This is a genomic window from Micromonospora sp. NPDC007208, assembly GCF_042869175.1.
In the GTDB taxonomy this organism is placed as follows: Bacteria; Actinomycetota; Actinomycetes; order Mycobacteriales; family Micromonosporaceae; genus Micromonospora; species Micromonospora foliorum.
In genome coordinates this window covers 1-56,389 of the sequence record NZ_JBIAFG010000017.1, presented here as the reverse complement: position 1 = coordinate 56,389, position 56,389 = coordinate 1, and the positions used below count along the sequence as shown (strand labels likewise).

The following is a 56,389-nucleotide window of genomic DNA, read 5'->3' as shown; positions in this document are numbered from 1 at the left end:
TCCAAGGAGCGATGACCCGTGCCCGAGAACACCGCGTCGAACACCGGTACCGCCCCCGTCGTCGGCACCGCCCGCGTGAAGCGTGGCATGGCCGAGATGCTCAAGGGCGGCGTGATCATGGATGTCGTCAACGCCGAGCAGGCCAAGATCGCCGAGGACGCCGGCGCCGTCGCGGTGATGGCCCTGGAGCGGGTGCCCGCCGACATCCGCGCGCAGGGCGGGGTGTCCCGGATGAGCGACCCCGACATGATCGACGGGATCATCGAGGCGGTCTCCATCCCGGTGATGGCCAAGGCCCGCATCGGTCACTTCGTGGAGGCGCGGATCCTCCAGTCGCTCGGCGTGGACTACGTCGACGAGTCCGAGGTGCTGACCCCGGCCGACTACGCGAACCACATCGACAAGTGGGCGTTCACCGTGCCCTTCGTCTGTGGCGCGACGAACCTCGGCGAGGCTCTGCGCCGGATCACCGAGGGCGCGGCGATGATCCGCTCGAAGGGCGAGGCGGGCACCGGTGACGTCTCCAACGCCACCACCCACATGCGGAAGATCCGCCAGGAGATCCGCCGGCTGTCCTCGCTGCCGGCCGACGAGCTGTACGTCGCGGCCAAGGAGTTGCAGGCCCCGTACGAGCTGGTCAAGGAGGTCGCCGAGAGCGGCAAGCTGCCGGTGGTGCTGTTCACCGCGGGCGGGATCGCCACTCCGGCCGACGCGGCGATGATGATGCAGCTCGGCGCGGAGGGTGTGTTCGTCGGTTCCGGCATCTTCAAGGCGGGCAACCCGGCTCAGCGGGCCGCCGCGATCGTCAAGGCGACCACCTTCCACGACGACCCGGACGTGCTGGCCAAGGTGTCCCGGGGTCTCGGCGAGGCGATGGTCGGCATCAACGTCGACGAGATCCCGCAGCCGCACCGCCTGGCCGAGCGCGGTTGGTGACGGTCGGCGCCCGTCAGGGCTGAGGACGGTCGACGCGCCCCACCCGGGGCGGCGTGACATGGAGAGGAACGGTGCGAACGTGACGGCACCCGTGATCGGTGTGCTCGCGCTCCAGGGCGACGTCCGCGAGCACGTGGCGGCGCTTGCCGCGGCGGGCGCGGACGCCCGCCCGGTCCGCCGTCCGGCGGAGCTGGACGCGGTCGACGGCCTGGTCATCCCCGGCGGGGAGTCCACCACCATGAGCAAGCTCGCCGACATCTTCGAGATGCGCGAGCCGATCGACAAGCGGATCGCCGACGGCATGCCGGTCTACGGCTCCTGCGCCGGCATGATCATGTTGGCGACCGAGGTGCTCGACGGCCGACCCGATCAGCGGGGTTTCTCCGGCATCGACATGACCGTCCGGCGCAACGCGTTCGGCCGGCAGGTCGACTCGTTCGAGGCGCCGGTGACGGTCGCCGGGGTGCCGGGCGAGCCGTTCCACGCGGTGTTCATCCGCGCGCCCTGGGTCGAGCGGGTCGGTGCCGGTGTCCAGGTCATCGGGGTGGTGACCGGCGGTCCGGCCGCCGACCGGATCGTGGCGGTCCGACAGGGCAACCTGCTGGCCACCTCGTTCCACCCGGAGCTGACCGGTGACCTGCGGGTGCACGCGTACTTCGTGGACCTGGTCCGCGCCGCGTCCTGAACGGCGGGTGACCCCCGGCTGTCCATGATGTTCGCCGCGGTCGTGACCGGGCGTTTTTGCCCCGTCTGCCCTGGTCTGTGGGGGCCGGGTGGCCGTGCCGTGCGCGGTGCATGACAGCGACCGGGGGGACGTCGGTAGGATTGCGGAGATTCGGCAGGGCCATCTGCCCGCCACGGCTTCCACCAGAGCTGACCGGCACCTCCGCGTGCGCCGGCGGGAGCGGGGCGTGAGCGGTGCGGTCGATGCAGACGGCGGGTAGCAACGGAGGTAGAAGATGTCCGGCCACTCAAAGTGGGCGACGACCAAGCACAAGAAGGCCGTCATCGACGCCAAGCGCGGCAAGATGTTCGCCAAGCTGATCAAGAACGTCGAGGTGGCCGCGCGGATCGGCGGCGGTGACCCGACCGGTAACCCGACGCTCTTCGACGCCATTCAGAAGGCGAAGAAGAGCTCGGTGCCGAACGACAACATCGATCGCGCCGTCAAGCGCGGCTCCGGCCTGGAGGCCGGCGGCGCCGACTGGCAGACGATCATGTATGAGGGGTACGGCCCGAGCGGCGTGGCCATGCTCATCGAGTGCCTCACCGACAACCGCAACCGCGCGGCGACCGAGGTGCGCACCGCGCTGACCCGCAACGGCGGCTCGCTCGCCGACGCCGGCTCGGTGTCGTACATGTTCTCCCGCAAGGGCGTGGTGATCGTCCCCAAGGAGGGCACCAGCGAGGACGACGTGATGCTTGCCGTCCTGGACGCCGGCGCCGAGGAGGTCAACGACATCGGCGAGGCGTACGAGGTGGTTTCCGAGCCGACCGACCTGATCCCGGTGCGGACGGCGTTGCAGGACGCCGGCATCGAGTACGAGTCGGCCGAGTCCTCGCTGATCCCCAGCGTCAACGTGCCGCTGGACGAAGAGGGCGCCCGCAAGATCTTCAAGCTGATCGACGTCCTGGAAGACTGCGACGACGTCCAGAACGTCTACGCCAACTTCGACATCAGCGACGACGTGATGGCGGCGGTCGACGCCTGACCCCGCAACGTCCCCGCCCCCGCCTCACCCCGCCGCGATCTTGCACTTTCTGACCCGACAGACCGGGTCACTCTTGGCATATCGTCAACAGAACGTGCAAGATCGCGGCGGGGTTGGGTTGGGCGCGGCGGACGCGGGAGGTGTCGCAGTGGTGGTGGAGCGGTTCGGGCTTGGGGACACCGTCGTGCGGCGTGAGGTGCTGCGCGGCGAGGTCTGGTTCGGCTGCCCGACGATCTGCGTCGAGGACTCGCCCGACCTGCTCGCCCTCTACCTCCCACCGGGAGCCGAGTTCGGCTTCCCGGAGACCGGCGTCTTCCCGTGCGGACGGCACCCGTGGGAGACCGCCGGGCACCGCTCCTGGTCCGGGCACGGCAAGCTGATGCTGCAACGCCCCGGTGAGGCGCACTCGATCGACGTGTTCTGGACCGGGCCGGGCCGCGACTTCGCCGGCTGGTACTTCAACCTCCAGGACCCGGTACGACGTACGCCGATCGGGGTGGACACCCTGGACCACGAGCTGGACCTGTGGTGGGCCGCGGACGCCGAACGGTACGTCTGGAAGGACGTCGAGATGTTCGCCCAGCGCCTCGTCGAGGGGCGCTACCCGGGCATGGGGGACGCCATCCAGGCCGAGGGCGACCGGATCGCCGCACTGCTCGACGGCGGTGAGCGCTGGTGGGACCCGGCGTGGGCCACCTGGCAGCCCGACCCCGCCTGGACGGCGCCTCCGCTGCCCGCCGGCTGGGACCGGGTGCCACCCGCGCGCTGAGCCGCAACGCCGGTCCGGCCGGCCGGTCAGCCTGCCGGTCGGGGGTCGACCAGGAACAGCTGGTCCGCGCCGTTGGTGCACGGCTCGACCAGCGCCTCGGCCGACACCTCGGTGTCATCGTCGCGGAGCCCCACGCACAGGTCGGTGCCGCTCGGTCTGATCCGGTACGAGGTCGGCGCGGGTACGGTCGGCTCGAAGCGGAACAGCTGCGACGAGTTGCTGTCGCTGCACTTGGTGAAGGGTTCGAGCAGGTTCCGACCGGGATCCTCGCTGCGGATGGTGAGGCAGCCCGGCCCGTGCACCGGGTGGCTCCACTTGATGAAGTACAGCCCGCCGGCCGCCGGTTCCAGGTAGGTGTCCGGTGGGGTGGCGTCCACGCAGGGACGCTGGACCGCCACCTCGTGCGGGTACTGCCCGGTGCGCTCGCGCCCCTCGGTGAGGCACAGTTGCGGGTTGCGGGCGGGGTGGATCCGGCTCAGCCGCGCGTCCGGCCCGATCGTCGGGCTGGCGTCCGCCTCGGGGCTGGCGTCACCGTCCGGGCTGGCGCTCTCCGCCGAGGGGACGCCGGAAACCGCCGGGGTCGGGCCGCCGCGCTGACCCGTCTGCCGTGTGTCGTCGGGTCGCTGAACCCAGGCCACCACGCCGACGACGGCCAGCAGCACCCCGACGACGAGAAACGCCAGCGGTGCGCGCCGGGCGAACCACCGCGCTCGTGCCGGTGCGGCACGGTCCACCACCGCCGGCGGCGCCGCGTCGGCCGGCGAACCGTCCGCTGCGCTGCCGTCAGCCGGCTGGTCCGCTGCACTGCCGTCGGCCGGCTGGTCCGACACGGGCGACATCGGCGCGTACGCGTTCACCGCGATCCGGTGTCGCGCCCGTAGCCACGTCTCGACCTGGTCCTCCGCGCCGCACGCCCGAACGAACGCGGCCACCACCTCGGGTCGCGGCAGTGTGGACCGGCGCAGGATGTCGGCCGCGGTGCTGCGGGCCAGCACGTCACCCGCCGACGCGGCACGCTGCTCCAGTTGCCGGTAGGTGAGCCCCGAGCGGTCCTTGAGCTGGCGCAGCATCTCGACGAACCCGGCCGGGTCGGACGCGTCGTCCGGGCGTAGCTCCCCCGTGGTCATCGCCCGATTCTCCAGACACCGCGGACGCGGGGGCAAGTCGGGTCCCAGCGACTGTCCGAGGTGGTCGGACAGGATCCGGACATGGCGCCCTGAGCTGCCCGGACAGCGCACCCCGGCGACCAGGGCATTGTCCTCGCCCGCCGGCTTATCTAGCGTCGACGCTCGATGGCCGCGCCGTTGGGCGGGTGCGGCCGTCGGGCTCGGACCGGAACCGGTCCGAGCCCGACCAGATCGACGAAACGGGGAGAATCGATGGATGACGCTACCCGGGATCCGGTGCCGCAGGCGGCCACGGCGGGGGAGTACGTCGCGTTGCTGCGGGACGTGCGGAGGTGCTCGGGCCTGACCTACCGGGAGATCTCCCGGCGCGCCTCGGCGGCCGGACACTGGCTGCCGGCGAGCACGCTCGCCACGATGCTGGGGCGGATCACCCTGCCCCGGGAGCGCACCGTGGTGGCGATGTTGGCGGCCTGCGAGGTGCCCGACATCGAACGGTGGGTGGGGATGCGGCGGGACATCGAGGCCCGCCTCAGCGAGCGGGACCGGTGGGAGACCTCGGCGTCGCAGACCACCGTGACGCCCGCCGCCAGCCAGCCCCCGGCGGCGGAGCCGGTCCCGCCCGCTGGCCCTGCCCCGTCGGCGGAGCCCATCCCGCCCGCCGAGCCGACGTCGCCCGCCGACCCGACCACGTCGGCCGACGCGCCTGCGTCCGCCGGCCCCGTCCGGTCCGACGAGCTGACAGCGTCGGTCAGGCCGGTCCTGCCGGAGCGGTCGCGACCCGAGGCGCCCCGGTCGGCCCGTCGCCGCCTCCGGCTGGCGGTGCTCGCGGTGCTCGCGGTGCTGACGATCGGCGCGACCGGCACGCTGCTGCCGAAGCTCACCGCCACGGCGAGCAGCTCGTCGACCGACGGTTGCCCGCTGGTCCTGCGCGAGGGCATGTACGGCCCGTGCGTGCTGGACCTCCAGGAACGGTTGGTGGCCCGCGGACTGGACGTGCCGGTGGACGGCTGGTTCGGCCCGGGTACCACCAGCGGGCTGATCGCCTTCCAGGCCCTGGGCAGCCTGCCGGTCAGCGGCACCGCCGACGGGGAGGTGCTCGACGAGTTGGCAAGCCAGCCGACGGTGCCCGCGCCCTGGCCGGAGGACCGGATCGGCAAGTACCTGCGGCGCACCTTCCCGGAGGATCCGAGTGGGGCGGTGGAGATGGCCCGTTGTCTGTCCGAGTTGGACCCGTACCGGGTGGTGGTCGTCGCCGACGGGTCGCGGCGCTGGGGGCTGTTCCAGTTCACCGACAGCGAGTTGTCCCGGTTCGGCGTCGACCCCCGGACGGCGCTGGACCCGTACTGGAACATCCGGACGGCACGCAACATCTGGTCGCTCACCAGCGGTTTCGGCCACTGGCAGTGCGCGCCGTCGCCGTCGCTGTGACCCCGGTGCGGTGCGGTCATCGAAAGCCCCTCGTCCGGAACCGGCGACAACAAGGCCGTCGCCGTGCGCTGGACTCACCGTAGGAGGGCCCGCGCTGTTCGCAGCCTCCGAACAGCGCGCGGAACGGTGCCGTACGACGGCGGGCGCCGGCATCCGTCCCGGACACCGGCGCCCGCGCGCTCAGCCGATGGTCTCCCGCTCCCGCCAGGCGGTACGCAGGGAGGTCCGGCCGTTGGTGCGCAGCAGCGAGCCCTCGTACACCCGGGCACCGGCGAGGAGGAACGCGCCGGCGGCGAGCAGCAGGATGACCAGCGAGACGATCGGCTCCCACCCGGCCGCGTCACCGGTGAACAGCCGCAGCGGCATGGCCGTGGGCGACGAGAACGGCACATAGGACAGCACCCGCATCGCGGTGGCGTTGTCGTTCAGGAAGATCACCGCGAAGAACGGCAGCATGACGGCGAGCTGCACCGGCGTCGACACGGCGGCGATGTCCTCCTGCCGGTTGGCCAGCGCGCCGGCCGCCGCCCACATGGCGGCGAGCAGCACGAAACCGATCAGGAAGAACGGCACGAACCAGCCGATCGCCGGGGCGAGCAGGGTGAGCAGACCTCCGCTGTCGCCGATCTGCAGCCCGATCACCGCCACCACCGCGATCAGGGCTATCTGCGCGAACGCCAGGATGGCCCCGGCCACCACCTTCCCGGCCAGCAGGGCCCGGACCGGCACGGCGGCCACCAGGATCTCCACGATCCGGGTCTGCTTCTCCTCGATGACGCTCTGCGCGATCTGCACACCGAACGTCTGTGAGGTGATGAAGAAGACGAACGCGAAGACGAACGGCACCAGGAACGCCACCACCGGGTCGACCGCGTCCGGGTCGAGCAGGCGGACCGCCGGCTGGGTGCTCAGGGCCTTCACCACGTCGTCGGGAGCCTCGTCCATGGCCAGGACGGCTGGTCCGGTGACCACCGCCGCGTCCACGTCGTCGTCGCGGACGGCCTGCTCGGCGGCCCGGTCGTCGGCGACGACCCGGACCTCCAGCCCGGCGGCGCGCAGCGGCGCGGCCACGCTCTCGGTCGCCGCCACGGTGGACGGCCCGCCGGAGAAGAGCGGCGGCAGGATGGTGCCCGCCGCGGCGATCAGCAGGAAGAACAGCGTGCCGAACAGGAAGGTACGGTCGCGGAGCTTGACCCGGATCTCGCGTTCGGCGACCAGCCGGGTGGCCTGGGTGACGTTCACTGGGTGACCTCTCGGAAGATCTCGGTGAGCGAGGGGCTGACCGGGCGGAAGGCGCGGACCGGGCCGCGGGCGAGGGCCGCCCGCAGCACGGGCTGTTCGTCGGTGCCGGCCGGCAGGTCGAAGACCACGCGCGCGCCGTCCAGCTCGACCACTGTCACCCCGGGGTGGTCGCGTACCCAGCCGGCGTCCTGCTCCACGACCAGCTCGAAGCGGGGCACGGTGTACGAGTCGCGGAGCTGCTGCCGGCTGCCGGCGGCCCGGATCACCCCGTCCCCGATGATCACCAGGTCGTCGCAGAGGCGCTCCACGACGTCGAGCTGGTGACTGGAGAAGAGCACCGGCGCGCCGGCTGCGGCCCGTTCCCGTAGCACCGCCACGACGGTCTCCACGGCCAGCGGGTCGAGGCCGGAGAACGGTTCGTCGAGCACCAGCACCTCGGGGTCGTGCACCAGCGCGGCGGCGATCTGGGCGCGCTGCTGGTTGCCCAGCGACAGCGTCTCCAGCAGGTCGTCGCCGCGCTCACCGAGCCCGACCCGGTCCAGCAGTGCGTCGGTGGAACGCCGGGCCGCGGCGGCGTCCAACCCGTGCAGCCGGCCCAGGTAGGTCACCTGCTCGCGGGTGGTCATCTTGGGGTAGAGGCCCCGCTCCTCCGGCATGTAGCCGAAGCGCCGACGGTCCTGCCGGGTCAGCGTGGTGCCGCCCCAGCTCACCTCGCCGGCGTCGGGGGCGAGGACACCCAGGATGATCCGCATGGTGGTGGTCTTGCCGGCGCCGTTGGCGCCCACGAAACCGGTCATCCGACCGGCGGACACCTCGAAGGACACGTTCCTGAGCACCTGACGGTCGCCGAAGCTGCGGTCGACGCCGTCGAGGCGAAGCGTTCTGGTCACGCCCCCACGCTAGATCGAGTACGCCGCCGTGCCGTCCGCCCGACGGGTGAGCGGACGGGTCCACCTCGCGGCGGACGCCTGTCACCCGCCGGGCCGGACCACCCCGTTCTCGTACGCGAACACCACGGCCTGCACCCGGTCGCGCAGGCCGAGTTTGGCCAGTACCCGGCTCACGTGCGTCTTCACGGTCGCCTCGCCCAGGTGGATGGTCGCGGCGATCTCCGCGTTGCTCGACCCGGCGGCGAGCAGCATCAGCACCTCCCGTTCGCGCGGGGTCAGCTCGGCCAGCGCGGCGTCGGCGTCCGGGCCGCGGTGGGCGGTGCCCGTCGGGTCGCCGGGTCGGGCGAAGGTGGAGATCACCCGGCGGGTGATCTCCGGGGCCAGCAGGCCGTCGCCCCTGGCCAGCACCCGGATCGCCTCGATCAGCTCCTCCGGCGTGCCGTTCTTGAGCAGGAAGCCGCTGGCGCCGGCCCGTAGCGCGGCGAACAGGTAGTCGTCGCGGTCAAAGGTCGTGAGGATCAGCACCGCGGGCGCCCCGGGGCCGTCGGCGACGATCTGCCGGGTGGCCTCCAGGCCGTCCATCCCGGGCATCTCCACATCCATGAGTACGACGTCGGGGCGGGTGGCCCGGGTCATGCTGACGGCCCGTTCGCCGTCGGCGGCCTCACCGACCACCTCGATGTCGTCCTCCACCTCAAGGATGACCCGGAAGCCGGTACGGACGAGGTGCTGGTCGTCGGCGAGCAGCACCCGGACCGGCGCGCCGGTGTCGGGCGCGTGCGGGGTTGTCGTGCTCATGCCGACGGCTCCGCGCCGGCTGCCGCCCGGTGCCCGTCGCTCGGCTCCCGCTGCGGGCCGACCGGGCGATCCGTCGACGCCGCGAGGGGGAAGCGGGCACGTACCCGCCAGCCGCCGCCGGCCCGCGGCCCGGCCTCCAGGTCGCCGTCGTGGGCGGTGACCCGTTCGCGCATCCCGATCAGGCCCAACCCGACGGCGTCGGCCCGGCCACCGCCCCGCCCGTCGTCGGTCACGTCGACCTCCACCTCCCGGGCCAGGTACCGGACCCGCACGTCGAGCAGGGCCGCCTCGGCGTGTTTCAGCGTGTTGGTCACCGCCTCCTGGGTCACCCGGTAGGCCGCCTGGGAGACCGATTCGGGCACCGCGACCGGATCGCCGTACACCCCGAGGGTGGCCGTCAGCCCGGCGGCCCGAGCCCGCTCGACAAGCTCGTCGATCCGTTCGACGCCGCCGGCCGCCGGCGGCCCGGCGTCGGTGCCGGCGGAGGTCCGCAGCACGCCGAGCATCCGACGTAGCTCGTCGACGGCGGTACGGGCGCTCTGCTCGATGGCGGTCAGTGCCGTGCGGGCCTTGCCCGGGTCGCGGTCGAACACCCGGCGGCAGGCGGACGCCTGCACGCCCATCACCGACACGTGGTGGGCGACCACGTCGTGCAGCTCGCGGGCGATCCGGACCCGTTCGCCGAGCACCGCCCGTTCCCGGGCCTCGGCCTGCGACCGGCGCAGGTCCTCGGCCTGGGCGCGCAGCTCGTGCTCGCGGCGCGCGGCCACCCACGCGGTCTCGCCGAAGAAGTACGCGAAACCGAAGACCAGCACGTTGAGCAGCACACCGTTGACCATCGCGGCGAGCACCGGTGGCACCGGCCCGACCGCGTCGGCGAAGGTGTTCTCCGGGATGTGGTCGATCATCACCGCGTAGTAGAGCCCGAGCCAGGCGAACATCGTGGCGATCACGCCGATCCGCAGCCGGCGGGACAGCTGGCGGTCCTGCCCCCAGGCCCCGACGGTGTAGAGGGCACAGAACAGGGCCCAGGAGGAGAACTGGCTCTCCGGGGCCGAGCGCGCCTGCGCGGCGATGAACACCACCGCGACGACGAGCAGGGTCGCGGTCGGCCAGCGTCGTCGCCAGATCAGCGGGAGGGTCACCGCGACGGTCCAGAACAGCTGCTCCGGCCCGGACGGCGGTGGGCCCAGCAGGAACGCGCCGGTGCTGCGGGCCAGGGTCAGACTGACCAACGCCAGCCCGGTCATCCCCAGGCCGATCCAGAGGTCGTTTCGGCGCTGCTCCGCCGTCGGACCCGGACGACGCCATTCCGGTTGCGGTGCCACGGTCATCCGGGAACGATGCCACGCCGCCCACCAGGCCCGCCGACCGGGCGGGCCGATGTCGCCGTGGTCGCCACGACGGGCGACGGCCCGGCGCGGGGTACGCGCCGGACCGCCGTGCGGGATGTCGCTCACGCCGTCTGCCGCCGGGTCTTCAGGGCGGTGTCGATCAGGTCCCAAACCGCGACGGCTGCCGCTCCCACCGCGATGGTCGCCCCGAGGACGTTGCGGTTGTCGGCGTCCGCCAGCCAGCTGAGCCGCTCGGCCAGGGCCGGGTTGAGCAGTCGGTCGGAGAGCGCCAGCCACATCAGCGGCACCGCGAACGCCAGGCTGAGCAGCGCCCTGATGCCGAAGAGCGTCCAGGTCCAGCGCGCGATCCGGTACTTGACGATCTCGAGAACCGCGCTGGCGGCCAGGACGACGATCAGCGCCGGCAGCCAGAACGACCAGAGCGCCGGGTCGAGGAGCGGGATGTTCTCGCCGTCGGTGCCGCGCACCCAGGACTGGTAGTGCTGGAACGGCAGGTACGCGATGGTCAGCACCAGCATGATCACCGATGCGACGGTGTCGGCGAGCGGGATGCCCCGGTGCGCCGGGGCGTCGGGCAGTTGGTCGACAGTCCAGCCCGGCAGGTCCACAGTCGTCTGGGAGCGCTCGATGATGGCGAAGGTCAGGGTGAGCCAGAAGGTGATCTGCACGGCCACCTGCAGGGCGATGACGATGCCCGGCCCGATGGCTCCGAAACCGCTGCCCTCGGCGACCTTGACGATGGCGAAGATCGTGCCGACGAGCGCCGGGATGAAGCTGAGCAGCAGCTTCAGCAGCCGCAGCCAGACCAGGTAGTAGGTCGGGCCGATGAGCTGCAACCGGCGGTCGGCGTACCGGGCGGCCAGCTCGTCCGGGTTGCCCAGCTCGGTGAGCACCTCCCGCTCGGCGACGGTCGGGTCCGCGCCACCGCCGGTGCGATCGTCGATCATGTCCTCGATGGAGGCCCGCAGCTCGGTGGCGATTTCGTCGCGGCGCTGGGTGGGCACCGAGCGCAGGGTGGCGGCGAGGTAGCGGTCGGTCAGCGTGTTCATCGGTCGACTCCTTGGATCAGGCCGGTGATGGAGGTCTGCACGGCGGCGAGGTCGTCGAGGAGCCGGTTCAGCATCGACTCGCCCTCGTCGCTGGTCCGGTAGAACTTGCGCGGTCGGCTCTCTTCGGTGTTCCACTCGCTGGTCAGCAGCCCCTGGTCCTCCAGGCGGCGCAGCAGCGGGTAGAGGGTGTTGGCGTCGACCGGGAAGCCGTGGTCGCTGAGCCGTTGCAGCAGTGCGTAGCCGTAGTCCGGTCGGCGCAGCGCGACCAGGCTGGCCACCACGACGGTGCCTCGACGCAACTCCTGTAGGTGCGTCCGTAGAACGTCCTCGCTAACCATGTGTCACACCATACTGTGTGGCACACAGTGTTGTCTACGCCGACATCATCGTGTCCCTCCAACCTCCGCCCACCCTCTCGTTCGGTCCGATACGACATGCGGGACGCCCGGCCGACACCGGACGCCCCGCACCTGGGAAAAGTCAGCAGGACCCGCCCTGCCGGAAGTTGCGCTCGACGAAGCTGGCCGGGCCGACCTGGAAGTAGCCCACGCCAGGCCGGATCGGGTGCCCGGTGAACAGCTCCACCCGCGACCCGACCCGGACCAGGTACGCCTCGGCGTCCCCCGCGTCGTTGCGGATCAGCGACCCCCGCCGGCCGTAGATCGCCTCCAACTCGTCGAAGGACATGCCGACCGAGGCACCGGCGGGGGACCGTGGCGGCGCGGTGGCCGTACCGACCTCCACCAGTCGCCCGTCGTGGAAGGCCAGCAGGAGCACGCCCGCCCAGGAGCCGGTCACGCCGGCGTGCACCACCCCGCCGCAGCCCGGCGCGGTCCAGTCGATGTGCCCGTTCGAGGTGAGCGCCGCCAGGCTGGCGCCGATGCGGTACACGCCGGCACCGGCGACGCTGAGCACCTGCGGGTGGCTGTGCCCGACAGCGGTGGCGAGCGGGCCGCGCGCCGACGCGGCGCCGCCGGCCCGGGGTGCTGCCGCCGCCGGGCCGGCGACGGTCGCCGGGACGAGCGTGCCGAGCGCCAACGCGGCGGTGGTGAGGAGGATCGCGGGACGGTTCATGATGGCTCCTTCGGTGATGGGTCTCCTGCCCTCTTAGTCACCGCGCCAGGGCCAACGGTTCGTCGGGATCCCGACCAACCCGGTCTACTGTGCAGAGAAACGCCGACCGACCGTGCTGGCCGGAGGTGACACGGTGACGGCTCCACTGCGGATCGGGCCCTACGCCATCGAGCGACTGCTCGGCGTCGGTTCGTTCGCGACGGTCTGGCTGGGCCACGACCGGGCGCTCGACGCGCACGTGGCGATCAAGGTGCTGGCCGAGAACTGGAGCCACGACCTGCGGGTCCGGGAACGCTTCCTCGACGAGGCCCGGTTGCTGCGTCGGTTGGAGCACGAACGGCTGATCCGGGTACACGCCGTCGGTGAGCTGCCCGACGGCCGCCCGTACGCGGTCCTGGCCTGGGCGGACGGGGGCAGCCTGCGGGACCGGCTGGCCGTTGGCGAGATCCCCGCGCCGGCGGCGCTGCGGCTGCTCGGCGAGGTCTGCGCCGGGGTCGCCGTGCTGCACCGGCACGGCGTCGTGCACCGCGATCTCACCCCGGGCAACATCCTGTTCCGCTCCGCCGGCCCCGGCGGCCCGGAACAGGTGCTGATCGCCGACCTCGGCCTCGCCAAGGCGTTGGCCGCCGCCTCCGGGCTGACCGCCCGGGCCGGCACCCCGGGCTACATGGCCCCGGAGCAGGACGATCCGGGCGCGGTGGTCGACACCCGCGCCGACGTGTACGGGCTCGGCCGGCTCGGCATCCGACTGCTGGCCGCCGACCCGTCGGGCGCGAACCCGACCGGGCCCGATCCGCCTCGGCACGTCCCGGAGATCCGACTACGGGACGACGTGCCCGCGGCGGTCGCGGCGGTGCTCGCCCGGTCCACCGCCCACCGCCCGGCCGACCGCTACCCCGACGCCGCGACCCTGCACGCCGCGCTAACCCGCGCGAGCGCCCCGGTCGCGGGGACCGGTGGGAGCGGCCTGACGGGGCGGCCGGTCGCGTTGACGGGCGCGAGCGCCCCGGCGGTGCTGGCTGCGCCGACGGGTCCCGTGCGGCGCCGGCCCGCACCCCCGCCGGGGGCCCGCCGCCCGTACCGGTTGCGGCTGGCCGGGGTCGCGGTCGTGGCCGTCGCCGCGGTGGGTGCGGTGGGCGCCGAGTCGGGTGGCGCCGGGTCGGCTCGGCCGGTCGGCGGCACGTACACGGCCGGGCCGCTGACCGTGGCGTTGCCGCCCGGTTGGTCCGCCACGGGTGCCACCTGGGCCGGTCAGTACGGTGCCGACGGTGAGCCCGAGCCGGCGCTGGTGATGTCACCGCAACCCCGCCGGTGGGCCGCCGACCCCCGACTGCCGGGCGCGTTCGTGGGTCTCTCCGCCAGCACGGCGGCACGCACCACGCCGGCCGGGTTCCTGGCCGAGCGCACGCACAGCGACTGCGCGTCCGCGCCGGCCCGCGCCACCGGGCAGGCGGGCGTCGAGTGGACCGTGGTGGCGTACCGCTGCGACCGGGGTCGGCCGCAGATCATCGAGTCGGCCGCCCTGCACCCCGGCCGACCCGCACTGGTGTACGTGCAGATCGCCCCGCCAGCGGACAGCGGACCCGCCTTCGTGGACACCCTGCTCGCCGGAGTACACCTGCGGTAGGTGCGGCGGAACGCGCCCGTCGGCGACCCCCCGGGTGTGAAGCTGTCACCGTGGCCCAGAAGCGCGAGCCGGTGAGCGGCGGCCCGCGTCGAGCACCGATCCGCACGCCGAACGGGTCACCGCGTACGGACCTGCTGGAGCTGTTCTTCGACCTCGCCCTGGTCGCCGGTCTGGCGATGACCTCGCGAAAGATGGCCGCCGACCAGAGTTGGATCGGCATCGCCCAGGCGCTGCTCCTGCTGTCGACGTTGTTCGCGGTGTGGGTGACCACCACGTTGATCACCGACAGCTACAGCCCCCGGAAGCAGCCGCTCCCACTGTTGATCCTGGGCACCATGTTCGGCCTGATGCTGATGGCCGCCGCGCTGCCCACGGCGTTCGGTGACCACGGGTTGATCTTCAGCGGTACCTGGGTCGCGATCTTCCTGGTGCGAGGGCTGGTGCTCGCCTGGTTCCTGCGGGGGCGGCCGGAGCAGGAGCGTCCGGTACGCGCTCTGATCTGGGACGTCGGCTCGGGGACCCTCTGGGTGGTCGGCGGTCTGGTGGCCGATCCCGGCTGGCGGCTCGCGGTGTGGCTGGCCGCGCTGACGGTCGACTACACCGCGTTCGGCCTACGCTTTCCGCTTCCCGGTCGGGCACCTCTGCCGCGCTACCAGGTGGTGCCCGAGCACCTCGCCGAGCGCTACCAGCAGATCTACATTCTGTCCCTGGGTGAGCTGGTCCTGGTCAGCGTCCTCAGCCTGGGCCACCAACCCTTCACCGCGGATCGGGTGGCCGCCTTCGGTACCGCGTTCCTCACGGCCGCGGTGCTCTGGTGGAGCTACGCCCGGGGAGCCGGCGCGACCCTCCGCGCCGCCATCGAGTCGTCGCCCCACCCGGCCCGGCTGGTGCAGACCAACCCGTACGCCCACTGGCTCATGATCGCCGGGGTGGTCGGCACGGCCGCCGGTGTCGAACGGATCATCGAGCAGCCCGCCGAGCGGCCGGGCGCACCGATGGTCGCGCTCATCCTGGGCGGTGCCGGGCTGCTGCTGTGCGGTCGCGCGGTGCTCGAGTACGAGGTCTACGAGCGGTTGCCGCTGTCCCATGTCGCCGGCGTCGTCGTGGCGATCGCTCTCGCCACGGTCGCGCCGCACCTGCCCGGTCTGACGGTGAGCGTCGCCGCCGGTCTGGTGCTGCTGGGGGTCGCCACCGCCGAGTTCTTCCGGGCCCGGCACCGATCCACCGGCTAGCGGACCACCACGGTGATGGTGTGCTCCCGGCCGTCCTTCGGGATCGTCACCGCGACGGTGCCGGCGCGGACGAAGCGGATGTCCACCACGCCCGCCTCGTACTGCTGGGAGACCAACTCCGGGCGGTCCACGGTGACGAGCCCCGGCCCGATGCCCTGGATGCGCAGCACCGCACCGGTGGCGAAGCAGAGCGATTTCAGCAGCTCGATCTCGGTCTCGGCGAGCGGCAGGTCGTAGCGGACCGCGCCCTGACAGGCCGGGGTCGCGTCGGGCGGGGGAGTCGTTGGGGGCGTACCCCTGGGCCTGGTGGGTGCGGGCGGTGGTGCGGCCGGGCGCCCGCTGGTCGGCGGCGGTCGGAACGGCGACCCGGTGGCCGTGGGGATGATGGGGATCGTGGAGATCGCGGAGGGGGTCGGCGTCGGATGGGTCGGGCCGGGCGGTTGGACGGGCAGGGGCGAGACGGCGTCGGCGCCGCCGCAGCCGGCGACCGCCACGGTGACGGCGAGGACGACGGCGACCCGGCGGAACGACGGGCGGCTCACTCGGCGCCGAGCCGTTGCCGGACCTGCCGCCGGGCCAGGTGCAACCGGGACTTCACAGTGCCCAGCGGTACGTCGAGCAGAGCGGCGATCTCGGGGTAGCTGAGCCCGAGGACATCGCGCAGGGCGACCACCTCGGCGAGGTCGGGGTGGACCGAGTCGAAGGCGTCGAGCAGGTCGAGGCGGGTGCCCGCCACCACGCTGGTTCGTCGGGGGTCGGCCTGGTCGGGCAGCGGTACGCCGCCGGCCTCCAACCGGCAGCGGCGGCGCAGTGTGCGGTACGTGGAGCGGGCCCGGTTGGCGGTCAGCCGGTGCAGCCAGGTGCGGAACGAGGAGCGCCCCTCGAACCGGCCGATGCCGCCGGCCAGCGCCAGCAGCGTGTCCTGGCAGGCCTCTTCGGCGTCCTCCCGACTGGGCAGGAACCGGGCGCACAGCCGCAGCACCTCCGGGCGCACCGCGACCAGCAGGGCGTTCAGCGCGGCCGGGTCGCCGTGCGCGGCGACGCGGGCCAGCGCGTCGAAGTCCTCCGCGTCGGGCATGCCGGGTGTCCAATGCTCGCCGGTGCCGATCCCTGAGCGTACGACCGGTGCCGCCGCAGCGGCCCCGTACCGTCCGACACCCGACGCGCGCGCTACTCGAAGCGGGACACGTCCCCGGCGCCCCGGCGCAGGATCTCCGGCTCGGGCCCGGACAGGTCGATCACGGTCGTCGGCTCCTTGCCGCAGTCGCCGGCGTCGAGCACCGCGTCGAGCTGGTGGTCGAGCCGTTCCTTGATCTCCCAGCCCTGGGTCATCGGCTCCTCGTCGCCGGGCAGGACCAGCGTGCTGGACACCAGCGGCTCGGCCAGCTCGGCCAGCAGCGCCTGGGTGACGGTGTGCCGGGGCACCCGCACGCCGACGGTCCGCTTCTTCGGGTGCAGCATCCGGCGGGGCACCTCCCGGGTGGCCGGCAGGATGAACGTGTAACTGCCCGGGGTGGACGCCTTCACCAGGCGAAAGACCGAGTTGCTGATCTGCACGAACTGACCGAGCTGCGCGAAGTCGTGACAGACCAGCGTGAAGTGGTGCCGGTCGTCGAGGTGTCGGATCTGCCGGATGCGGTCCAGCCCGTCCTGGTTGCCCAGTTGGGTGCCGAGCGCGTAGCAGGAGTCCGTCGGGTAGGCGACCAGCCCACCACCGCGGATCAGGTCGGCGACCTGCCCGATGACCCGGGGCTGGGGGTTCTCCGGGTGTACGTCGTAGTACCTCGCCATCCTCCGAGCCTAGGCCCACGCGGGGGCGATCAGGAGACGAGGGCCACCCTCGGCGCGGACGGTGGAGCCGCCGAGATCACCTCGGTAGGGTAGGTCCCGGTCGGCTCCGACCAACAAGATCCACACCGCCGGGGGGCGCCACGCATGGCTGATTCGTTCGCGCATCTGCACGTGCACACCGAGTACTCGATGCTCGACGGAGCGGCCCGACTGAAGGACCTGTTCGCCGAGGCCAAGCGGCTGGGCATGCCCGCTGTGGCGATCACCGACCACGGCAACATGCACGGTGCGAACGACTTCTACAACCAGGCGATGGCCGCCGGGATCACGCCGATCCTGGGCGTCGAGGCGTACGTGGCGCCGGAGTCGCGCTATCACAAGGCACGGGTCAAGTGGGGTCGCCCGGAGCAGAAGAGCGACGACATTTCCGGTAACGGCGCGATCACCCACAAGACCATGTGGGCGAAGAACGCGCAGGGCCTGAAGAACCTCTTCACCCTCAACTCGCGCGCCTCCATGGAGGGGCACTACGTCAAGTGGCCCCGGATGGACATGGAGCTGATCGCCGAGCACGCCGAGGGGATCATGGCCACCACCGGCTGCCCGTCCGGTGCGGTGCAGACCCGGCTGCGACTGGGCCAGTTCGACGAGGCGCTCAAGGTCGCCGCCAGCTACCAGGACATCTTCGGCAAGGACAACTACTTCCTGGAGATCATGGATCACGGCCTCTCCATCGAGAGCCGGGTCCGCGAGGGGCTCACCGAGATCGCCCGCAAGCTGGACATCCCGCCGGTGGTCACGAACGACTCGCACTACACCCACGAGGCGCAGGCCACCGCCCACGACGTGCTGCTCTGCGTGCAGACCGGCAGCAACATCGACGACCCCAACCGGTTCCGGTTCGAGGGCGGCGGCTACTTCATCAAGAGCGCCGACCAGATGCGCGCGGTGGACTCGTCCGAGCTGTGGCAGGAGGGCTGCCGCAACACCCTGCTGGTCGCCGAGAAGGTCGACCCGGCCGGGATGTTCGAGTTCCACAACCTGATGCCGCGCTTCCCGGTCCCGGAGGGGGAGACCGAGGAGTCCTGGTTCCGCAAGGAAACCTTCGCCGGCCTGGCCCGCCGCTACCCGAACGGCATCCCGGAGGGGCACGTCGTCCAGGCGGAGTACGAGCTCGGCGTGATCAACCAGATGGGCTTCCCGTCCTACTTCCTCGTGGTCGCCGACTTCATCCAGTGGGCGAAGAACCAGGGCATCGCGGTGGGTCCGGGCCGTGGTTCGGCCGCCGGGTCGCTCGTCGCGTACGCGCTGGGCATCACCGACCTGGACCCGATCCAGCACGGCCTGATCTTCGAGCGGTTCCTCAACCCCGAGCGGGTCTCGATGCCGGATGTCGACATCGACTTCGACGAGCGTCGGCGCGGCGAGGTGATCAAGTACGTCACCGACAAGTGGGGCGACGACAAGGTCGCCCAGATCGCCACCTTCGGCACGATCAAGGCGAAGGCCGCGATCAAGGACTCGGCCCGGGTCCTGGGCTTCCCGTACGCGGTCGGCGACCGGATCACCAAGGCCATGCCACCGGCGGTGATGGGCAAGGACATCCCGCTCACCGGCATCTTCGACAACAAGCACCCCCGCTACGCCGAGGCGGGCGAGATCCGCGGCCTGTACGACTCCGACCCGGACGTGCGCAAGGTGATCGACACGGCCAAGGGCATCGAGGGGCTGATCCGGCAGACCGGTGTGCACGCCGCGGGCGTCATCATGTCCGCCGAGCCGATCATCGAGCACATCCCGTTGATGCGCCGCGACGCCGACGGGGCGATCATCACGCAGTTCGACTACCCGACCTGCGAGTCGCTCGGGCTGCTGAAGATGGACTTCCTCGGCCTGCGCAACCTGACGATCATCGACGACGCGGTCAAGAACATCGAGCTGAACCACGGCCGCAAGCTCGACCTGCTGGGCCTGCCGCTCGACGACAAGGCCGCGTACGACCTGCTGGCCCGCGGTGACACCCTGGGCGTGTTCCAGCTCGACGGTGGGCCGATGCGGTCGCTGCTGCGGTTGATGAAGCCGGACAACTTCGAGGACATCTCCGCCGTCCTGGCCCTCTACCGACCCGGCCCGATGGGTGTCGACTCGCACACCAACTACGCGCTGCGCAAGAACGGCCTCCAGGAGATCACCCCGATCCACCCGGAGCTGGAGGAGCCGCTGCGGGAGATCCTGGAGCCCACCCACGGCCTGATCGTCTACCAGGAGCAGGTGCAGCGCGCCGCGCAGATCCTCGCCGGCTACACCCTCGGTCAGGCGGACCTGCTGCGCCGGGCCATGGGTAAGAAGAAGAAGGAGATCCTCGACAAGGAGTTCATCCCGTTCCGGGACGGCTGTCGCGAACGCGGCTACTCCGACGAGGCGATCCAGGCGGTGTGGGACGTCCTGGTGCCGTTCGCCGGGTACGCCTTCAACAAGGCGCACTCCGCCGCGTACGGCCTGGTCTCCTACTGGACGGCGTACCTGAAGGCGCACTACCCGGCCGAGTACATGGCCGGGTTGCTGACCAGCGTCGGCGACGACAAGGACAAGATGGCGCTCTACCTGTCCGAGTGTCGCCGGATGCGCATCCAGGTCCTGCCACCGGACGTGAACACCTCGGCCGGGCCGTTCACCCCGGTCGGCAAGGACATCCGCTTCGGCCTCGCCGCCGTGCGTAACGTCGGGGCGAACGTGGTCGCCTCGATCATGCGCTGCCGCGAGGAGAAGGGCGAGTACGCCGACTTCTACGACTTCCTGTCCAAGGTGGACGCGGTGGTCTGCAACAAGAAGACAATCGAATCGCTGATCAAGGCGGGCGCGTTCGACTCCCTCGACCACCCCCGCAAGGGCCTGCTCGCGGTGCACGCCGACGCGATCGACGCGTACGCCGACGTCAAGCGCAAGGAGGCCGTCGGCCAGTACGACCTGTTCGGCGCCGGCTTCGGTGACGCCGACACCGGCAGCACCACTGTGATGCCGACCATCGGCGACAGCGAGTGGGACAAGCGCGACAAGCTGGCCTTCGAACGGGAGATGCTCGGCCTGTACGTCTCCGACCACCCGCTGTTCGGCCTGGAGCACATCCTCAACGCGGCAGCCGACACCACGATCGCCTCCCTGGCCGAGGAGGGAGCGGTGCCCGACGGGGCGGTCGTCACCCTCGCCGGCATCCTCTCCGGGGTGCAGCGCCGGGTCACCAAGCAGGGCCGGGCCTGGGCGTCGGCCACCCTGGAGGACCTGGCCGGTGGGGTGGAGACCCTGTTCTTCCCCAACACGTACGAGGTGATCGGGCAGTACATCGCCGAGGACGCCATCGTGGTGGTCAAGGGTCGGGTGGACCGCCGCGACGACACCCCACGGATCATGGCGATGGACATGTCCATGCCGGATGTCAGCACCAGCGCCACCAACAAGCCGGTCACCCTCACCATCCCGGTGCACCGCTGCACACCACCGCTGGTGGAGAAACTCAAGGAAACCCTCGTGCTGCACCCCGGCGACACCGAGGTGCACGTCAAACTGCAGAACGGCGGGCGCACCACCACCCTGCGACTGGGTCCGTTCCGGGTGGCGGCGACGACCGCGCTGATGGGTGACCTGAAGAGCGTTCTCGGCCCGGCCAACGTGAGCTGAGCGGGCCTCGGTCCGGCCGGCGTGCGCCGGCCGGACCGGCAAGCTCAACCCCGGTCGGGGGCGCTGATCTCCCGCAGCTGGCCGTCGGCCAGCCGCAACCAGCGCTGCACGCCGATCTCGGCGAGGAACCGCTCGTCGTGGCTGACCACCACGAACGCCCCCTGGTACGCCGACAGCGCGCTCTCCAACTGACCCACGCTGACCAGGTCCAGGTTGTTTGTCGGCTCGTCGAGCAGCAGCAGTTGCGGGGCCGGTTCGGCGCAGAGCACACAGGCGAGGGTGGCGCGCAGCCGTTCACCGCCGGAGAGCACCCCGACCGGCAGGTTGACCCGGGCACCCCGGAACAGGAAGCGGGCGAGCAGGTTCATCCGCTTGGCGTCCGGCAGGTTCGGCGCGTACGCGGCGAAGTTCTCCGCCACCGTGCGGTCGAGGTCCAGCAGGTCCAGCCGCTGCGACAGGTACGCGATCCGCCCGTCGGCCCGCCGGATCTCGCCACCGGCCGGGTCCAGGTCGCCGTTGACCAGGCGCAGCAGGGTCGACTTGCCGACGCCGTTCGCCCCGGTGAGCGCGATCCGTTCCGGCCCCCGGATCACCAGGTCGGCGCCGTCACCGCCGAACAGGTCCCGGCCGTCGAAGCGGGCCCGCATCCCGTGGCCGGAGAAGACCGTGCGCCCGCCCGGGACGCTGGTGTCCGGCAGGTCCACGACGATCCGGTCCTCGTCGCGTACCGCCCGCCCCGCCTCGTCAAGCCGGGCCTTGGCCTGACCGAGCCGAGACGAGTGCGTCTCCTGCGCCTTGCCCGCCGACTCCTGCGCGCTGCGCTTGAGCCCGCCGGCCACGATCCGGGCCAGGCCCGCGTTCTTGAGGTTCTTGGACGCGTTGCTGGCCCGCCGGTCGGCGCGCTCCCGGGCCTGCTGCATCTCCCGCTTCTCCCGCTTGACCTCCTGCTCGGCGTTGCGCAGGTTGCTCTCGGCCACCTCCCGCGCCGCCTGCACCGCCTCGGTGTACGCGGTGAAGTTGCCCCCGTACCAGCGGATCTCACCCTGGTCCAGCTCGGCGATGCGGTCCATCCGGTCCAACAGCTCCCGGTCGTGGCTGACCAGCAGCAGGCACCCGGACCAGTCGGTGAGGACGTCGTAGAGCTTGTGCCGGGCCTCCACATCCAGGTTGTTTGTCGGCTCGTCGAGCAGCAGCACGTTCGGGCGGCGCAGCAGTTGTGCCGCCAGGCCGAGGGAGACCACCTGGCCGCCGCTGAGGGTGTGCAGCCGACGGTCGAGCGACAGCTCAGCGAGGCCGAGCCGGTCCAACTCCGAGCGGGTGCGCTCCTCGATGTCCCAGTCGTCGCCGATGGTGGCGAAGTGTTCCTCGCTGGCGTCGCCGGCCTCGATGGCGTGCAGCGCCGCGATCCGCTCGGCGACGCCCAGCACCTGAGCCACGCTCAGGTCACCGGCCAGTGGCAGCGTCTGCGGGAGGTAGCCGAGCAGGCCGTCGACGGTGACGCTGCCGCCGCTGGGCCGCAGCTCCCCGGCGATCAGCCGCAGCAGGGTGCTCTTGCCGGCGCCGTTGGGCGCGACCAGGCCGGTGCGACCGCCCGGCACGGTGAAGGACAGCTCCGAGAAGACCGGGGTGTCGTCCGGCCAGGAGAAGGACAGGTTCGAGCAGACAATGAACGCATCAGACATGCGAGTGACCTCGAGAGGGTGGGGTGGGCGCGCCAGAGCCGCCCGACGACAACGGGAACCGGGGGAACGACAACATGGCCTCGGCGGCTACGCGGACGCGCGCCGAACCGATGGCCGAACACATCCGGTCTCACCCGGAGATGTCGTCGTCACCCGCCATGTCTGGTCTCCCTGGTCGTGCCACTAACCCAACTCCGCCGAGTCTAACAACGGATCTCCGCCCCGCCACGCGGTTCCAGCCCACCCCCGTCGATCTTGCGCTTGCTGTCGCAGAAATGTCGCTTCTGAGGGCAATTGTGCCAGCAGAAAGTGCAAGATCGACGCGGCGGGGGCGTTAGCGGGGGCGGTACTCGACCTCGGGGCGGCCGGGGGTGCCGTAGCGGGGGGTGCGGGCGGCCCGGTCGACGGTGACCAGGTACTCCAGGTAGCGGCGGGCGGTCACCCGGGAGATGCCGGTCAGCGCGCTCACCTCGGTCGCGGACAGCCCAACCTGCGCGCGGGTGCCGTCGGTGAGCGCGGCGCGTACCCGATCGAGGGTCTGCGCGTCGAGCCCCTTGGGCAGGCTGTGCCCGGCGGTGCCGCGCAGGGTGGCGAACATCTGGTCCACCTCGTGCTGGGCGGCGACCTCGCCGTCGGCGAGCGCCTGGGCGCGGTAGTCGGCGTACCGCTCCAGCTTGTCGCGGAACGCGGCGAACGTGAACGGCTTGAGCAGGTAGTGGGTCACCCCGAGGGACACGGCGGTGCGCACCACCGCCAGGTCCCGCGCGGAGGTCACCGCGAGCACGTCGACGCTGCTGCCGGCCGCGCGCAGCGCCCGGCAGACGTCCAGGCCGTGCAGGTCGGGCAGCCGAAAATCAAGGAGTACGAGGTCCACGTCGCCGCCGTCGTTGGCGCGCAGGGCCGCCATCGCCGCCCGCGCGGTGTGCGCCACCCCGACCACCACGAAACCGGGAACCCGTTCGGTGTACGCGCTGTGCGCCTCGGCCAGCAGCGGCTCGTCCTCGACGACCAGCACCCGGATGTCGGTCATGACCGCTCGATTCGGCCCGGCAGTCGGACGGTGAACAGGCTGCCGCCGTCGTCCGAGCGACCCACCTCGGCGCTACCGCCGTGCCGACGGACCACCTGCCCGACCAGTGCCAGCCCGAGGCCCCGGCCGGTGCTCTTGGTGGACCAGCCGCGGCGGAACGCGTCGGCGACCCGCTCCGGTGCCAGGCCGGGGCCGCTGTCGGCGACCCGGACCACCAACTCGTCGTCGACCGTGCCGACGAAGACCCGCACCCGGCGCGGCGCCGGTGTGCCGGCCACCGCCTCCAGGGCGTTGTCGACCAGGTTGCCGACCACGGTGAGCAGGTCACCGGTTGGCAGCGGACTGTCGTCGAGGTGGCAGTCCGGCTCGATGACCAGATCCACCCCGCGCTCGCCGGCCTGTGCGGACTTGCCGAGCAGCAGGGCGGCCAACGCCGGCTCGGTCACCGCGCCGACCACCCGGTCGGTCAGCTGCTGGGCGAGGACCAGGTCCCGGGTGCCGAGCCGGACGGCCTCGTCGGCGCGGCCCAGCTCGACCAGGGTCAGCACGGTGTGCAGCCGGTTGGCCGACTCGTGGGTCTGCGCCTGCAACGCCTCGGTCAGCGCCCGCACCGAATCCAGTTCGCTGGCCAGTGTGCGCAGCTCGGTCTGGTCGCGCAGGGTCAGCACGGTGCCGAGCGCCGAGCCCTCGAACCGGGCGGTCCGCTGGTTGGCGACGAGCACCCGGTCACCGGCGAGGATCGGCTCGTCACGGGCGTCGCGCCCGGAGTCGAGCAGCTCGGCTGCCGCCGGCGGCAGGTCGATCCCGGCCACCGGCTGGTCGATCACCGGTGCGTCCGCGTCGAGCCCCAACAACCGGCGGCCCTCGTCGTTCACGAGCGCCACCCGGCGATCGGTGGTCAGCACGACGAGACCCTCGCGCACCGAGTGCAGGACGGCGTCGTAGTACTCGTACATCCGGGTCATCTGCGCCGGCCCCAGGCCGTGCGTCTGGCGACGGAGCCGGCGGCTGAGCAGCCAGGAGCCCGTCGCGGCGAGCGCCAGAGCCGGCGTGACCACACCGACCAGCACCGGCAACTGGCCGAGCAGCTTCTTGTCGATCTCGCGGGTGGTGATGCCCACCGAGACCAGACCGATGAGGTGTCGCTGCTCGTCGTACACCGGAACGACCGCGCGCACCGACTCGCCGAGCGTCCCGACGTTGGTGGTGGTGAACGGGCGGCCCGCCAGGGCGGGCCCGATCTCGCCGACGAACGGCTCGCCGATCCGGTCCTCCGTCGGGTGCGAGAAACGGGTGCGGTCCGGGGCCATCACCACCACGAAGTCGGTGTCCGTGGCCTTGCGGGTCGACTCGGCGTACGGCTGCAGGACCCTCGCCGGGTCGGCGGTCGTGAGGGCCGCCCGGACGTCGGGGGAGCCGGCCACGGTCTGCGCCACCGCGAGCACCTCATCCTGCGCGGCCTGGCGCGCGTCGCTGCGGGCCAGCCAGACGGCGCCCGCCGCGCCGGCCAGCACGAGCAACGTCACCACCATCGCCTGGAGGGCGAAGAGTTGCCCCGCGATGCTCCACTGACGTCGGGCCACCTCCACCACCTCCTCTCGCGCCACCGTTGGTTCCGTCGCGGTGAACAGAATGACCGCAAGGCTGTCAACGGGTGAGACGCGCTTCACATTGTCGACATGGACACCACCACACCCGCCACCACCCCGGCACCGGCGGTCCGCCGGGACCGTACCCGTTACCTGTATCTGGCCGTCATCGTGGCCGTGGTCGCCGGCATCGTGGTCGGCCTGGTCGCCCCCGATTTCGGCAAGGAACTCAAGCCGATCGGCACCGGCTTCGTCAACCTGATCAAGATGATGATCAGCCCGGTCATCTTCTGCACCATCGTGCTCGGCGTCGGCTCCGTCCGGCAGGCCGCGAAGGTCGGCAAGGTCGGCGGCCTGGCCCTCGGCTACTTCCTCACCATGTCGACCGTCGCACTTGCCATCGGCCTGGTCGTCGGCAACCTCATCCACCCCGGCTCCGGCCTGAACCTCGGCCCGGAACTCGCCGGCTCCGGCAAGGCCGCCGCCGGTGACGAGGCCGCCGGTACGGCGGACTTCCTGCTCGGGATCATCCCGACCACGCTGCTCTCGTCGCTGACCGAGGGCAAGGTGCTCCAGACCTTGCTGGTCGCCCTGCTGGTCGGCTTCGCCGTCCAGGCCATGGGCCGGCGAGGTGAGCCGGTGCTCAGCGCCATCACCGTCATCCAGCGGGTCGTCTTCAAGGTCCTCGCCATGATCATGTGGCTGGCGCCGATCGGCGCGTTCGGCGCGATGGCCGCCGTGGTCGGCGCGACCGGCGTGGACGCCCTCAAGAGCCTCGCCCAGATCATGGTGGGCTTCTACGTCACCTGTCTGATCTTCGTGCTGGTCTTCCTGGGCGCGCTGCTGTGGTTCGTGGCCCGGATCTCGATCTTCTCGCTGCTGCGTTACCTGGGCCGGGAGTTCCTGCTGATCCTGTCGACCTCGTCGTCGGAGTCGGCGCTGCCGCGGCTGATCGCCAAGATGGAACACTTCGGCGTGAGCAAGCCGGTCGTCGGCATCACGGTGCCGACCGGCTACTCGTTCAACCTGGACGGCACGGCGATCTACCTGACCATGGCGTCGCTGTTCATCGCCGACGCGCTGGGCAAGCCGCTTGCCATCGGCGAGCAGATCTCGCTGCTGCTGTTCATGATCATCGCGTCGAAGGGCGCCGCCGGGGTCACCGGCGCCGGGCTGGCCACGCTGGCCGGCGGCCTCCAGTCACACCGGCCGGACCTCGTCGACGGCGTCGGGCTGATCGTCGGCATCGACCGGTTCATGTCGGAGGCTCGGGCGCTGACCAACTTCGCCGGCAACGCGGTGGCGACAGTGCTGGTCGGAACCTGGACCGGCGAGTTCGACCGGGAGCGGGCGACCGCGGTGCTGAGCGGCAACGACCCGTTCGACGAGGCCACCATGGTCGACGAGCACGACGACGACGCGGCACCCCGCCCCGACGAGAAGGAGACCACGCCGGCCGGAGCGTCGGCCGGAGCCTCGGGCTGAGCGTCAGCCGGAGCGCGGCCTGAGTCTCGGGCTGAGCGTCGGCCGGAGCGCGGCCTGAGTCTCGGGCTGAGCGCCGGCCGGGGCGCGGCCTGAGTCTCGGGCTGAGCGCCGGCCGGAGCGCGGCCTGAGTCACGGGCGCGGATCGGGGTCGCGGCGGCCGAGCGCCGCCGCGACCCGCCGCCGCGACCCCTGCTCGCCGATGATCCACTCCGTTTCTTGGAAATCGGGGCATCCGAGCGGCCCGGACACCGCGTCTTCCTGAAATCCGAGTTGATCTGCGGGTGCCGGGTGCCGGGTGCCGGGTGCCGGGTGCCGGGTGCGGGCGGGGTCAGCGGCGGCGTGCTCGCCACATCGTGTGCTCCCGGGAAATCGCCGTCTCCGTGTCGTTCACGAACCGCGACAGGTCGGCCTCCGAGCTGATCCGGGTAGCGAGGGACCCGATGGCGGCAAGCTCCTGACTTGCCAGGGCATAGGCGGTCGCCACCGCGCCGTGTTGCCGTGTCTGCGTCCAGGCCGCGCCGGCCGCGACCGCCGCGGCGGCCACGCCCAGCAGGTCGAGGTCGGTCAGCCCGGCAGCCCGCGACACGGCCAGGGTCACCCCGACTATCTCCAGCACGAGCATGCTGACCGACCAGCGGGTCGCCCGCGCCCGGTTCGACAAAGACCGCTCGGCGTACCAGGCTCGCTGGGCTTCAAGACGGCCGGTCAGGTACGCGGCACGGCGCTCCTCGAGGGAGGCTGCGCGTAGTGCGCGCATTCCGTCCGTGATTTGCTGCCCGGCCACCGCGGGGGCCGCCAACCCGGCGGCGGACATGTCCCGGGTCAGGCCCAGCAGTCGGCTGGTGAATTCCTCGACGCTGTCCGAGTCGCTCCGCGCTCGCGGAAAAGGGTCAGCCGCGATGGTGAATCGCCAGGTGAGCGACTTGATGGATTCGGAGAGGGCCCTGCCGACGTACCACCGTTCGTTGGGGCGATTGGTGAGGAGGAAGACCTCGACGATCGAGGTGGCGGCGAAGGCACCCGCCGCGAGCGCCGGGCCCAGGGCGAAGTCGTCGAGCTTCCAGGTGGCGACTCCCGCGACCGCGGCCACCAGGAGCAGGGACAGCCGCAGCGCGATCAGGGTCGCGTACACGCGTTGGCCGCGCTGCGACTCGTAGGACACGGCACGCTGAAACGGGGGAAGATCCTCGGCTTTCAGCATGTCGTTGACCTCTCGACAGAACGTCCAGGGCGTCGGCGGGGCGAGCAGCGATCCCGGCCAGCAGTCGGTACGCAGCGCTGTAGACAGTAGACACCGCCGTCCACCCCGACCGCCCGCACCGACTCCCACCCCACCCATCCCCGCCGCCGCCCGCCGCTGCCCTCCGCCCACCGCCGCCCTCGCCCGTCGCCGGTGATCAAGAAGTTCGCGTCACGACACGCCGCGACGGATGACGCAAAGCTCTTGATCAACCGTGGTGGGGGGCGCGTTGGCCGGGGTGGGGGCTAGGGGGTGGTGGTCTTGTCGCAGGGGACGCCGATGCCGAGGTTGACGCGTTCGTCCTGGCCGTTCGACGTCACGATGAGCGGTACGCAGGCGGCCTGCGCGACCCAGGTGCCGCCGACGAAGGCCATCCACTGGCCCTGTCCACCCTCCGGCGCGCAGGCGTGCACCGTGGCGGTCGGCGCGGGCGTGCCACCCCAGCCGAGCCGGGCCTTGTCCTGCCAACCCGGGGCCACCCGCAGGTCGACGACCCTGCCGGCGCGGACGACGAGCCCCCACTTGGCGAACAACCGTGCCGCCGGGTCGGCCTCCCCGGAAGCTTCCGCCGACATCACGCGGGCGTCGGGCACCGCCACGTCCTTCCCCACCAGCCGGTAGCCCGCCGGCGGGGCCGGCAGCGTATCGACCGATGGGGTGCAGGGTGGCCGGCCACCACTGGCGTCCGTCGACGGCGCCGCGCCGTTGGCCGGTGGGGTGGTGCGCGGGTGCGACTCACCCGCCGGTGTGCAGGCGGACAGGACCACCACCAGGCACAGGATGGCCCGCCACGCGACCGGCCTGGTCCGGCTGCCTACCCGGGGCCCCAACCGGCTGCCCGCCCAGGGATCCAAGAGGCCCGGGGCACCTGGGGCCCGGGTCGCGGCGGCATGCGCACTCATCGGACATTCATAGCTGGTGGCCGGACCCGGCGCGACCCTTGCCCACGAGGCCCGGTTGCGGTTCCGGCGGTGCAACGGCGACACCAACCAGATGTGGCGGGCCAACTGAGCGCTGACGGCGGGCGCTGCGATGGTTACGGTCGTGGATGCCGAGGTTCCCCGACCGTTCGAGGAGTGATCGCATGCCCCCCTCTCCGTCCCGGCTCTTCGCCGAGATAGCGACGGCCGAACCGCCGGCCGAGACCAGAGTGGTCATGCGACGGGCGGTGGTGCTGGGCGGCAGCATGGCCGGGTTGCTGGCCGCCCGGGTGTTGAGCGACCACGCCGAGGAAGTGCTGATCATCGAACGGGATCCGTCCGATGTCGACGCCGGGCCGCGGCCGGGTGTGCCCCAGGGCAGTCAGGTGCACGCACTGCTGCCCGCCGGTCAGGTCCAGTTGGAGCGGTGGTTTCCTGGCATCGCCGACGAGGCGCTCGCGCTCGGCGCCCCGCCGCCGCCGCGCGACCCGGGAACGGCGAAGGTCTTCGTGAACGGCATGTTGGGTCTGCCGCCCGCGCCGACCGGCACCGGACCGGCGCTGATCACCACCCGTCCGTTCCTGGAGGCGCTGGTCCGCCGGCGCACCCTCGCCGTCGACAACATCCGCATGGTGTACGGCCGGGCGGAGGGCCTGCTCTTCGACGAGCGCCGGGTCACCGGCGCCCGGTTCGTGCCCGAGGGTGGCAGCGAGCCCATCGTGGAAGCGGCGGACCTGGTGGTCGACGCGATGGGGCGGTCCAGCCGGTTGAGCGACTGGCTGGCCGAGCACGGGTGGCCGCGCCCGCCGATGCAGCGCATGCCGATCAAGCTGAACTACGCCACGGCGCTGTTCAGGCGCGACGAGAAGGTCAGCGACGCCTGGGTGGCGGTCTTCCACACCATGGCGGGCAGGGGGCGTACCGCCCGGATCGGTGGGATCAACTCGGTCGAGGGGGACCGCTGGATCATGCTGGTGGCCGGCTACGACGGGGACCGGCCCAGCCGCGACGTCGCCGACTTCACCGCCCGCTGCCGGCAGCACTACCCGCAGATGTTCGGTGACATCGCCGAGAACGGGGAGATGCTCGGCGGGGTGGTCACGTACCACCAGGCGGACAGCCGACGCCGCGACTTCCACAAGCTCGACCGGCTGCCCGCCGGGCTGGTCGCCGCCGGTGACGCGGTCGCGTCCTTCAACCCGGTGTACGGCCAGGGCATGACCTCCGCGACGCTGCACGCCTCCTGCCTGTCGAAGTTCCTGCGGTCCGGCCCCAAGCCGCACGACGAGCCCGCGCGGGCGTACTTCGACCAGGTTCGCGTGGTGGTCGACGCCGCCTGGCAGATCTCCACCACCGCCGACATCGAGCTGCCGCACGTGGACGGGCCGTACCCGCCCGGCTACAAGGTCACCAAGTGGTTCGGGGACCTGCTCTTCCGGGCGTCGCTGACCGATCCGGTGCTCAACGCCCGGCTGGGCCGGGTCACCACCATGCTCGACCACCCGGCCGCCCTGAGCCGCCCCGGCACCCTGTTCCGGGCCCTCCGACTCGGTCTGCTCGGCAGCTCTCGGCGGTGATTCGCCGCCAAACCCGCCGCCCAGTGCGGGGCGCGGTGGAGAATGGTGGGCCGGGGAGGGGTGCTGCGACGAAGCCGGGGGAGCGGTCGTGCTCGGAACCAGCCTCCTTGGCCGGCTTCGCCGCCGTGACCCAGGCGACGCCATCCTGCGACGCGCGGCCCGGCTGACGCTCGTCGCGTCCGTCGTCTTCTACGGCTGCCGGTACGGCGCGGGCAGCTCCACGCTCGCCACCTACGGGTTGTTCGGCACCATCGCCACCGGTTCGTTCGCGCAGCTGCCCGGGCCGGCGCCGCAGCGGGCGCGGATCCTCGTGCTGTCGCTGCCGGCGGTGTGGGCGCTGATCGCGGTGGGCTCACTGTTGGCGTGGAGTACGTGGGCGGCCGCCGGCGGCATGCTGGTCGTCGGGTTCGTGGTGGCGTTCGCCGGGGTCGGCAACCCGCGCCTGGTGGGTTTGGCGAGCGCGTTCCAGCTCTTCTACATCCTGGCGTCGTTCCCGCCGTACCAGCCGGGCACCCTGCCGGAGCGGCTCGGTGGGGTGACGTTCGCCGTCGTGCTGCTCGCCGCGGCCGAGGTGGTCCTCTGGCCCGACCCGGTGCCGGTCTCCTACCGGCAGCGCCTCGCCGAGGCGGCGGACGGCGTCGCCGCCTTCATCGACGCCGCCGCCGAGAGGCTCACCGCGCCGCACGCCGCCGCGGGTGGCCGGGACACGCGGCGCGAGCGGGCGTACGACGTGGTGGCGGCGATCGAGCTGAACCGCAGCCCTCCGGCGTGGGCGCCCACCGCGGCGGGCGCTCAGGACCGGGCGTTGCGGATCTGCGCGGCCGCGTTACGGGAGGTGCTCGCCGAGGCCGACCGGTTGGCGGCGGACGCCCCGCCCGAGCCGATCCCGGACCTGGCGGCGGCGCGTCTGCTGCGCTCGTGCGCGAACACGACCCGCGCCGCCGGCCGGAGCCTGTCGCCGGGTGCCCCGGCGGTGGCCCCCGCCGACCTGGACGTGGCGGTCGGACGAGCCGAGGCGGCGTACCCGGTGGGAGAGGGCCAGGTCCGCGACGCGCCGGACGTACCCCGGTTGTGCCGGGACGCGACGGCGCTGGCCCTCGCGGACCAGGTGCGGGTCTTCGTCGTCGGTTCCCGGGTGGCCACCGGGGTGCGGCTCGACGGTGGCGACGCCTCCTCGGGGCTGTTCGAGTACACCCGGCGCAGCCCGTGGACGCTGTACTGGTGGCAGTTCCGCTCCCACCTGGCGCCGCGCTCGGCCCACCTGCACAGCTCCCTGCGGCTGGCCGTGGCGCTCGCCATCGCCCGGGTGGCCGCCGGGCTGTTGCAGCTGACCCACGGCTTCTGGGTGTTGCTGGCCACCCTCACGGTCCTGCGCACCTCGGCCGCCGACACCCGCACGGCGCTGCGGCCGGCCGTGCTCGGCACCATCGCCGGCGCGGTCGCCAGCGGCGGGGTGATGCTCGTCGTCGACGAGCCGATCGTGTACGCCATCGTCCTGCCGATCACCCTGCTGCTGGCCTTCGGCGTTGGTCGCCTGCTCGGTCCGGTGTGGCAGCAGGCGCTGTTCACCCTGCTGCTGACGGTCGTCTTCGCCCAGCTCAGCCCGGAAGGGTGGCGGCTCGCCGAGGTCCGCCTCGTCGACGTGCTGCTCGGCGCGTTGATCGGCGTGCTCGCCGGGGTGGCGATGTGGCCGCGCGGCGCGGGCCACGACCTGCGGCACAACGCCACCCGCTACCTGGCGGCCAGCGCGGACGCGGTCGAACAGACGGTCGAGGCGGTGCTCGGCGACGCGCCGCCACCTGAGGGTGCCCTCCGCCGGGTTCGTCGTCGGATGGTCCTGATCGACTCGTCGTACTGCCAGTACCACTCCGAGCGGCACGATCCACACCGTCAGCAGGCGAACTGGGATGCCGTCCTGAGCGCCGGGCACCACGTCGTGCCCGGCGCGGAGTCGCTGCTGCGCCGCAACCCGCCCGGCTGCCTCGCCGGCTGGCCCGAGGCGGCGGCGCTGCTGCGGGAGTCCGCCGGGCGCCTGCGATCGGCGTACGACGTCCTCGCCGACGAGGTCGCGCACGGCCGGACACCGGACCGGGCGCCGGTCTCGACCACCTGCGTCGACCAGCTGGACCGCGTTCGTCCGCTCCTCGGCGAGGCCGACCTCCAGTCGGTCCGGCACCTGGTCGAGGTCGACCGGTGGCTCGCCGGCCTCGCCGACAGTCTCGCCCGCGCCCGCCCACCCGTCGCTCGCGAGTCGGCCGGCCGGCGCGACATGCCCTGACGAGCCGCGTCGCTCGTCGGGCGTGGTCAGGGCCTGACCGCGATCACCACGGCACGGGACCGTTGTCGTCGAAGAAGCCACCAGTTTCACCGTCATCGTCAACGGTCGCCCAGTACACCGAGGCGCGCGCACCCTCGTCTGTGCTCTTCACACCCTTGAAGTTGTTCAGGTCGGTGGCGACGTAGCCCGGGGTCACCGCATTGATCTTCACGTGCGCCAGTTCCGGGTCGTCGAGGAAGGCGTTGGCGTACTTGACGGTCAGCATGTTCACCGCGGTCTTGGTGGCGGAGTAGGCGAACGACTCGTGCGAGCGGGCGAACATCGAGCCCTTCTCGGTGGCCTTCGCGAAGATCGCCGAGTCGCTGGAGAGGTTGACGATTCGCGCCGACGGCGACCTACGCAGAAGGGGCAACATGGCATGGATGACCCGGACGGTGCCAAGAACGTTGGTCTCGAACTCCGGGCGCAGGTCCTCGGCCGTCACCTCGACGGCCGGCTTGCGGATGAGCATGCCGGCGTTGTTGACCAGAGCGTCGAGGTGGCCGTACTCGCGGTCGATGAGTTCGGCCGCCCGCGCGACCGACGCATCGTCGGTGACGTCGATCTGTACCGGTCGCACAGTTAGTCCCGTGTCAGCGAGTTCCTTGGCCGCTGCGGCACCACGTTCGGTGTCGCGGCTTCCGAGGAGAACGGTGAGGCCGCGCTCGGCGAGCTGGCGTGCGGTCGCCAGACCGACACCCTTGTTGGCACCGGTGACCAGCGCGATCTTCTTGGCGGACATGTCGTCGCTCCCTCAGGTGAAAGGCACGTAGGATCAGAACTGATAGCGCCCCTACACTTTAACCGTAGGGTTCCTACGTTTGACAACGACGGGAGGCGGCATGGTGGCGATCCCCACGTCGCGGCGGCCGAAACGCGCGGACGCCCGCCGCAACTTCGATGCCCTGCTCGTGGCCGCCCGGGACGCGTTCGCAGAGGACGGCGCGCAGGCGTCGCTCGAGGAGATCGCGCGACGGGCCGGGGTGAGCATCGCCACCCTCTACCGCAACTTCCCCACCCGGGAGGATCTCGTCGAGGAGGTCCACCGTGAAGAGGTCGAGGCGTTGTGCCGGGCGGCCGCCGACCTCGACGACCTCGAACCCTGGGACGCGCTCGTCACCTGGCTCCGCCGCTTCGTCGACTACATCGGCACCAAGCTCGCATTCGCCGACGCACTCAACCGCACCAGCGACAGTTTCCAGGCCTGCCGTCGGGCGATGCGCGAGGCCGGCAGCCCGCTGCTCGAACGCGCGCAACGGGCCCGGGTCGCGCGCCCGGAGCCGTCGATCGACGACATTCTGCGCATGATCTCCGGCGTCAGCACCGTCTCCTACGTTGACGACGCCCAGCGCGACCGCGTTCTCGGGCTGACCATCGACGGGTTGCGAGCGACACCCGCCGGGTGAGCATGGCAAGGCCCGCCCGGTGGGCTGGCCGAGCGGCAGGCTCGGCGTCGATGTGACCGAACCGGTGCCCCAACCAGTCAACACCTGTGGAAGCCCACCGGGGCCACGGGAGGAAACATGGATCAGAACCTGCGGGTGCTCTTCGACCGCGCCATCGCCGACGAGCCCGAACTACCCCTTGTCGACCTGGCCGACGACGCGATGGCCGCCGGCACCACCCTGCGCCGACGCCGGCAAGGGCTGGTGGCGACAGGTGTTGCCGCCGTGGTCGCCGTCGCGACGGTCGGGGTGGTGAACGTGGCGACACCGCCGCAGCCGTCGGCGCCGCCACCGACGACGGTGCCGGCGGCGTTCGGCATGTTGGTGAACAAGGCGTGCGAGTTTCCCGCCCGGGAGACCGCGACCGACGCCACGGTCTTCCTCGCCGACGAGATCACCGACCAGCAGCGCATCGCGGTATCCCACGCGCTGGACGCGGACCCGGCGGTCGGGACCCTGGTGTTCGTGAGTCGCGAGCAGGCGCTGATGAACTTCAAGAAGCTGTACGCGGACGCTCCCGAACTCGTCGTCAACATCGTGCCCAGCCAACTGCCGGAGTCGTTCCGGATCACGCTCGTCGCGCGGTCCCCGTACGCGACGTTGGCTGCCCGGGTTGATCGCATGCCCGGGGTCGACGAGATCATCGGCGTCGACTGTCCGGCCGGCACCAACGCGTCGGTGGTCGACTGATGGCGGCTGCCCGCTGGGGCGCGGCTCGACGGCGTGAGCAGACCGCCCAGCAGGCGGAGTTCACCGCGTTCGTCGAGACCACCGCACCGAGGCTGCGGCGTACCGCCTACCTCATGTGTCGCGACTGGCACCTCGCCCAGGACCTGACCCAGACGACCTTCGCGAAGATGTACGCGAACTGGGGCCGGATCCGGCGCACCGCGAATCTCGAGGCGTACAGCCGCCGGGTCCTCATGAACGCCGTCTTCGACCAGAACAAGCGGCACAGCGCCACCGAGGTCGTGCTCGCCGAGCTGCCGGAGGTGTCGCCGCAACGGCCCGACGACACCACGGAGCTGCACATCGCCCTGCTCCAGGCGTTGGCCACCCTGCCGATCCGCGACCAGGCCATCGTGGTGCTCCGGCACTGGGAGGATCAGAGCGTCGAGGCCGTCGCCAGCACCCTCGACGTCTCCGTGTCGGTGGTCAAGATGCAGAACGCCCGCGCGTTGACCAAGCTGCGGGCGTTGCTCGGTCAGGACTTCGTCCGGATCTGACAGGCCGCCGGTCGCCGATTGGCCGTGCCCGTCGCGCGTCGTTCGGCCTAGCGTCGACGGCATGGAGATCGAGCAGGCGCAGAAGCTGTGGCAGCCGGAGCCTGGCTGGTTGAACACCGCCAGCTACGGGTTGCCGCCGGAACCGGCGTGGGCAGCGTTGCAGGAGGCACTCGCGGCCTGGCGGGTTGGTCGTACGTCGTGGGAGGGCTGGGGCGAGTCGACGCACCGGGCTCGTGTCGCCTTCGCCGGCCTCGTCGGGGTGCCGGTCGGTGACGTGGCTGTCGGCGCGACCGTGTCCCAGCTTTTCGGGCCGGTCGCGGCGGCTCTGCCGGCCGGTGCCACGGTGGTGGTCCCCGAGGTCGAGTTCACCTCGAATCTCTTCCCCTGGCTGGTGCAGGAGGAGCGCGGCGTCAAGGTCCGCACGGTGCCGCTGGAGTCGCTTGTCGACGCCATCGACGCCGATACCGACCTGGTCGCGTTCAGCCTGGTGCAGTCGGCCAACGGGGCGGTCGCCGCGTACGACGAGATCGTGGCCGCGGCCCGTGCGCACGACGCGCTGGTGGCGGTGGACGCCACCCAGGCGTGCGGCTGGCTGCGGTTCGACGGCGGTCTGGCCGACGTGGTGGCGGTGGGCGGCTACAAGTGGCTGATGAATCCGCGCGGGACGGCGTACGCCTATCTGGCCCCCGGGTTGCGGGAGCGGCTGCGCCCGGACGCCGCCGGCTGGTACGCGGGCCGCGACCCGCACGCCTCCTACTACGGCCCGCCGCTGCGGCTGGCCGACGACGCCCGCCGGTTCGACATCTCGCCGGCCTGGTTCAGCTGGGTCGGTGCGGTGCCCGCCCTGGAGGTGGTCGCCGAGGTCGGCGTCTCGGCGATCGGGGCGCACAACGTGGCGCTGGCCAACCGGTTCCTGACCGGGCTGGGCCGGCCACCGGGGGAGAGCGCCATCGTCAGCGTGGACGTGCCTGACGCGGAGCAGCGCCTCGCCGCGGCCGGCATCCGGGCGGCGGTGCGCGCCGGGCGGGTCCGGGCCTCGTTCCACATCTACTCGACCGAGGCCGATGTGGACGCCGCGCTGACGGCGTTGACCGGCTGAACCCGGCGTCGAGGGCGGCCGGGCGGGTAGCCGACCGTCCTCGACGTCAGTGGACGTCCCGGCTCAGGCCAGGTGGCCACCGATCTTCGTGTAGCCGCGCAGCAGGTCCCGCGAGATGATCAGCCGCTGCATCTCGTCGGTGCCCTCGAAGATCCGGTAGAGCCGGACCTGCCGGTACCAGCGTTCGATCGGCAGCTCTCGGGTGTAGCCCATGCCGCCGTGGATCTGGAGCACCCGGTCGACCACCCGGTTGACCATGCCGGCGCCGTAGAGCTTGCCCATCGACGAGGCGTGCCGGGGGTCCAGGCCCGCGTCGACCGTCCACGCCGAGCGCAGCACCAGCCAGCGCGCCGCCTCCAGCTCCGTCTCCGAGTCGGCGATCATCCACTGGATGGCCTGGTTGGTGCCGATCTTCGCGCCGAAGGTCTCCCGGGTGTTGGCGTACTCGATGGCCATCTGCAAAACCCGCTCGGCGATGCCGATGGCGTGCGACGGGATGGTGTAGCGCCCCTTGCCGATCCACTCCATGCCGAGCGTGAAGCCCTGGCCGATCTCGCCGAGGATGTTGCGGTGCGGCACGCGTACGCCGTCGAAGATGAGCGACGCGGGCCCGCCCTCGCCCATCGTCTGGATGAACTCGGAGCGCCAGCCCATCGACCGGTCCACCAGGAAGGCGGTGGCTCCGCCGTTGCGGGCGCCCTTCTCCCGATCGGTCACCGCGACCACGATGGCGAAGTCGGCGTCGTGACCGCCGGTGATGAAGGTCTTCTCGCCGTCCAGGATCCAGTCGTCGCCGTCGCGGCGGGCGGACAGCCGGATGTTGGCCGCGTCGGACCCAGCGCCCGGTTCGGTGATCGCGAAGCAGGAACGCCGCTCGCCCTCGATGGTCGGGATGAGGAACTCCCGCTTCTGCTCCTCGGTGGCGTGGAACAGGATGTTGTCGGCCTCGCCACCGAAGCGGAACGGCACGAACGTGCGGCCCAGCTCGGTCCAGATCAACGACTGGAGTACGGCCGGCAGGTTCATTCCGCCGTACTCTTCCGGGGTGGCCAGGCCCCAGAAGCCGAACTTGCGTGCCTTGAGTTGCAGTTCGCGCACCTCGGAGCGGTCGAGGCCCGGCTGGTGCGCCCGTTCCCGGCGAAGCACCTCCGCTTCCAGGGGCATCACCTCGCGGGTGATGAACGCGCGCACGGTGTCTCGGACGGCGCGTTCCTCGTCGGACAGTGCGAAGTCCACGGTTCCCCCTCGGTCGGCGTGGCGGTGCGCCGCTGCGGGTCGCAGCGGTCATCCCTAAACTAGCGGTGTAAGTTTTCATTCGTCCAGACCCCTCCTGGTGACGCCTGCGCGCAGACGGTCCCGGATAGGGTGCGTGAACAGGTGCTTCCCACGGGGAGGGACACCGCAGACCGAGGAGCTCTGACGTGCCCCGACCTCGACGACCTCTGCTCACCCGCGACCGGATCGTCGAGACGGCGCTCGCGCTGATCGACGCCGACGGGCTCGGCGCGCTCTCCACCCGCCGGCTCGCCGCCGCGCTAGGCGTGCAGGGTCCCTCGCTCTACAACCACTTCGCTACCAAGGACGACATCCTCGACGCGGTCGCCGACACGGTCACCGGCGCCGTCGACACCAGTGGCTTCGCCAGCCGGGACTGGACCACCGCGCTGCGCGACTGGGCCTGGTCGTACCGGCGGGCGCTCACCGCGCACCCGAACATCGTGCCGTACCTCGCCCAGGGGCCCGGTCGTCGACCGGCAGCCCTCGCCATGGCCGACGCCGTCTACGGCGGCCTGGTCCGGGCCGGCTGGCCGCCGGCCCGCGCCACCCACATCGGCGCCGCCCTGCGCTACTTCGTGGCCGGGTCGGCGCTGGGCTCGTTCGCCCGCGGGTTCGTCGAGGACCCGGAGCTGTACGCCGCGCACTACCCGCACCTGCGCCAGGCGCACCGGCTCGCCGAGCACCAGCAGAGTGTGGACGAGGGCGCCTTCGCCCTCGGCCTGGACGCCCTGCTGCACGGTCTGGCCGCCGAGTACACCCGCACCGTCGACACGGTGGAGTCCGCCCGGCCCAACGGGTAGCGTCCAAACTCCCAGCGCTAGTTTCATCGCCCCGTCGCCATCGCCCATCGCCCACCCCCGAAGGGACGACATGGACCTCGCCGCCCCGCCGTCGCAGTTGCCCGACTCGCTGCGCCTCCGGCGCCACCTGCACGTCGGTGGGGAGTGGACGTCTCCCGCCGACGCCGAACCGATCGACGTGGAGAACCCCAGCACCGGGGAACTGGTCGGGCAGGTGCCGGCCGGCACCCCGGCCGACGTGGATCGCGCCGTGGCCGCGGCCCGCGCCGCCTTCCCCGGCTGGTCGGCCGCCACCCCCGCCGAGCGCTCCACCCACCTCGACCGGCTGCACACGGCGCTCACCGCCCGCGCCGACGACCTCGCCCGCACCATCGCCGTGGAGCTGGGCTCACCGCTCAAGCTCGCCACCCGGGTGCAGGTCGGCCTCCCGTTGACCGTGCTGCGCGACCACGTCGCGCTCGCCGCCCGTGCGCCGGTCGAGGAGAGCATCGGCAACTCCCTCGTCGTCCGCGAGCCGATCGGCGTGGTCGGCGCGATCACCCCGTGGAACTACCCGCTGCACCAGGTGATGGCGAAACTCGCACCCGCCCTGGCCGCCGGCTGCACGGTGGTGCTCAAGCCCAGCGAGTTGACCCCGTTGACCGCGTACCTGCTCTTCGACGCGGTCACCGAAGCCGGTTTGCCGCCGGGGGTGCTCAACCTGGTCCCGGGCACCGGGCCGGTGGTCGGCGAGGCGCTCGCCGGGCACCCCGACGTCGACCTGGTCTCGTTCACCGGCTCCACCGCCACCGGCGCGCGGATCATGCGGCTCGCCGCCGACCGGATCGCCCGGGTCGCGCTGGAGCTGGGCGGCAAGTCCGCCAACGTGATCCTCCCCGACGCCGACCTCGCCACCGCCGTCAAGGTGGGCGTCGGCAACGCCCTGCTCAACTCCGGCCAGACCTGCACCGCGTGGACCCGGATGCTGGTGCACCGCGACCGGTACGACGAGGCCCTCCACCTGATCGCCACGGCGGTGGCCGGCTACCGACTCGGCGACCCGTTCGACCCGGCGACCCGGCTCGGCCCGCTGGTCTCCGCCGCGCAGGCCGAGCGGGTACGCGGCCACATCGACCGGGCCCTCGCCGACGGCGCCCGGTTGGTCACCGGCGGGCCCGACGCCCCGGTGCCGGCCCGGGGGCACTTCGTCGCCCCGACCGTCTTCGCCGACGTACACCCGGACAGCGCGCTCGCCCAGGAGGAGGTCTTCGGCCCGGTGCTCGCCGTCATCCCGTTCACCGACACCGACGAGGCGGTCGCCATCGCCAACAACTCGAAGTACGGGCTGGCCGGCGCGGTCTGGTCCGCCGACACCGACGCGGCGCTCGCGGTGGCCCGGCGGCTGCGTACCGGCGCCGTCGACATCAACGGTGCCCCGTTCAACCCGCTCGCCCCGTTCGGCGGGTACAAGCAGTCCGGCCTGGGCCGGGAGCTGGGCGTGCACGGGCTGGCCGAGTTCTGCGAGCTGAAGGCGATCCAGCGATGACCCACCCCGAGCTGTCCCCGGCCGTGCCGGCAGGCGGCACCGAGCTGTCCGCGGCCGCGCCGGGTGGCGGCGGCACCGAGCCGGCGTCCGCGCCGGTCACCGTTCGCGCGCTCGTCGCGCGCGGGTCCGGCGCCGAGCTGCGGGTCGAGCGGGTACGCCTACCCGCGCCCGGCCCCGGCGAGGTGCGGGTGACGATCAGGGCGGCCGGTGTCTGCCACTCCGACCTGTCCATGGTCAACGGCACCCTCGCCGCGAGGTTCCCGCTGGTGCTCGGGCACGAGGCGACCGGCGTGGTGGCCGAGGTCGGGCCGGGCAGCCAGCTGACCGTCGGCACCCCGGTGGTGCTCAACTGGGCACCGGCCTGCCGGGCCTGCTGGTGGTGCCGGCGCGGCGAGCCGTGGCTCTGCGCCGACACCACCGCCCCGACCGTGCCGCGCGGCGAGACCGACGACGGGGTCCCGCTGCACCTGACCCTCGGCCTCGGCGCGCTCGCCGAGGCGGTGGTGGTACCCGAGCGTGCCGTCATCCCGATCCCCGCCGGGCTGCCGCCCGAGCAGGCCGCACTGCTCGGCTGCGCGGTGCTGACCGGCGTCGGCGCGGTCCGGAACACCGCCCGGGTGGCGCCCGGCGAGGCGGTGGCGGTCGTCGGGCTCGGTGGGGTCGGGCTCGCCGTGCTCAGCGCGGCCCGCCGGGCCGGTGCCACGACGATCCTGGCCATCGACGTCGCCGAGGCGAAACGGGGCCTGGCGCTCGCCGCCGGGGCGACCGACTTCCTGCTCTCCGACGACCGGCTCTCCAAGGAGGTGCGGGCGCGCACCGAGAGCCGCGGCGTCGACCACGCCTTCGAGTGCGTCGGACGCGCCGCCACCATCCGGGCCGCCTGGCGGCTCACCCGGCGTGGGGGAGCGGTGACCGTGGTCGGCATGGGCGCCAAGGACGACATGGTCAGCCTCGGCGCGCTGGACATCTTCCACTCCGCGCGCACCCTGCGCTCCTCGGTGTACGGCTCGTCCGACCCGGACCGGGAGGTGCCGGTGCTGGCTGCCGAACTCGCCGACAACGCGCTGGATCTGGGTGTGCTGGTCAGCGGGACGGTTTCGTTGGACGAGGCGCCGGCCGCGTTCGACCGGCTGGCGCGCGGCGAGGGCGCGCGGTGGGTGGTCACCCTGGACTGACGCTCGTCACAGCCGGGCTCTCAGCACGTCGACGATCTCAGCACGTCGATCTCGCAGCCTGGTGCCCACGGGTCGAAGCCGTGTTCGACGAGCCAGCGGACTGCCAGCAGGCTTCGCAACGACCACCACGCGCGGATCACGTCGAGGTCGACGTCGGCGCGGTAACCGGCGAGGACGTCGCCGAGGTGCTCCTCGTGGCCGAGCGTCAGGGTGGCGAGGTCGAAGAGGGCGTCGCCCTGGCACGCCTCGGACCAGTCGAGCACGCCGGTGACCTCGTCGCCGTCGACGAACACGTGGGTGATCTGGAGGTCGCCGTGCGTGAAAACCGGGGTCCACGGGCGGAGCGCCGCCTCGGCGACCTGGCGGTTGCGCGTGACCAGGTCGGTGGGGAGGACGCCGTTGCCGACGAGCCACTCGCACTCGGCGTCGAGCTGCGATGTCAACTCGTCGCGGCTGCGGCCGGGCCATGGCGGTAGGGGCGCGTCGTGCAGCTCGCGAGCGGCGGCGCCCGCCGCGGCCCACGCCGCCGGCGAGGCGGTCGACGGCTCGCCGAGGCGACCGAGCGCCAATCCGGGCAGGGCGGCGAGCGCGAGCACGGGCGGCTTGCGCCAGAGGACCTCGGGGGTCGGGACCGGCGCCAGCGCCATCGCCTCGACCTCGACGTCGGTGCGCCCCGGATCAGCGTCGATCTTCAGGAACACGTCGCCGACGCGCAGGGTCGCGCGTTCCTGATGGGCGACAACGACTTCGACCTCCGGCATGACGGCCATTGTCGCGACACGGCCGTCGACATCCCAGCGGTTTGTCGGGGACGACTGGCGTGGTTGGCCAGGTGCCCTGGGTGACCCGGGAAGGGTCAACCCTGGGCACCCGGGCGACGAGAGCCGGGCGGCTGGTCAGAAGGGCGGGGCGTCCTCGCCCATCAGCGCCAGCACGACGCCGCCCTTGCCGCTCTTGAGGCCCTGGACCACGACCTTGCCGGTGCTGCCGTCGGGCAGCTCCAGGGTGAAGGTCTTTCCGACCGCGTTCTTGGGGCCGTTGCCGGCGCTGTTGGCGGGACGGAAGTCGCCCGCCCAGGGCGGAGTCCCGCCCCTACGGGCCGGCTCGGCGAAGAGCGCGGCGGTGCCGGGGGTCCTGGTGCCGTCCGAGGAAAGGAGGACTGAGGCGCTGCGAAAGGTAGCCATATGCGCCAAGGCTAACCCGGAAAGTGCCCGACCGCGGCACCACAGCTGCCCGTGACGGCGATTCGGGCACCACCCGTTGTGCCAGAAGCTATACCTAGCAGTACTATGCATCGTACTTCTAGGTTTAGGGGACGGGAGGTTTCGTGAAGGTCGCCAAGGATCTGGTCGCCGCCTCGGCGACGCCGATGGTGCTCGGCATCCTGGCCGAGGGCGAGAGCTACGGCTACGCCATCATCAGGCGGATCAACGAGCTGTCCGGGGGTGAGCTGGACTGGACCGAAGGGCTGCTGTACCCGTTGCTGCACCGGCTCGAGCGCCTCGGCTACCTGGAGTCCAGCTGGCAGGCGGTCGCCGGCGAGCGGAAGCGCAAGTACTACCGCGTCACCGACCGGGGCCTGGCCGAGTTGGCCGAGCAGCGCCGGCAGTGGGACACCGTGGTGGGCGCGCTCAAGGAGATCTGGCATGACCGCGCGCCGCTGACGGTGCACCCGTTGGAGGGCCTCGCATGACGGCACACGACGGGCCCGAGGAACTGGACGCGCAGTTCGAGCAGTGGCGCCAGTACGTGCTGCGCCGCAGGGAGCTGCAGGCGGTGGACGCCGACGAGCTGGAAGACCACCTCCGCGGCTCGGTCGACGAGCTCGTCGCCGCCGGCCTGAGCCCGGACGAGGCGTTCCTGGTCGCGGTGAAACGGATGGGCAGCCTCGACGAGCTCTCCCGCGAGTTCGCCCGGGAACATTCGGAACGGTTATGGAAGCAGTTGGTGCTGACCGGTGACTCCGGCAGCCCGGTCGGCGGCACGCGCTCCCGCCGGGACCTGTGGGTCATGCTCGCCTGTGCGGCGGGTGCGCTGGCGTCCGTCAAGGTGCCGGCGCTGTTCGGGCTGAGCTTCGACGACGACGGCCCGTTCTACGCGCGGAACTTCACCCTGTTCGCGCTGCCCTGGCTGGCCGCGTACCTGGCCTGGCGCCGGGGAGCCCGACGGACGGTGATCGCGGCACTGGCGGTGCTCTTCGTCCTCGGTGCCGTGGCGGCCAACGCCTACCCCCTGGCGGACGATTCGCAGTCCGTGGTCGTCACCAGCGTCCACCTGCCCATCGCCCTGTGGCTGGTGGTCGGTCTGGCCTACGTCGCCGACGACTGGCGCTCCTCCCGTCGACGCATGGACTTCATCCGGTTCACCGGCGAGTGGTTCATCTATCTGGTGCTGATGGCCCTCGGTGGGGGCGTGCTCGCCGCGTTCCTGTTCAACACGTTCGCGGCCATCGGCATCGTCCCGGAGGAGTTCGTCTCGCAGTGGCTCCTGCCCTGCGGCGCGGCGGCGGCGGTCGTCGTGGCCGGGTGGCTCGTCGAGGCCAAGCAGAGTGTCGTCGAGAACATCGCGCCGGTCCTGACCAGGCTGTTCACCCCGCTCTTCACGGCCGCGCTGCTTGCCTTCCTCGTCGCTGTCGTCTGGACCAGCCACGGCATCGACGTCGAGCGGGAGGCGCTGCTCCTCTTCGACCTCCTGCTGGTCGTGGTGCTGGGGCTGCTGCTCTACTCACTCTCGGCCCGTGAGCCGCTGGCCCCGCCCGGCCTGTTCGACAAACTCCAACTCGCGCTCGTGGTCAGTGCGTTGGCCATCGACGTGCTGGTGCTGATGGAGATCACCGGGCGCATCACCGACGAGTACGGCGGTACGCCGAACCGGGCGGCCGCGCTCGGCGAGAACGTGATCCTGCTGGTCAACCTCGCGTGGTCGGCGTGGCTCCTGCTCAGCTTCATCCGTCGGCGCACGCCGTTCGCGACGCTCGAACGATGGCAGACCGGCTACCTGCCGGTGTACGCCGTGTGGGCCTGGATCGTGGTCCTCGTCTTCCCGCCGCTGTTCAGCTTCGCCTAGACGAATAGTCCCTAACCGTGCGCTCGGCTGGCTCGTCATGTCGATCTGCCGAGGAGCGGTATACCTCAGAGGCATATTTATACCTCTGAGGTATACCGCTTAACGCCGCATCCGCCCCGACGAAGGTGACCGACGGTGGTCGCCCTCGCCGGCCCGCGGGTCACTTGCCGGTGACGATGCCCGGGTTGATGCAGAGCCCCGGGTTGGCGCCGTTCTTCTCGGCGATCTCCAGACAGCGGGTCACCTTGTCGACCTTGGCGTTGGTCTCGGTGATCTGCTTGGAGATCTCGGCGTTCTTGCGGTCCTGCTCCAGGTTGCGGGTCTGCGCCAGCTTGTCCTGGAACGCCTTGATGTTGCCCTCGGTCTTGTCGTCGTGGTTCACCCGCGTGATGGTCACCGAGAGGATGTCCACGTCGGTGGCGAGGCGGGTCTCCGCGCTGGTCTTGATGTTCGCGGCGAACGGCTTCAGGTCGACGTTGAGGTCACCGGTCTGGGCGTCGATCTTCTCCAGCGGGTTGTACGCGGCGAAGGCGTCGTTTACCGCGCTGTCGAGCTGCACACCCACCCGCTGACCCCGGAAGCTGGCGAAGTCGCCCTTGTAGTCCATGAACTGCTTTGGCGCGTTCTCCGGCTTGACCTGCCATTCGACGAGCACCTCGACGCAGGCGTCGGCGAGGGTGCCGGTGCGCACGCGTACGCAGTTGTCGCCGCCGATGTGGTCGTACTTCTGTCGGCCCGCGTCCCACTCGCCGACCTTCTGCCAGGGCGCCACCCACTTCAGGCCCGAGCCGGTCACCTCGCCGGTGGGCTTGCCGAAGCTGGTGACGATGCCGACCGAGCGGATCGGCACCGAGTGGGCGCTGGAGGCGATGCCGACCACCAGGGTGAGGGCGAGGAAACCGAGCGCCGCGAGGGCGGCCATCCGCTTCAGTGACCGTGCCGGAGCGACGAGGGCGACGACGGCGCTGACCGCCAGGGCGACGGCGAAGACGATCGCCATGGTGAAGCCGACGGGCATGGGGTGGGGACCTTCCGGTGGGCTGTGTGGATCATCAACCTAGGGGGTCCGGTCAAGTCGACGGCACAGGGGAGTGGAGTTCACGCACGTCAATCGTGGGTCGAATATGGAGCCCATCGACATGGTTCGACTCTGGCGACCCGCCGTAGGTTTCGTCCACGCGACGGGCCTGTGACCACGGTCACCGAACCGACCGTCGCCGCGACGTGCGGAGGATGAGGCGATGGCCGGGCAAGCGCTCCTGTCGGCCCGTGGGCTGACCCGCGACTTCCGGGGCTTCCGGGCGGTCGACGACGTGGACCTCGACGTGGCGTCGGACAGTGTGCACGCGCTGGTCGGCCCCAACGGCGCGGGCAAGACCACCCTGTTCAACCTGCTCACCGGCTTCCTGCGACCCAGTGGTGGCCGGATCGAGTTGGACGGGCGGGATGTCACCGGACTGCCCCCGGAGCAGGTGGCCCGGCTAGGCGTGGCCCGTTCGTTCCAGATCACCAGCCTCTTTCCGCAACTGTCCGCGCGCGAGCACGTCGCGCTGGCGTTGCAGTCGCCCAGCGGGCTGGGCTGGCGGTTCTGGCGGTCGTCGAAGCTGATGGGCCGCTACACCGAGCGGGCCGACGAACTGCTGGGGATGGTGGGGCTGGCCGAGCTGGCGCACGCCCCCTCCGCGGCCCTGGCGTACGGCCGCAAACGCGCCCTGGAGCTGGCCATCGCCCTGGCGCTGGACCCGAAGGTGCTGCTGCTCGACGAGCCGACCGCGGGCATGGGCCTGGAGGACGTCGACCGCACCGTCGAGCTGATCGGCCGGGTCCGCCAGGGCCGGACCGTGGTGATGGTCGAGCACAACATGAGCGTGGTCGGCCGTCTCGCCGACACCGTCACCGTGCTTCAGGCCGGCAAGGTCCTCGTTGAGGGCCCGTACGAGCAGGTCCGCGCCGACGAACGCGTGATCACCGCCTACCTGGGAGTGGCCGATGCTGCGCATTGAGAACCTGTCCGCCTTCTACGGCGAGGCGCAGGTGCTGCGCGACGTCAGCCTCGAGGTCTCCGCCGGCGAGGTGGTCACCCTGGTCGGCCGCAACGGTGCCGGCAAGTCCACCCTGCTGCGCTGCGTGATGGGGCTGCACCCCGGTCAGCGCGGCACGGTGGAGCTGGACGGGCGGGACATCACCAGGCTGCCGGCGCACAAGCGGGCCCGCCTGGGCCTGGGCTGGGTGCCCGACGACCGGGGCAGCTACGCCACGTTGACCGTCACCGAGAACCTCACGCTGCCACCCACGGTCGGCCCCGACCCGTGGTCGCTGGAGCGGGTGTACGAGGCGTTCCCGGCGCTGTACACCCGGCGGGACTCGGCGGCCACCATGCTCTCCGGCGGTGAGCAGCAGATGCTCGCGCTGGCCCGGGTGCTGCGGATGGGCGCCCGCTTGCTGCTCTGCGACGAGCCCACCGAGGGGCTGTCGCCGCTGCTGGTGCAGCAGGTCGGCGACCTGCTGCGCGAGGCCAAACGGCACGGGGTGACCGTGCTGCTTGTCGAACAGAACCTGCACTTCGCCACCGGGGTCGCCGACCGGCACTACCTGCTCGCCGAGGGCCGGGTCGCCGAGGCGATGGACAACTCCGAGGTGCGTTCACGCGAACGCGAACTGCTCGCGTACCTCGGGATCTGAATTCTCTCAACGACGACCCGCGCGACGACGCGCGGGATGGATGGAGTGGGCATGCGCAGGACGATGGGTGTGGCCGCGGCGTCGGCCGTGGTGGTGCTGGTCGCCGGATGCGGCGGCGGTGGCCCCCAGTCGAGTGGCGACCAGAAGCTGACCGGCGACAAGATCGTGCTGGGCGTGCTCAACGACCAGTCCGGGGCGTACTCGGAGTTGTCCGGGAAGAACTCGGTGGCGGCGGTGGAGATGGCCATCGCCGACTTCACCGCGAAGTACGGCGACAAGGCGGTGACCACTGACATCACCGTGGAGACCGCCGACCACCAGAACAAGCCGGACGTGGCCAACTCCAAGGCCCAGGAGATGTACGACCGCAAGGGCGTCGACCTGATCCTTGACGTGCCCACCTCGTCGGCCGCGCTGAAGGTCGCCGACGTGGCCAAGGAGAAGAAGAAGCTCTACTTCAACATCGGTGCGGCGACCACCGACCTGACCGGCAAGAGCTGCAACAAGTACACCTTCCACTACGCGTACGACACGTACATGCTGGCCAACGGCACCGGGAAGACCACTACCGAGCAGATCGGCAAGAACTGGTACATCCTCTACCCGAACTACGCGTTCGGTCAGGACATGGAGAAGAGCTTCTCCACCGCGATCACGGCGGCCGGCGGCACGGTCGTCGGCAAGGACGGGGCGCCGTTCCCCAACACCAGCGGTGACTTCTCCACCTTCCTGCTCAAGGCGCCGAACCTGAACCCGAAGCCGAACGTGCTGGGCACCATGCAGGCCGGCGCGGAACTGGTCAACGTGGTGAAGCAGTACAACGAGTTCAAGCTGCGGGACAAGGGCGTCGGCCTGGCGGTGGGGCTGATGTTCCTCACCGACATCCACTCGCTCACCCCGGCCGCGCTGGCCGGCACCACCTACACCGACGCCTGGTACTGGAACTTCGACGCGAAGAACCGGGAGTTCGCCGACCGGTTCCAGCAGAAGGCCGGCACCCGGCCGACCTTCGCGCACGCCGCCAACTACTCCGCGGCGTTGCAGTACCTGGAGGCGGTGCAGGCCGCCGGCACCGACGACGCGGACACCGTGGTCAAGGGCCTGGAGGGCAAGACGGTCGAGGACGTCTTCCTGCGCAACGGGAAGATCCGCGCCGAGGACCACCGGGTGGTGCACGACGCGTACCTGGCCCAGGTGAAGCCGCAGGCCGAGGTCACCGAGCCGTGGGACTACGTGAAGGTGCTCAAGACGATCCCTGCCGCGGAGGCGTTCCGCGCGCCGTCCGCGGACTGCCAGCTATGAGCGGTTTCGCGCAGAACACCTTCAACGGGCTGGTGAGCGGGGCGTTCTACGCCCTGCTCGCCCTCGGGCTCGCGGTCATCTTCGGCATGCTGCGGGTGGTCAACTTCGCGCACGGCGCGTTCTACATGCTCGGCGCGTTCGGGGCGTACGTGCTGCTCGCCGAGGCGGGCGTGCCGTTCTGGGCCGCCCTGGTGATCATGCCGGTGGGGTTGGCCCTGCTCGGCATGGCGCTGGAACGCGCGGTGATCCACCGGCTGACCAAACTGGACCCGCTCTACAACTTCCTGCTCACCTTCGGCCTGACGCTGATCCTGCAGGACCTGGTGAAACTGCGCTACGGCGTGCAGTCCAGCCCGTACGAGACGCCGTCGCTGCTGAGCGGGTCGGTCGACTTCGGGCTGTTCGACTTCCCGACGTACCGGGTGTTCATCCTCGGCTTCGCGGTGCTGCTCTGCGTCGCGGTGTGGTGGGTGCTGACCCGGACCCGGATCGGCATGGTGGTCCGCGCGTCCACCGAGCGACCGGACCTGACCCGCGCGTTCGGCATCGACGTCGGACGGTGGGTGACCCCGGTCTTCGGCTTCGGCATCGGGCTGGCCGGCCTCGCCGGTGTGCTGGCCGCGCCGATGCGCGCGGTCAACCCGTTGATGGGCGCCGACCTGATCATCGTGGTGTTCGCCGTGGTGGTGATCGGCGGGCTGGGCTCGATCTTCGGGTCGGTCGCCGCCGGCTTCGGCATCGGGCTGGTGCAGGCGTGGGGTGAGGCGTACCTCTCGAACTTCCCGCTCGTCTCGCAGACGATCGTCTTCGTCGTGATGGCCGGCGTGCTGCTCTGGCGCCCGGCCGGCCTGTTCGGTCGGGAGGAGGCCCCCGCATGACCAACACCGTGGACACTCCCACCGACGCGTCCCGCTCGACGCCACCGTCCGGGCTGATCGCCGTGGCCCGGGCCCCCGGCTGGGTGCGGTACGCGCTGCTCGCGGTCGGCCTGGCCGTCGCGGCGTGGCTGCCCAACGGCCTCTACCCGGCGGTCGCGGTGGATATCCTCTGCTGGGCGCTGTTCGCCGTGGCGGTGGACCTGCTGCTCGGCTTCACCGGGCTGATGTCCTTCGGTCACGCAGCGTTCTGGGGCACCTCCGCGTACGTCACCGGGTTGGTGGCCATCCACGCCGGCCTGCCGTTCCCCCTCGCGGTCCTGGCCGGGGCCCTCGCCGCGGCCGTGCTGGCGGTGCCGATCGGGTACCTGGCGGTCAAGCGGACCGGCATCTACTTCGCCATGGTGACCCTGGCCTTCGCGCAGATGGTCTACTACGTGGCCAACGAGTGGCGCTCGGTGACCCAGGGTGAGAACGGCCTCCAGGGGGTGCCCCGCGAGCTGTTCGGCCTCGACCTCACCGACGACTACTTCTTCTACTACGCGATTCTGCCGATCGTGCTGCTCGGGCTCGCCGCCGCCTGGCGGATCGTGCACTCACCGTTCGGGCGGGTGCTGGTCGGCATCCGGGACAACCCGGCCCGGGCGCGGGCGCTGGGCTACCCGGTGCACCGTTACAAGCTCACCGCGTTCGTGCTCTCCGGGTTCATCGCCGGCCTCGGCGGCGGGTTGTTCGCGGTCGGCCACCGGTTCGTCTCGCTGGACGTGCTGCACTGGACCACCTCCGGCAAGGCGGTCATCGTGGTGGTGCTCGGCGGGATCGGCACCCTCTGGGGTGGGGTGCTCGGCGCCGCCCTCGTGGTCCGGCTGGAGGACTGGTTGTCGTTCTCCGGGTTCGAGGCGATCGGCCTGGTGACCGGCGGCATCTTCGTCCTGGTCGTGGTGCTGTTCCGGCGCGGCATCTGGGGCAGCGTCGCCGCGCTGGCCCACCGGCTGGCGGCCCGCCGGCGCTGAAATTCCGCGACGGCGCATCCGCCGCGCGCCCTCCGAGCGAACCCCCGGGTAGAGAACGTCTACCCGGGGGTACGTCTGGTGCTGACCGATCCGATGCCGGCGGAGGCCGTGGAGATCGCGCACAAGCAGGTGTCGCTGGCGGCCGAGGACCTGGACGCCAACGGCGTCGCCTCGGTGCTGCTGGAGTTGGTCGAGGCGTGGGGCGTGCCGGCGCTCTGGGAGCAGGTCTGCCGTCCGCTGCTGGCCCGGCTGTCGGGGCGTACCGCCGCCGAGATCGTCATCGAGCACGCCCTCTTCGAGGGCGTCCGGGTCGGGTTGGACGCGTACCGCCGGGAGCCGGGCCGGTCACTGCCCACCGGCGGGGTGCTGCTGGCCGGCGCCGAGAAGGAGGCGCACGGCCTCGGTCTGCTGGCGCTCGCCGCCGCGCTGCGTGAGCAGGGCCGCGGCTGTCTGAACCTTGGCCCCGCGCTGCCCTGGTCCGCGCTCACCAGCGCCGTGTACCGGGCCCGCCCGCGCACCGTCGTGCTCTGGTCGCAGACGCCGCTCACCGGCCGTGCGTACCGCCTGGTGCGCTTCGCCCGGGACTTTCCGCTCCTTCGGGTGCACGGCGCGGGGCCGGGCTGGATCGAGCCGCTCGGCGGTCCGGCGGTTCGTCTCGACACCCTGGCGGACGCCGTCAACGCCTGCCTGGCGGTCGTGCCCGGGCGTGACGCTGGCCACATACGATACGGATCGGTGCCGTATCGTTAATACGCGTCGTAGGCTGACCCGCGTTACGAGTCTGACCCGTATCGTATTTCGTCGCGGGTGATCACGTGGGGGGAAAGCAAGGCATGGAGCTGCACAACAACACCGGACACCCGAGGCGGTGGGCGATCCTGGGGGTACTGGTGATCAGCCTCCTCGTGGTCGTCCTCGACAACACGATCCTCAACGTCGCCCTGCGCACCCTGGCCGACCCGGTGCACGGCCTCGGCGCCAGCCAGGGTGAGCTGGAGTGGTCCATCAACTCCTACACCCTCGTCTTCGCCGGGCTGCTGTTCACCTTCGGGGTGCTCGGCGACCGCGCCGGCCGCAAGCGCTTCCTGATGATCGGTCTGGTGCTGTTCGGCCTGGCGTCGCTGCTCTCCGCGTACGCCCAGAGCCCCGGACAGCTCATCGCGGCCCGCGCCCTGATGGGGGTCGGCGGCGCGGCCATCATGCCGGTGACGCTGTCGATCATCTCCAACGTCTTCGACCCGCGCGAGCGGGGCCGGGCCATCGGTGTCTGGGCCGGCGCGGTCGGTCTCGCCGTGGCGATCGGCCCGATCCTCGGCGGCGCGCTGCTGGAGCACTTCTGGTGGGGCTCGGTCTTCCTGATCAACGTGCCGGTGGTCGCCGCCGGTGTGGTGCTGGTGGCGCTGCTGGTCCCCGAGTCGCGTGACCCGCGGCCCGGCCGGATCGACGTACTCGGCGTGCTGCTCTCCGTGGTCGGCCTGGTCGCCCTCTCCTACGGCATCATCGACGGCGGCGAGCACGGCTTCGACCGCCCGGTGGCCTGGGGCTCCATCCTGGTCGGCATCGCGGTGCTGGCCTGGTTCGTGCAGCACGAACGGCGCAGCGACCACCCGTCGCTGGACGTCCGACTGTTCAAGGTGCCCCGCTTCGCCGCGCCGGTCGCCATCGTCGGCCTGGTGTTCTTCGCCGCGATGGGCTCGATGTTCTTCGGCTCGTTCTACCTGCAACTCGTACGCGACTACAGCCCGTTGCAGACCGGCCTGCTCTTCCTGCCCTTCGCCGGCGCCCAACTGGTCTTCGCGCCGCGCAGCGCCGCGATGGTCCGCCGCTACGGCGGTAAGGCGGTCGCCACCGTCGGGTTGGCGCTGACCGTGGTGTCCCTCGGCGCGTTCGTCTTCATCGGCGCCTCCACCCCGATCTGGATCGTGCTGCTCGTCTTCCTCATCCAGGGCGCCGGGATGGCCAACATCATGCCGCCGGCCACCGAGTCGATCATGTCGGCGCTGCCCCGGGAGAAGGCCGGTGTCGGCTCCGCGGTCAGCAACACCATCCGCCAGGTGGCCGGCGCGCTCGGTGTGGCCGTCCTCGGCTCGGTGCTCTCCGCGGTCTACCGCAGCGACATCGGTGACGCGCTGACCGGTCTGCCCACGCAGGCCCAGGACGCGGCCAACGAGTCGATCTCCGGGGCGTACGCGGCGGCGGGCCAGCTCGGCCCGGCGGCGCCGGGGCTGATCTCGGCGGCCAACGACGCCTTCGTCACCGCCATGCACTGGGCGGCCGGGCTCTCCGCGGTCATCGCCGCGCTCGGGATCATCGTGGTGCTGCGCTGGATGCCGGGCAAGGAGGAGACCAGCGTCGCCCCGGCGGCTCCGGTCGCCGAGCCTGAGCTGGCCGGTACGGCATAGGTTCGGGGAGAATGGCGGACATGACGTCCACTGCCGATGCTCCGCGGTCGCCCGGGCGACCGCGGAGCATCCGCGCCGACGAGGCGATCATCGAGGCCACCCTCGACCTGCTCGCCGAGGGCAGCACCATCGAGGCGCTCTCGATCGAGGCGATCGCCACCCGCGCCGGGGTCGGCAAGGCCACCATCTACCGCCGCTGGGCCGGCAAGGACGCGTTGCTGCTGGACGCGTTGCGCCGCCTCAAGGGCGTGATGGCGCAGCCGGCCGGCCACTCCGTCCGCGACGACCTGGTGCTGCTGGTCGGCGCGATCGGCAAGAACGTCGACCCGCGAGCGGCCAAGATCATGCCCTGCCTGGCACCCGCCGTGAACCGCAGCGCCGACCAGTTCCAGCTCTACCAGAACATCATCTCGCCCCGCCGGCAGCTGATGCGCGAGGTGCTGCGGCGCGGCATCGACGAGGGGGTGCTCCGCGCCGACATCGACGTCGAGGTGACGATGGCGCTGCTCACCGGGCCGATGCTGATCCAGCGGGTGCTCCAGTGGAACCCGGACCTCGACGAGCAGTCCCTGCCCGAACGGGTCGTCGACGCCGTGCTGGAGGGCATCCAGGCCCGCTGACACCGGGCGCTCGGTCAGTGGCTCTTGTGCCCGTTGACGCCGGACGCACGGCCGGGGGGGCCTTGGGCCCGCTGGTCGGCGGCGGTCAGCCGGCTGGTGCGCGCAGCCGGTGCAGGCGCAGCGCGAGCTGCACCTCCAGCGCGCGCTCCGGCCGCTGCCAGTCGACGCCGAGCAACTGCCCGACCCGCTCCAACCGCTGGGTCACCGTGTTGACGTGCACGTGCAGTTGCTCGGCGGCCCGGGCCAGGCTGCCACCCACCCCGAAGTACGCCTCCAGCGTCTTCACCAGAGCCGTGCCGCGCCGGGCGTCGTAGTCGAGCACCGGCCCGACGGTGGCGCTGAGGAACTCGGTCACGTCCTTCTCACCGCGGTCACCGACCGTGCCCAGCAACAACCCGACGAAGCCCAACTCCACCGTGCTCGCGCCCTGCCCGGCGCGGCCCAGCGCGCCCAGCGCCGTCAGGCACCGGTCCGCCTCCTGGAACGTCCCGGCCAGCGCCGCCGGCGTCGTCGACGGGCCACTCGCCCCGGCGGTCACCGGTCGGCCGGTCACCCGGGACAGGTCCCGGGCCACCGCGCGGGCGCTGCCACCCGCGTCCAACCCCGGCAGCATCAGCACCACCCGGCCGTCGCGCGCCGCGGCCAGTCCGCCGCGCGCCGAGGCGTACGTGGTGGCCCAGGAGAGCACCCGCTGCCGCGCCGAGCCGGTCGCGGCGATCGCGTCGTCGCCCACCGCCACCAGCACGTGCGGCGCGTCCAGGTCCACCCCGAGCCGACGGGCCCGGCTGCGCAGCGCGTCGGTGTCGCGCAGCGGGCGGGCGATCAGGTCGTCCAGCAGCTCGCCACGCACCCGCCCCTCCGCCTCCGCGACCGTCCGGCGGAACAACAGCAGCAGCGCGGTCACCAACGCGGCCCGCTCCAGGATGCGCTGGTCGGCGTCGACCAGCTCGTCGTCCGGGCGCAGCACCAGGGCGCCCAGGTTCTCCGCACCGGCCACCACTGCCGCGTACCACAGTGGACCCCGGCGTACGCTGCGCCCCTCGGTCCGGGACGCGGCCACCGCCTCGACGATGTCCGCCCGGTCCGGCTCCTCGATCTCACCCACCCGGGCCAGCAGACGGCCCTCGGCGTCCAACGCCAGCAGCGCGCCGCCCAGCACCTCGGTCACCGCCGCCGCCACGTCCTCCACACCGCCGCCGCGCAGCACCAGCGCGGTCATCCGGTCGTGTGCCGCCGCGGCCCGCTCCACCGAGCTGCTGTGCGCCCGGATGGTGGTGTTCGCCGCCGACAACTCGGCCAACGCCGAACGGGTCTCGGTCAGCAGCCGGGCGGTGTCGATCGCCACCGCGGCGTGCGCGGCCAGCGACACCAGCAGGGCCACCTCCTCCCGGACGAACGGCCGGGCCGAACGGTTGGCCGCGTAGAGCACCCCGATCGACGTGGAGCCGAGCCGCAGCGGCACCCCGAGAATCGCCACCAGGCCCTCCTCGCCCACCCCGGCGTCGATCTCGCCGGTGTGGTGGAAGCGCGCGTCCTCGCCGTAGTTCGCGGTGACGTACGGGGCGCCGGACTGTGCCACCAGGCCACCGAGGCCGGCGCCCATCGGCAGGCGCAGCCGCTGGAAACGGGCCGAGACCGACCCGTCGGTCACCCGCATGTAGGTGTCGCCACGCTCGTCGTCGTTGAGCGTCATGTACGCCACGTCCGCGCCGAGCAGGTGGCGGGCCCGGTGCACGATCGCCCGCAGGACGTCGTCCAGGTCGCGCAGCCCGGCCAGGTCGCTGACCGTGTCGTACAGGCCGGACAGCTCGCTCTCCCGGCGGCGCCGACGCTCCAGCAGCGCGCGGACCCGCAACGCCACCGACTTGGCCTGCTCCAGCTCGGCCAGCCGGTCCGGTGGCAGCCCGGCGGCCCGCGCGGCCACCAGCGGTCCCTCGAACTCGACCGCCGCGGCCTCTCGGGCGAGCAGCTCCAGGAACTCCACCGGCGAAGACATGGTCGACATTGTGCTCAACCCCACTAGTTGGCCGTCCAGCCCCCGTCGAGGGCGATCGACGCGCCGGTGATGAACGCCGCCGGCGGCGAGCAGAGGTACGCCAGCAGTTCGGCCACCTCCTCCGGCTCGATCAGACGCTTGATCGCCGCCCGGGCCAGCATGATCTTCTCGATCACCTCGGTCTCGTCGATGCCGTGGCTGGCCGCCTGGTCGGCGATCTGGCTCTCCACCAGGGCGGTACGCACGTACGCCGGGTTGATGCAGTTGGCGGTCACCCCGTGCGCGGCGCCCTCCAACGCGACCACCTTCGACAGCCCCTCCAGGGCGTGCTTGGCCGAGACGTAGGCCGCCTTGTACGGCGAGGCGCGCAACCCGTGCACCGAGGAGATGTTGATGATCCGTCCCCAGCCCCGCGCGTACATGTGCGGCAACGCCCGGCGGATCAGCAGGAACGGCGCCTCCACCATCACCCGCTGGATGTACTCGAACCGCTCGACGGGAAAGTCCTGCAACGGCGCGACGTGCTGGAGCCCCGCGTTGTTCACCACGATGTCCACGTCCACGTCGAGTGAGTCCACCGCCGCGGCGTCGGACAAATCCACGCCCTCGGCCCGGCCACCGGCCTCGGCGGCCACCGCCTTGGCCGCCTCCAGGTTGCGGTCCACCACGAGCACCTTGGCGCCAGCCGCGCCCAGCCGCAGGGCACACGCCCGCCCGATGCCGCCGCCGCCCCCGGTGACCAGGGCGGTCCGACCAGAGAGGTCGACCTGTACGACGTGGGGGACCACCACGGGTTCTGCCGTCATGGCGCAAGAAGTTACGAGCTGTGTGCTCCCCGGCACATGGGCCAGCGACACATACTCCGTACCAAAGCTGTGTGGCCCCACCCGCCCCCGCCGCCCGCTCCCACCCCGCGTTCCACCCGTTCCCGCCCCATCCCGCCGTGCCTCGCGCTGCCGCGCCCCCGCCGTGCCTCGCGCTGCGCCCCGCCACTGCTGTGCCGTGCGCCGCCACTCCTCGTGCCGCAAGATCGCGCAACATCCTGGATGTAGTGGCTTCCCGGCTCGTCGTTGCCACTACATCCAGGTTCGAGCGTGACCTTGGCGGCGGCGCCGGTCGCCCGCCCCGCGCGCTGCCCCAGCCCTCGCCGCTGGCGCTCGGTCCCCGCTCCCGTCTCAGCCCTGCTCCCGCCCGGTCGCCGCCGCGCCTCGCGCCGCAAGATCGCGCAACATCCTGGATGTAGTGCCCGTGCTCAGCTGGTCGTAGCAATCGATCTTGTCGTTCGTTGTCCTCTTGGCGGGGCGAATCGCTGAGAGGTCGGTGGCACGTGGCGGGTCGTA

Annotated in this window: 51 protein-coding genes; 28 read left to right on the top strand and 23 right to left on the bottom strand. The window is 71.7% G+C overall.

From position 1 onward, the window contains the following. Positions 1–18: 18 nt before the first annotated feature. From pdxS to ACFYL6_RS27205, 4 genes are all read left to right on the top strand, one after another. Positions 19–936 carry a pyridoxal 5'-phosphate synthase lyase subunit PdxS gene (pdxS, locus tag ACFYL6_RS27220; RefSeq protein ID WP_357757114.1) on the top strand — a complete coding sequence of 306 codons (918 nt, stop codon included), beginning with the start codon at positions 19–21 and terminating at the stop codon, positions 934–936. A gap of 79 nt (positions 937–1,015) precedes the next feature. Beyond that, positions 1,016–1,621 (top strand): pyridoxal 5'-phosphate synthase glutaminase subunit PdxT, encoded by a 606-nt coding sequence (gene pdxT / locus ACFYL6_RS27215; RefSeq protein WP_238656965.1) that lies wholly within the window; start codon positions 1,016–1,018, stop codon positions 1,619–1,621. A gap of 274 nt (positions 1,622–1,895) precedes the next feature. Further along, entirely contained in the window at positions 1,896–2,648 is a 753-nt protein-coding gene (locus tag ACFYL6_RS27210; protein WP_238656964.1) for a YebC/PmpR family DNA-binding transcriptional regulator, read from the top strand. Between the two features lie 148 nt (positions 2,649–2,796). Continuing rightward, a complete protein-coding gene (locus ACFYL6_RS27205) occupies positions 2,797–3,417 on the top strand; it encodes a DUF402 domain-containing protein (RefSeq protein WP_387175455.1) in 621 nt (206 codons plus the stop codon). A gap of 26 nt (positions 3,418–3,443) precedes the next feature. On the opposite strand, the gene ACFYL6_RS27200 is transcribed toward ACFYL6_RS27205, so the two are convergent. After that, complete coding sequence (locus ACFYL6_RS27200; RefSeq protein WP_387175453.1) at positions 3,444–4,544, bottom strand: helix-turn-helix domain-containing protein; 1,101 nt, start codon at positions 4,542–4,544, stop codon at positions 3,444–3,446. Between the two features lie 252 nt (positions 4,545–4,796). On the opposite strand from ACFYL6_RS27200, the gene ACFYL6_RS27195 reads away from it, so the two are divergent. After that, positions 4,797–5,972: a peptidoglycan-binding protein gene (locus ACFYL6_RS27195; RefSeq protein WP_387175451.1), complete on the top strand. Its 1,176-nt coding sequence runs from the start codon at positions 4,797–4,799 to the stop codon at positions 5,970–5,972. Between the two features lie 180 nt (positions 5,973–6,152). Here ACFYL6_RS27195 and ACFYL6_RS27190 read toward each other — a convergent pair whose 3' ends face one another. The 7 genes from ACFYL6_RS27190 to ACFYL6_RS27160 form a co-directional block, all read right to left on the bottom strand. Beyond that, on the bottom strand, positions 6,153–7,214 hold the full coding sequence (locus ACFYL6_RS27190; RefSeq protein ID WP_387175449.1) for an ABC transporter permease: 1,062 nt from the start codon (positions 7,212–7,214) through the stop codon (positions 6,153–6,155). Further along, entirely contained in the window at positions 7,211–8,104 is an 894-nt protein-coding gene (locus tag ACFYL6_RS27185) for an ABC transporter ATP-binding protein (protein ID WP_387175447.1), read from the bottom strand. The genes ACFYL6_RS27190 and ACFYL6_RS27185 overlap by 4 nt, the downstream gene beginning before the upstream one ends. Before the next feature lie 81 nt (positions 8,105–8,185). Then, positions 8,186–8,902, bottom strand: coding sequence for a response regulator (locus ACFYL6_RS27180; protein ID WP_387175445.1), 717 nt, complete (start codon positions 8,900–8,902; stop codon positions 8,186–8,188). Continuing rightward, positions 8,899–10,236 (bottom strand): sensor histidine kinase, encoded by a 1,338-nt coding sequence (locus ACFYL6_RS27175; RefSeq protein ID WP_387175639.1) that lies wholly within the window; start codon positions 10,234–10,236, stop codon positions 8,899–8,901. Before ACFYL6_RS27175 ends, ACFYL6_RS27180 begins: the two co-directional genes overlap by 4 nt. 122 nt (positions 10,237–10,358) lie before the next feature. Beyond that, positions 10,359–11,306: a permease prefix domain 1-containing protein gene (locus ACFYL6_RS27170; protein WP_387175443.1), complete on the bottom strand. Its 948-nt coding sequence runs from the start codon at positions 11,304–11,306 to the stop codon at positions 10,359–10,361. Beyond that, positions 11,303–11,644: a PadR family transcriptional regulator gene (locus ACFYL6_RS27165; RefSeq protein ID WP_091401756.1), complete on the bottom strand. Its 342-nt coding sequence runs from the start codon at positions 11,642–11,644 to the stop codon at positions 11,303–11,305. Before ACFYL6_RS27165 ends, ACFYL6_RS27170 begins: the two co-directional genes overlap by 4 nt. A 142-nt stretch (positions 11,645–11,786) precedes the next feature. Next, positions 11,787–12,380 (bottom strand): hypothetical protein, encoded by a 594-nt coding sequence (locus ACFYL6_RS27160; RefSeq protein WP_387175441.1) that lies wholly within the window; start codon positions 12,378–12,380, stop codon positions 11,787–11,789. Positions 12,381–12,513: 133 nt separating this feature from the next. Here ACFYL6_RS27160 and ACFYL6_RS27155 point away from each other — a divergent pair, with 133 nt between their 5' ends. Together ACFYL6_RS27155 and ACFYL6_RS27150 are read left to right on the top strand one after the other, a co-directional pair. Further along, the gene (locus ACFYL6_RS27155) at positions 12,514–14,007 is read left to right on the top strand and encodes a serine/threonine-protein kinase (protein WP_387175439.1); all 1,494 of its coding nucleotides are present in this window, start codon (positions 12,514–12,516) and stop codon (positions 14,005–14,007) included. A 50-nt stretch (positions 14,008–14,057) separates the two neighbouring features. After that, a complete protein-coding gene (locus ACFYL6_RS27150; protein ID WP_387175438.1) occupies positions 14,058–15,239 on the top strand; it encodes a low temperature requirement protein A in 1,182 nt (393 codons plus the stop codon). Here ACFYL6_RS27150 and ACFYL6_RS27145 read toward each other — a convergent pair. From ACFYL6_RS27145 to ACFYL6_RS27135, 3 genes are all read right to left on the bottom strand, one after another. Continuing rightward, positions 15,236–15,781 (bottom strand): hypothetical protein, encoded by a 546-nt coding sequence (locus ACFYL6_RS27145; RefSeq protein WP_387175436.1) that lies wholly within the window; start codon positions 15,779–15,781, stop codon positions 15,236–15,238. The genes ACFYL6_RS27150 and ACFYL6_RS27145 overlap by 4 nt on opposite strands. After that, a complete protein-coding gene (locus ACFYL6_RS27140) occupies positions 15,778–16,317 on the bottom strand; it encodes an RNA polymerase sigma factor (RefSeq protein WP_387175434.1) in 540 nt (179 codons plus the stop codon). Before ACFYL6_RS27140 ends, ACFYL6_RS27145 begins: the two co-directional genes overlap by 4 nt. A gap of 92 nt (positions 16,318–16,409) precedes the next feature. Then, the gene (locus ACFYL6_RS27135) at positions 16,410–17,030 is read right to left on the bottom strand and encodes an L-threonylcarbamoyladenylate synthase (RefSeq protein WP_387175432.1); all 621 of its coding nucleotides are present in this window, start codon (positions 17,028–17,030) and stop codon (positions 16,410–16,412) included. Between the two features lie 144 nt (positions 17,031–17,174). On the opposite strand from ACFYL6_RS27135, the gene dnaE reads away from it, so the two are divergent. Beyond that, the gene (gene dnaE / locus ACFYL6_RS27130) at positions 17,175–20,705 is read left to right on the top strand and encodes a DNA polymerase III subunit alpha (RefSeq protein ID WP_387175430.1); all 3,531 of its coding nucleotides are present in this window, start codon (positions 17,175–17,177) and stop codon (positions 20,703–20,705) included. A gap of 44 nt (positions 20,706–20,749) precedes the next feature. On the opposite strand, the gene abc-f is transcribed toward dnaE, so the two are convergent. The 3 genes from abc-f to ACFYL6_RS27115 all read right to left on the bottom strand — a co-directional run bounded on the left by abc-f (position 20,750) and on the right by ACFYL6_RS27115 (position 25,024). Then, entirely contained in the window at positions 20,750–22,387 is a 1,638-nt protein-coding gene (gene abc-f, locus ACFYL6_RS27125) for a ribosomal protection-like ABC-F family protein (RefSeq protein WP_387175428.1), read from the bottom strand. Positions 22,388–22,721: 334 nt separating this feature from the next. Continuing rightward, positions 22,722–23,417 (bottom strand): response regulator, encoded by a 696-nt coding sequence (locus ACFYL6_RS27120; RefSeq protein ID WP_387175426.1) that lies wholly within the window; start codon positions 23,415–23,417, stop codon positions 22,722–22,724. After that, positions 23,414–25,024 carry an ATP-binding protein gene (locus tag ACFYL6_RS27115; protein ID WP_387175424.1) on the bottom strand — a complete coding sequence of 537 codons (1,611 nt, stop codon included), beginning with the start codon at positions 25,022–25,024 and terminating at the stop codon, positions 23,414–23,416. The genes ACFYL6_RS27120 and ACFYL6_RS27115 overlap by 4 nt, the downstream gene beginning before the upstream one ends. 72 nt (positions 25,025–25,096) lie before the next feature. Between ACFYL6_RS27115 and ACFYL6_RS27110 the strand changes: the two genes are divergently transcribed. Then, on the top strand, positions 25,097–26,491 hold the full coding sequence (locus ACFYL6_RS27110; RefSeq protein WP_387175422.1) for a cation:dicarboxylate symporter family transporter: 1,395 nt from the start codon (positions 25,097–25,099) through the stop codon (positions 26,489–26,491). Between the two features lie 328 nt (positions 26,492–26,819). Here ACFYL6_RS27110 and ACFYL6_RS27105 read toward each other — a convergent pair whose 3' ends face one another. Together ACFYL6_RS27105 and ACFYL6_RS27100 are read right to left on the bottom strand one after the other, a co-directional pair. Beyond that, entirely contained in the window at positions 26,820–27,692 is an 873-nt protein-coding gene (locus ACFYL6_RS27105; RefSeq protein WP_387175420.1) for a DUF4231 domain-containing protein, read from the bottom strand. A gap of 284 nt (positions 27,693–27,976) precedes the next feature. Then, entirely contained in the window at positions 27,977–28,501 is a 525-nt protein-coding gene (locus ACFYL6_RS27100) for a hypothetical protein (RefSeq protein WP_387175418.1), read from the bottom strand. A 314-nt stretch (positions 28,502–28,815) separates the two neighbouring features. On the opposite strand from ACFYL6_RS27100, the gene ACFYL6_RS27095 reads away from it, so the two are divergent. Together ACFYL6_RS27095 and ACFYL6_RS27090 are read left to right on the top strand one after the other, a co-directional pair. Further along, complete coding sequence (locus tag ACFYL6_RS27095) at positions 28,816–30,228, top strand: FAD-dependent oxidoreductase (RefSeq protein WP_387175416.1); 1,413 nt, start codon at positions 28,816–28,818, stop codon at positions 30,226–30,228. An 88-nt stretch (positions 30,229–30,316) separates the two neighbouring features. Continuing rightward, positions 30,317–32,506 carry an FUSC family protein gene (locus tag ACFYL6_RS27090; RefSeq protein WP_387175414.1) on the top strand — a complete coding sequence of 730 codons (2,190 nt, stop codon included), beginning with the start codon at positions 30,317–30,319 and terminating at the stop codon, positions 32,504–32,506. Between the two features lie 43 nt (positions 32,507–32,549). On the opposite strand, the gene ACFYL6_RS27085 is transcribed toward ACFYL6_RS27090, so the two are convergent. Beyond that, entirely contained in the window at positions 32,550–33,287 is a 738-nt protein-coding gene (locus ACFYL6_RS27085; protein ID WP_387175412.1) for an SDR family oxidoreductase, read from the bottom strand. A 100-nt stretch (positions 33,288–33,387) separates the two neighbouring features. Between ACFYL6_RS27085 and ACFYL6_RS27080 the strand changes: the two genes are divergently transcribed. The 4 genes from ACFYL6_RS27080 to ACFYL6_RS27065 all read left to right on the top strand — a co-directional run bounded on the left by ACFYL6_RS27080 (position 33,388) and on the right by ACFYL6_RS27065 (position 36,315). Continuing rightward, on the top strand, positions 33,388–33,951 hold the full coding sequence (locus ACFYL6_RS27080; RefSeq protein WP_387175410.1) for a TetR/AcrR family transcriptional regulator: 564 nt from the start codon (positions 33,388–33,390) through the stop codon (positions 33,949–33,951). 117 nt (positions 33,952–34,068) lie between these two features. Further along, positions 34,069–34,680, top strand: coding sequence for a permease-like cell division protein FtsX (locus ACFYL6_RS27075; RefSeq protein ID WP_387175408.1), 612 nt, complete (start codon positions 34,069–34,071; stop codon positions 34,678–34,680). Then, the gene (locus ACFYL6_RS27070) at positions 34,680–35,216 is read left to right on the top strand and encodes a SigE family RNA polymerase sigma factor (RefSeq protein WP_387175406.1); all 537 of its coding nucleotides are present in this window, start codon (positions 34,680–34,682) and stop codon (positions 35,214–35,216) included. Before ACFYL6_RS27075 ends, ACFYL6_RS27070 begins: the two co-directional genes overlap by 1 nt. A gap of 61 nt (positions 35,217–35,277) precedes the next feature. Next, positions 35,278–36,315, top strand: a complete 1,038-nt coding sequence (locus ACFYL6_RS27065; RefSeq protein ID WP_387175405.1) for an aminotransferase class V-fold PLP-dependent enzyme — start codon at positions 35,278–35,280, stop codon at positions 36,313–36,315. Positions 36,316–36,378: 63 nt separating this feature from the next. Here ACFYL6_RS27065 and ACFYL6_RS27060 read toward each other — a convergent pair whose 3' ends face one another. Continuing rightward, positions 36,379–37,551 carry an acyl-CoA dehydrogenase family protein gene (locus tag ACFYL6_RS27060; RefSeq protein WP_387175403.1) on the bottom strand — a complete coding sequence of 391 codons (1,173 nt, stop codon included), beginning with the start codon at positions 37,549–37,551 and terminating at the stop codon, positions 36,379–36,381. 185 nt (positions 37,552–37,736) lie between these two features. On the opposite strand from ACFYL6_RS27060, the gene ACFYL6_RS27055 reads away from it, so the two are divergent. The 3 genes from ACFYL6_RS27055 (at position 37,737) to ACFYL6_RS27045 (ending at position 41,093) form a co-directional block, all read left to right on the top strand. Further along, complete coding sequence (locus tag ACFYL6_RS27055; RefSeq protein WP_387175401.1) at positions 37,737–38,393, top strand: TetR/AcrR family transcriptional regulator C-terminal domain-containing protein; 657 nt, start codon at positions 37,737–37,739, stop codon at positions 38,391–38,393. 70 nt (positions 38,394–38,463) lie between these two features. Further along, positions 38,464–39,918, top strand: coding sequence for an aldehyde dehydrogenase family protein (locus ACFYL6_RS27050; protein ID WP_387175399.1), 1,455 nt, complete (start codon positions 38,464–38,466; stop codon positions 39,916–39,918). Next, positions 39,915–41,093, top strand: coding sequence for an alcohol dehydrogenase catalytic domain-containing protein (locus ACFYL6_RS27045; protein WP_387175397.1), 1,179 nt, complete (start codon positions 39,915–39,917; stop codon positions 41,091–41,093). The genes ACFYL6_RS27050 and ACFYL6_RS27045 overlap by 4 nt, the downstream gene beginning before the upstream one ends. A gap of 20 nt (positions 41,094–41,113) precedes the next feature. Here the strand turns inward: ACFYL6_RS27045 and ACFYL6_RS27040 are convergent, their stop codons facing one another. Together ACFYL6_RS27040 and ACFYL6_RS27035 are read right to left on the bottom strand one after the other, a co-directional pair. After that, the gene (locus ACFYL6_RS27040; RefSeq protein WP_387175395.1) at positions 41,114–41,854 is read right to left on the bottom strand and encodes a phosphotransferase family protein; all 741 of its coding nucleotides are present in this window, start codon (positions 41,852–41,854) and stop codon (positions 41,114–41,116) included. 135 nt (positions 41,855–41,989) lie between these two features. Continuing rightward, on the bottom strand, positions 41,990–42,277 hold the full coding sequence (locus ACFYL6_RS27035) for a hypothetical protein (protein WP_231392589.1): 288 nt from the start codon (positions 42,275–42,277) through the stop codon (positions 41,990–41,992). A 143-nt stretch (positions 42,278–42,420) separates the two neighbouring features. Here ACFYL6_RS27035 and ACFYL6_RS27030 point away from each other — a divergent pair, with 143 nt between their 5' ends. Next, a complete protein-coding gene (locus ACFYL6_RS27030) occupies positions 42,421–42,786 on the top strand; it encodes a PadR family transcriptional regulator (RefSeq protein WP_387175393.1) in 366 nt (121 codons plus the stop codon). After that, the gene (locus ACFYL6_RS27025; protein WP_387175391.1) at positions 42,783–44,159 is read left to right on the top strand and encodes a permease prefix domain 1-containing protein; all 1,377 of its coding nucleotides are present in this window, start codon (positions 42,783–42,785) and stop codon (positions 44,157–44,159) included. Before ACFYL6_RS27030 ends, ACFYL6_RS27025 begins: the two co-directional genes overlap by 4 nt. Positions 44,160–44,319: 160 nt before the next feature. On the opposite strand, the gene ACFYL6_RS27020 is transcribed toward ACFYL6_RS27025, so the two are convergent. Beyond that, complete coding sequence (locus ACFYL6_RS27020) at positions 44,320–45,177, bottom strand: SPFH domain-containing protein (protein ID WP_387175389.1); 858 nt, start codon at positions 45,175–45,177, stop codon at positions 44,320–44,322. A gap of 223 nt (positions 45,178–45,400) precedes the next feature. Here ACFYL6_RS27020 and ACFYL6_RS27015 point away from each other — a divergent pair, with 223 nt between their 5' ends. The 8 genes from ACFYL6_RS27015 (at position 45,401) to ACFYL6_RS26980 (ending at position 53,053) form a co-directional block, all read left to right on the top strand. Continuing rightward, positions 45,401–46,162 carry an ABC transporter ATP-binding protein gene (locus ACFYL6_RS27015; RefSeq protein WP_387175387.1) on the top strand — a complete coding sequence of 254 codons (762 nt, stop codon included), beginning with the start codon at positions 45,401–45,403 and terminating at the stop codon, positions 46,160–46,162. Beyond that, positions 46,149–46,841 carry an ABC transporter ATP-binding protein gene (locus tag ACFYL6_RS27010; RefSeq protein WP_112606145.1) on the top strand — a complete coding sequence of 231 codons (693 nt, stop codon included), beginning with the start codon at positions 46,149–46,151 and terminating at the stop codon, positions 46,839–46,841. Before ACFYL6_RS27015 ends, ACFYL6_RS27010 begins: the two co-directional genes overlap by 14 nt. A 51-nt stretch (positions 46,842–46,892) precedes the next feature. Then, complete coding sequence (locus tag ACFYL6_RS27005) at positions 46,893–48,143, top strand: ABC transporter substrate-binding protein (RefSeq protein WP_387175384.1); 1,251 nt, start codon at positions 46,893–46,895, stop codon at positions 48,141–48,143. Then, complete coding sequence (locus ACFYL6_RS27000) at positions 48,140–49,021, top strand: branched-chain amino acid ABC transporter permease (RefSeq protein WP_238657900.1); 882 nt, start codon at positions 48,140–48,142, stop codon at positions 49,019–49,021. Before ACFYL6_RS27005 ends, ACFYL6_RS27000 begins: the two co-directional genes overlap by 4 nt. Next, a complete protein-coding gene (locus ACFYL6_RS26995) occupies positions 49,018–50,031 on the top strand; it encodes a branched-chain amino acid ABC transporter permease (RefSeq protein WP_196922277.1) in 1,014 nt (337 codons plus the stop codon). Before ACFYL6_RS27000 ends, ACFYL6_RS26995 begins: the two co-directional genes overlap by 4 nt. A 78-nt stretch (positions 50,032–50,109) precedes the next feature. Next, a complete protein-coding gene (locus ACFYL6_RS26990) occupies positions 50,110–50,781 on the top strand; it encodes a transcriptional regulator (protein ID WP_387175382.1) in 672 nt (223 codons plus the stop codon). An 83-nt stretch (positions 50,782–50,864) separates the two neighbouring features. After that, a complete protein-coding gene (locus tag ACFYL6_RS26985) occupies positions 50,865–52,433 on the top strand; it encodes an MFS transporter (RefSeq protein ID WP_238657907.1) in 1,569 nt (522 codons plus the stop codon). A gap of 11 nt (positions 52,434–52,444) precedes the next feature. Further along, a complete protein-coding gene (locus tag ACFYL6_RS26980; protein ID WP_112583337.1) occupies positions 52,445–53,053 on the top strand; it encodes a TetR/AcrR family transcriptional regulator in 609 nt (202 codons plus the stop codon). A gap of 85 nt (positions 53,054–53,138) precedes the next feature. Here ACFYL6_RS26980 and ACFYL6_RS26975 read toward each other — a convergent pair whose 3' ends face one another. Next, positions 53,139–55,058, bottom strand: a complete 1,920-nt coding sequence (locus ACFYL6_RS26975) for a helix-turn-helix domain-containing protein (protein ID WP_387175380.1) — start codon at positions 55,056–55,058, stop codon at positions 53,139–53,141. Between the two features lie 14 nt (positions 55,059–55,072). After that, complete coding sequence (locus ACFYL6_RS26970; protein ID WP_387175378.1) at positions 55,073–55,855, bottom strand: 3-hydroxybutyrate dehydrogenase; 783 nt, start codon at positions 55,853–55,855, stop codon at positions 55,073–55,075. Positions 55,856–56,389: the final 534 nt, after the last annotated feature.

Bases quoted from the DNA above. Each gene is read 5' to 3' on its own strand.
- ACFYL6_RS27210 (WP_238656964.1), top strand. From the start codon at position 1,896: ATGTCCGGCCACTCAAAGTGGGCGACGACCAAGCACAAGAAGGCCGTC.
- ACFYL6_RS27200 (WP_387175453.1), bottom strand. From the start codon at position 4,544: ATGACCACGGGGGAGCTACGCCCGGACGACGCGTCCGACCCGGCCGGG.
- ACFYL6_RS27195 (WP_387175451.1), top strand. From the start codon at position 4,797: ATGGATGACGCTACCCGGGATCCGGTGCCGCAGGCGGCCACGGCGGGG.
- ACFYL6_RS27180 (WP_387175445.1), bottom strand. From the start codon at position 8,902: ATGAGCACGACAACCCCGCACGCGCCCGACACCGGCGCGCCGGTCCGG.
- ACFYL6_RS27175 (WP_387175639.1), bottom strand. From the start codon at position 10,236: ATGACCGTGGCACCGCAACCGGAATGGCGTCGTCCGGGTCCGACGGCG.
- ACFYL6_RS27170 (WP_387175443.1), bottom strand. From the start codon at position 11,306: ATGAACACGCTGACCGACCGCTACCTCGCCGCCACCCTGCGCTCGGTG.
- ACFYL6_RS27165 (WP_091401756.1), bottom strand. From the start codon at position 11,644: ATGGTTAGCGAGGACGTTCTACGGACGCACCTACAGGAGTTGCGTCGA.
- ACFYL6_RS27160 (WP_387175441.1), bottom strand. From the start codon at position 12,380: ATGAACCGTCCCGCGATCCTCCTCACCACCGCCGCGTTGGCGCTCGGC.
- ACFYL6_RS27140 (WP_387175434.1), bottom strand. From the start codon at position 16,317: ATGCCCGACGCGGAGGACTTCGACGCGCTGGCCCGCGTCGCCGCGCAC.
- ACFYL6_RS27135 (WP_387175432.1), bottom strand. From the start codon at position 17,030: ATGGCGAGGTACTACGACGTACACCCGGAGAACCCCCAGCCCCGGGTC.
- dnaE (WP_387175430.1), top strand. From the start codon at position 17,175: ATGGCTGATTCGTTCGCGCATCTGCACGTGCACACCGAGTACTCGATG.
- abc-f (WP_387175428.1), bottom strand. From the start codon at position 22,387: ATGTCTGATGCGTTCATTGTCTGCTCGAACCTGTCCTTCTCCTGGCCG.
- ACFYL6_RS27120 (WP_387175426.1), bottom strand. From the start codon at position 23,417: ATGACCGACATCCGGGTGCTGGTCGTCGAGGACGAGCCGCTGCTGGCC.
- ACFYL6_RS27110 (WP_387175422.1), top strand. From the start codon at position 25,097: ATGGACACCACCACACCCGCCACCACCCCGGCACCGGCGGTCCGCCGG.
- ACFYL6_RS27105 (WP_387175420.1), bottom strand. From the start codon at position 27,692: ATGCTGAAAGCCGAGGATCTTCCCCCGTTTCAGCGTGCCGTGTCCTAC.
- ACFYL6_RS27095 (WP_387175416.1), top strand. From the start codon at position 28,816: ATGCCCCCCTCTCCGTCCCGGCTCTTCGCCGAGATAGCGACGGCCGAA.
- ACFYL6_RS27085 (WP_387175412.1), bottom strand. From the start codon at position 33,287: ATGTCCGCCAAGAAGATCGCGCTGGTCACCGGTGCCAACAAGGGTGTC.
- ACFYL6_RS27080 (WP_387175410.1), top strand. From the start codon at position 33,388: ATGGTGGCGATCCCCACGTCGCGGCGGCCGAAACGCGCGGACGCCCGC.
- ACFYL6_RS27075 (WP_387175408.1), top strand. From the start codon at position 34,069: ATGGATCAGAACCTGCGGGTGCTCTTCGACCGCGCCATCGCCGACGAG.
- ACFYL6_RS27070 (WP_387175406.1), top strand. From the start codon at position 34,680: ATGGCGGCTGCCCGCTGGGGCGCGGCTCGACGGCGTGAGCAGACCGCC.
- ACFYL6_RS27065 (WP_387175405.1), top strand. From the start codon at position 35,278: ATGGAGATCGAGCAGGCGCAGAAGCTGTGGCAGCCGGAGCCTGGCTGG.
- ACFYL6_RS27050 (WP_387175399.1), top strand. From the start codon at position 38,464: ATGGACCTCGCCGCCCCGCCGTCGCAGTTGCCCGACTCGCTGCGCCTC.
- ACFYL6_RS27045 (WP_387175397.1), top strand. From the start codon at position 39,915: ATGACCCACCCCGAGCTGTCCCCGGCCGTGCCGGCAGGCGGCACCGAG.
- ACFYL6_RS27040 (WP_387175395.1), bottom strand. From the start codon at position 41,854: ATGCCGGAGGTCGAAGTCGTTGTCGCCCATCAGGAACGCGCGACCCTG.
- ACFYL6_RS27035 (WP_231392589.1), bottom strand. From the start codon at position 42,277: ATGGCTACCTTTCGCAGCGCCTCAGTCCTCCTTTCCTCGGACGGCACC.
- ACFYL6_RS27025 (WP_387175391.1), top strand. From the start codon at position 42,783: ATGACGGCACACGACGGGCCCGAGGAACTGGACGCGCAGTTCGAGCAG.
- ACFYL6_RS27020 (WP_387175389.1), bottom strand. From the start codon at position 45,177: ATGCCCGTCGGCTTCACCATGGCGATCGTCTTCGCCGTCGCCCTGGCG.
- ACFYL6_RS27015 (WP_387175387.1), top strand. From the start codon at position 45,401: ATGGCCGGGCAAGCGCTCCTGTCGGCCCGTGGGCTGACCCGCGACTTC.
- ACFYL6_RS27010 (WP_112606145.1), top strand. From the start codon at position 46,149: ATGCTGCGCATTGAGAACCTGTCCGCCTTCTACGGCGAGGCGCAGGTG.
- ACFYL6_RS27005 (WP_387175384.1), top strand. From the start codon at position 46,893: ATGCGCAGGACGATGGGTGTGGCCGCGGCGTCGGCCGTGGTGGTGCTG.
- ACFYL6_RS27000 (WP_238657900.1), top strand. From the start codon at position 48,140: ATGAGCGGTTTCGCGCAGAACACCTTCAACGGGCTGGTGAGCGGGGCG.
- ACFYL6_RS26995 (WP_196922277.1), top strand. From the start codon at position 49,018: ATGACCAACACCGTGGACACTCCCACCGACGCGTCCCGCTCGACGCCA.
- ACFYL6_RS26985 (WP_238657907.1), top strand. From the start codon at position 50,865: ATGGAGCTGCACAACAACACCGGACACCCGAGGCGGTGGGCGATCCTG.
- ACFYL6_RS26980 (WP_112583337.1), top strand. From the start codon at position 52,445: ATGGCGGACATGACGTCCACTGCCGATGCTCCGCGGTCGCCCGGGCGA.
- ACFYL6_RS26975 (WP_387175380.1), bottom strand. From the start codon at position 55,058: ATGTCGACCATGTCTTCGCCGGTGGAGTTCCTGGAGCTGCTCGCCCGA.
- ACFYL6_RS26970 (WP_387175378.1), bottom strand. From the start codon at position 55,855: ATGACGGCAGAACCCGTGGTGGTCCCCCACGTCGTACAGGTCGACCTC.